Origin of the sequence: Arsenicicoccus sp. UBA7492, assembly GCF_002479615.1 — a bacterium.
Lineage (GTDB): Bacteria > Actinomycetota > Actinomycetes > Actinomycetales > Dermatophilaceae > Arsenicicoccus > Arsenicicoccus bolidensis.
The window spans coordinates 14,159-69,175 of sequence record NZ_DLOE01000043.1 but is presented as its reverse complement, the minus strand read 5'-3'; the positions used below and the strand labels follow the sequence as shown (position 1 = coordinate 69,175).

The 55,017-nt window shown below is 71.6% G+C and carries 56 protein-coding genes, 2 pseudogenes and 1 riboswitch (1 of these 59 running past the window's edge); of the genes and pseudogenes, 31 read left to right on the top strand and 27 right to left on the bottom strand.

Features of this window, described 5'->3' with window-relative positions; all coding sequences use genetic code 11:
* On the bottom strand, positions 1-413 hold the 5' portion of the coding sequence (locus tag B4E97_RS12730) for a TrmH family RNA methyltransferase (protein WP_286960122.1). 295 nt of this gene lie to the left of the window's left edge; 413 of the gene's 708 nt are visible here — the first part of the coding sequence; the start codon lies at positions 411-413; its stop codon lies off the left edge, out of view.
* Between the two features lie 130 nt (positions 414-543).
* Here B4E97_RS12730 and B4E97_RS12725 point away from each other — a divergent pair, with 130 nt between their 5' ends.
* Positions 544-1,224 carry a DedA family protein gene (locus B4E97_RS12725; RefSeq protein ID WP_019284980.1) on the top strand — a complete coding sequence of 227 codons (681 nt, stop codon included), beginning with the start codon at positions 544-546 and terminating at the stop codon, positions 1,222-1,224.
* Positions 1,225-1,310: 86 nt separating this feature from the next.
* Here B4E97_RS12725 and B4E97_RS12720 read toward each other — a convergent pair whose 3' ends face one another.
* The 3 genes from B4E97_RS12720 to B4E97_RS12710 form a co-directional block, all read right to left on the bottom strand.
* Positions 1,311-2,168, bottom strand: coding sequence for a LemA family protein (locus B4E97_RS12720; protein ID WP_286960121.1), 858 nt, complete (start codon positions 2,166-2,168; stop codon positions 1,311-1,313).
* Between the two features lie 154 nt (positions 2,169-2,322).
* Positions 2,323-2,892 (bottom strand): orotate phosphoribosyltransferase, encoded by a 570-nt coding sequence (pyrE, locus tag B4E97_RS12715; protein ID WP_286960120.1) that lies wholly within the window; start codon positions 2,890-2,892, stop codon positions 2,323-2,325.
* Positions 2,893-2,929: 37 nt separating this feature from the next.
* Positions 2,930-3,706, bottom strand: coding sequence for an SDR family NAD(P)-dependent oxidoreductase (locus B4E97_RS12710; protein ID WP_286960119.1), 777 nt, complete (start codon positions 3,704-3,706; stop codon positions 2,930-2,932).
* 48 nt (positions 3,707-3,754) lie between these two features.
* Here B4E97_RS12710 and B4E97_RS12705 point away from each other — a divergent pair, with 48 nt between their 5' ends.
* Complete coding sequence (locus B4E97_RS12705; protein WP_286960118.1) at positions 3,755-4,549, top strand: exodeoxyribonuclease III; 795 nt, start codon at positions 3,755-3,757, stop codon at positions 4,547-4,549.
* Positions 4,550-4,571: 22 nt separating this feature from the next.
* Here B4E97_RS12705 and B4E97_RS12700 read toward each other — a convergent pair whose 3' ends face one another.
* On the bottom strand, positions 4,572-4,835 hold the full coding sequence (locus tag B4E97_RS12700; protein ID WP_286960117.1) for a hypothetical protein: 264 nt from the start codon (positions 4,833-4,835) through the stop codon (positions 4,572-4,574).
* Positions 4,836-5,165: 330 nt separating this feature from the next.
* Positions 5,166-5,264, top strand: a riboswitch (TPP riboswitch).
* On the opposite strand from B4E97_RS12700, the gene thiM reads away from it, so the two are divergent.
* The 4 genes from thiM to tenA all read left to right on the top strand — a co-directional run bounded on the left by thiM (position 5,254) and on the right by tenA (position 8,263).
* Positions 5,254-6,078, top strand: a complete 825-nt coding sequence (gene thiM / locus B4E97_RS12695; protein ID WP_239261263.1) for a hydroxyethylthiazole kinase — start codon at positions 5,254-5,256, stop codon at positions 6,076-6,078. It overlaps the preceding riboswitch by 11 nt.
* On the top strand, positions 6,075-6,794 hold the full coding sequence (thiE, locus tag B4E97_RS12690) for a thiamine phosphate synthase (RefSeq protein ID WP_286960116.1): 720 nt from the start codon (positions 6,075-6,077) through the stop codon (positions 6,792-6,794). Before thiM ends, thiE begins: the two co-directional genes overlap by 4 nt.
* On the top strand, positions 6,791-7,612 hold the full coding sequence (gene thiD / locus B4E97_RS12685; RefSeq protein WP_286960115.1) for a bifunctional hydroxymethylpyrimidine kinase/phosphomethylpyrimidine kinase: 822 nt from the start codon (positions 6,791-6,793) through the stop codon (positions 7,610-7,612). The genes thiE and thiD overlap by 4 nt, the downstream gene beginning before the upstream one ends.
* Before the next feature lie 3 nt (positions 7,613-7,615).
* Entirely contained in the window at positions 7,616-8,263 is a 648-nt protein-coding gene (tenA, locus tag B4E97_RS12680; RefSeq protein ID WP_286960114.1) for a thiaminase II, read from the top strand.
* Positions 8,264-8,281: 18 nt separating this feature from the next.
* Here tenA and B4E97_RS12675 read toward each other — a convergent pair whose 3' ends face one another.
* Positions 8,282-9,733 carry an amino acid permease gene (locus tag B4E97_RS12675; RefSeq protein ID WP_286960112.1) on the bottom strand — a complete coding sequence of 484 codons (1,452 nt, stop codon included), beginning with the start codon at positions 9,731-9,733 and terminating at the stop codon, positions 8,282-8,284.
* Between the two features lie 157 nt (positions 9,734-9,890).
* Here B4E97_RS12675 and B4E97_RS12670 point away from each other — a divergent pair, with 157 nt between their 5' ends.
* On the top strand, positions 9,891-11,222 hold the full coding sequence (locus B4E97_RS12670; protein WP_286960109.1) for an adenosylmethionine--8-amino-7-oxononanoate transaminase: 1,332 nt from the start codon (positions 9,891-9,893) through the stop codon (positions 11,220-11,222).
* 13 nt (positions 11,223-11,235) lie between these two features.
* Complete coding sequence (gene bioD, locus B4E97_RS12665; protein ID WP_286960108.1) at positions 11,236-11,943, top strand: dethiobiotin synthase; 708 nt, start codon at positions 11,236-11,238, stop codon at positions 11,941-11,943.
* Between the two features lie 38 nt (positions 11,944-11,981).
* On the opposite strand, the gene clpB is transcribed toward bioD, so the two are convergent.
* Positions 11,982-14,546 (bottom strand): ATP-dependent chaperone ClpB, encoded by a 2,565-nt coding sequence (gene clpB / locus B4E97_RS12660; protein ID WP_239261253.1) that lies wholly within the window; start codon positions 14,544-14,546, stop codon positions 11,982-11,984.
* Between the two features lie 233 nt (positions 14,547-14,779).
* Here clpB and B4E97_RS12655 point away from each other — a divergent pair, with 233 nt between their 5' ends.
* The 5 genes from B4E97_RS12655 (at position 14,780) to cls (ending at position 18,669) form a co-directional block, all read left to right on the top strand.
* Positions 14,780-16,015 (top strand): inorganic phosphate transporter, encoded by a 1,236-nt coding sequence (locus tag B4E97_RS12655; RefSeq protein WP_019284995.1) that lies wholly within the window; start codon positions 14,780-14,782, stop codon positions 16,013-16,015.
* A gap of 12 nt (positions 16,016-16,027) precedes the next feature.
* The gene (locus B4E97_RS12650; protein WP_019284996.1) at positions 16,028-16,333 is read left to right on the top strand and encodes a hypothetical protein; all 306 of its coding nucleotides are present in this window, start codon (positions 16,028-16,030) and stop codon (positions 16,331-16,333) included.
* A gap of 11 nt (positions 16,334-16,344) precedes the next feature.
* Entirely contained in the window at positions 16,345-16,737 is a 393-nt protein-coding gene (locus B4E97_RS12645; RefSeq protein ID WP_029210811.1) for a DUF3349 domain-containing protein, read from the top strand.
* 39 nt (positions 16,738-16,776) lie between these two features.
* Positions 16,777-17,088, top strand: coding sequence for a DUF3349 domain-containing protein (locus tag B4E97_RS12640; protein ID WP_019284998.1), 312 nt, complete (start codon positions 16,777-16,779; stop codon positions 17,086-17,088).
* Positions 17,089-17,172: 84 nt separating this feature from the next.
* Positions 17,173-18,669 carry a cardiolipin synthase gene (gene cls, locus B4E97_RS12635; RefSeq protein WP_239261250.1) on the top strand — a complete coding sequence of 499 codons (1,497 nt, stop codon included), beginning with the start codon at positions 17,173-17,175 and terminating at the stop codon, positions 18,667-18,669.
* Positions 18,670-18,696: 27 nt separating this feature from the next.
* Here cls and B4E97_RS12630 read toward each other — a convergent pair whose 3' ends face one another.
* Both B4E97_RS12630 and B4E97_RS12625 read right to left on the bottom strand, forming a co-directional pair.
* Positions 18,697-19,254, bottom strand: a complete 558-nt coding sequence (locus B4E97_RS12630; RefSeq protein ID WP_286960106.1) for a hypothetical protein — start codon at positions 19,252-19,254, stop codon at positions 18,697-18,699.
* Positions 19,255-19,318: 64 nt separating this feature from the next.
* Positions 19,319-20,428, bottom strand: coding sequence for a PHP domain-containing protein (locus B4E97_RS12625; protein WP_286960105.1), 1,110 nt, complete (start codon positions 20,426-20,428; stop codon positions 19,319-19,321).
* A gap of 149 nt (positions 20,429-20,577) precedes the next feature.
* Between B4E97_RS12625 and B4E97_RS12620 the strand changes: the two genes are divergently transcribed.
* From B4E97_RS12620 to B4E97_RS12610, 3 genes are all read left to right on the top strand, one after another.
* Positions 20,578-21,105 (top strand): O-acetyl-ADP-ribose deacetylase, encoded by a 528-nt coding sequence (locus B4E97_RS12620; protein ID WP_029210813.1) that lies wholly within the window; start codon positions 20,578-20,580, stop codon positions 21,103-21,105.
* Positions 21,102-21,872: a carbon-nitrogen hydrolase family protein gene (locus B4E97_RS12615; protein ID WP_029210814.1), complete on the top strand. Its 771-nt coding sequence runs from the start codon at positions 21,102-21,104 to the stop codon at positions 21,870-21,872. The genes B4E97_RS12620 and B4E97_RS12615 overlap by 4 nt, the downstream gene beginning before the upstream one ends.
* 150 nt (positions 21,873-22,022) lie before the next feature.
* A complete protein-coding gene (locus tag B4E97_RS12610) occupies positions 22,023-23,711 on the top strand; it encodes a substrate-binding domain-containing protein (RefSeq protein WP_029210815.1) in 1,689 nt (562 codons plus the stop codon).
* A gap of 3 nt (positions 23,712-23,714) precedes the next feature.
* Here B4E97_RS12610 and B4E97_RS12605 read toward each other — a convergent pair whose 3' ends face one another.
* From B4E97_RS12605 to B4E97_RS12585, 5 genes are all read right to left on the bottom strand, one after another.
* Positions 23,715-24,179: a heat shock protein transcriptional repressor HspR gene (locus B4E97_RS12605; protein ID WP_286960104.1), complete on the bottom strand. Its 465-nt coding sequence runs from the start codon at positions 24,177-24,179 to the stop codon at positions 23,715-23,717.
* Between the two features lie 4 nt (positions 24,180-24,183).
* Positions 24,184-25,206: a DnaJ C-terminal domain-containing protein gene (locus tag B4E97_RS12600; RefSeq protein WP_286960103.1), complete on the bottom strand. Its 1,023-nt coding sequence runs from the start codon at positions 25,204-25,206 to the stop codon at positions 24,184-24,186.
* A gap of 92 nt (positions 25,207-25,298) precedes the next feature.
* Positions 25,299-26,048: a nucleotide exchange factor GrpE gene (locus tag B4E97_RS12595; protein WP_286960102.1), complete on the bottom strand. Its 750-nt coding sequence runs from the start codon at positions 26,046-26,048 to the stop codon at positions 25,299-25,301.
* Positions 26,045-27,937, bottom strand: a complete 1,893-nt coding sequence (dnaK, locus tag B4E97_RS12590) for a molecular chaperone DnaK (protein WP_239261234.1) — start codon at positions 27,935-27,937, stop codon at positions 26,045-26,047. The genes B4E97_RS12595 and dnaK overlap by 4 nt, the downstream gene beginning before the upstream one ends.
* 156 nt (positions 27,938-28,093) lie before the next feature.
* The gene (locus B4E97_RS12585; RefSeq protein ID WP_286960101.1) at positions 28,094-29,323 is read right to left on the bottom strand and encodes a TIGR00725 family protein; all 1,230 of its coding nucleotides are present in this window, start codon (positions 29,321-29,323) and stop codon (positions 28,094-28,096) included.
* Positions 29,324-29,390: 67 nt separating this feature from the next.
* Here B4E97_RS12585 and B4E97_RS12580 point away from each other — a divergent pair, with 67 nt between their 5' ends.
* The 4 genes from B4E97_RS12580 to B4E97_RS12560 all read left to right on the top strand — a co-directional run bounded on the left by B4E97_RS12580 (position 29,391) and on the right by B4E97_RS12560 (position 34,071).
* Positions 29,391-30,524 (top strand): FUSC family protein, encoded by a 1,134-nt coding sequence (locus B4E97_RS12580; protein WP_029210821.1) that lies wholly within the window; start codon positions 29,391-29,393, stop codon positions 30,522-30,524.
* A gap of 37 nt (positions 30,525-30,561) precedes the next feature.
* Positions 30,562-31,299, top strand: coding sequence for a DUF3253 domain-containing protein (locus tag B4E97_RS19015; protein WP_313535013.1), 738 nt, complete (start codon positions 30,562-30,564; stop codon positions 31,297-31,299).
* Between the two features lie 200 nt (positions 31,300-31,499).
* Positions 31,500-32,972, top strand: coding sequence for a SulP family inorganic anion transporter (locus B4E97_RS12565; RefSeq protein WP_286960184.1), 1,473 nt, complete (start codon positions 31,500-31,502; stop codon positions 32,970-32,972).
* A gap of 112 nt (positions 32,973-33,084) precedes the next feature.
* Positions 33,085-34,071, top strand: coding sequence for an aldo/keto reductase (locus B4E97_RS12560; RefSeq protein ID WP_286960100.1), 987 nt, complete (start codon positions 33,085-33,087; stop codon positions 34,069-34,071).
* Positions 34,072-34,102: 31 nt separating this feature from the next.
* Here B4E97_RS12560 and B4E97_RS12555 read toward each other — a convergent pair whose 3' ends face one another.
* From B4E97_RS12555 to B4E97_RS12540, 4 genes and pseudogenes are all read right to left on the bottom strand, one after another.
* Positions 34,103-35,053 carry a helix-turn-helix transcriptional regulator gene (locus tag B4E97_RS12555; RefSeq protein WP_286960099.1) on the bottom strand — a complete coding sequence of 317 codons (951 nt, stop codon included), beginning with the start codon at positions 35,051-35,053 and terminating at the stop codon, positions 34,103-34,105.
* A 24-nt stretch (positions 35,054-35,077) separates the two neighbouring features.
* Entirely contained in the window at positions 35,078-35,641 is a 564-nt protein-coding gene (locus B4E97_RS12550; RefSeq protein WP_286960098.1) for a CGNR zinc finger domain-containing protein, read from the bottom strand.
* Positions 35,642-35,684: 43 nt separating this feature from the next.
* Positions 35,685-36,260, bottom strand: a pseudogene (locus tag B4E97_RS12545) (MFS transporter); the annotation flags it as partial.
* A gap of 64 nt (positions 36,261-36,324) precedes the next feature.
* A complete protein-coding gene (locus B4E97_RS12540; RefSeq protein ID WP_286960097.1) occupies positions 36,325-36,666 on the bottom strand; it encodes a VOC family protein in 342 nt (113 codons plus the stop codon).
* 155 nt (positions 36,667-36,821) lie between these two features.
* Between B4E97_RS12540 and B4E97_RS12535 the strand changes: the two genes are divergently transcribed.
* Positions 36,822-37,526 carry a DUF2470 domain-containing protein gene (locus tag B4E97_RS12535; RefSeq protein WP_286960096.1) on the top strand — a complete coding sequence of 235 codons (705 nt, stop codon included), beginning with the start codon at positions 36,822-36,824 and terminating at the stop codon, positions 37,524-37,526.
* 103 nt (positions 37,527-37,629) lie between these two features.
* On the top strand, positions 37,630-38,373 hold the full coding sequence (locus tag B4E97_RS12530; protein ID WP_239265938.1) for a sulfite exporter TauE/SafE family protein: 744 nt from the start codon (positions 37,630-37,632) through the stop codon (positions 38,371-38,373).
* Between the two features lie 117 nt (positions 38,374-38,490).
* Here B4E97_RS12530 and B4E97_RS12525 read toward each other — a convergent pair whose 3' ends face one another.
* From B4E97_RS12525 to arsB, 8 genes are read right to left on the bottom strand one after another with little or no spacing between them, the layout of a single operon-like run.
* The gene (locus B4E97_RS12525; RefSeq protein ID WP_286960095.1) at positions 38,491-39,228 is read right to left on the bottom strand and encodes a DUF72 domain-containing protein; all 738 of its coding nucleotides are present in this window, start codon (positions 39,226-39,228) and stop codon (positions 38,491-38,493) included.
* A gap of 22 nt (positions 39,229-39,250) precedes the next feature.
* Entirely contained in the window at positions 39,251-40,240 is a 990-nt protein-coding gene (locus B4E97_RS12520) for a cation transporter (RefSeq protein WP_286955548.1), read from the bottom strand.
* On the bottom strand, positions 40,237-40,752 hold the full coding sequence (locus B4E97_RS12515) for a transporter substrate-binding domain-containing protein (RefSeq protein ID WP_286960094.1): 516 nt from the start codon (positions 40,750-40,752) through the stop codon (positions 40,237-40,239). The genes B4E97_RS12520 and B4E97_RS12515 overlap by 4 nt, the downstream gene beginning before the upstream one ends.
* Before the next feature lie 42 nt (positions 40,753-40,794).
* On the bottom strand, positions 40,795-41,220 hold the full coding sequence (locus B4E97_RS12510) for an arsenate reductase ArsC (RefSeq protein ID WP_286955549.1): 426 nt from the start codon (positions 41,218-41,220) through the stop codon (positions 40,795-40,797).
* Positions 41,221-41,273: 53 nt separating this feature from the next.
* Positions 41,274-42,302 carry a low molecular weight phosphatase family protein gene (locus B4E97_RS12505; protein ID WP_286955550.1) on the bottom strand — a complete coding sequence of 343 codons (1,029 nt, stop codon included), beginning with the start codon at positions 42,300-42,302 and terminating at the stop codon, positions 41,274-41,276.
* 40 nt (positions 42,303-42,342) lie between these two features.
* Positions 42,343-44,112 carry an arsenical pump-driving ATPase gene (gene arsA / locus B4E97_RS12500; RefSeq protein WP_286960092.1) on the bottom strand — a complete coding sequence of 590 codons (1,770 nt, stop codon included), beginning with the start codon at positions 44,110-44,112 and terminating at the stop codon, positions 42,343-42,345.
* Entirely contained in the window at positions 44,112-44,513 is a 402-nt protein-coding gene (gene arsD, locus B4E97_RS12495) for an arsenite efflux transporter metallochaperone ArsD (protein ID WP_286960091.1), read from the bottom strand. The genes arsA and arsD overlap by 1 nt, the downstream gene beginning before the upstream one ends.
* A 27-nt stretch (positions 44,514-44,540) precedes the next feature.
* The gene (gene arsB, locus B4E97_RS12490) at positions 44,541-45,623 is read right to left on the bottom strand and encodes an ACR3 family arsenite efflux transporter (RefSeq protein ID WP_286960089.1); all 1,083 of its coding nucleotides are present in this window, start codon (positions 45,621-45,623) and stop codon (positions 44,541-44,543) included.
* Positions 45,624-45,704: 81 nt separating this feature from the next.
* On the opposite strand from arsB, the gene B4E97_RS12485 reads away from it, so the two are divergent.
* Entirely contained in the window at positions 45,705-46,064 is a 360-nt protein-coding gene (locus B4E97_RS12485; RefSeq protein ID WP_376783705.1) for an ArsR/SmtB family transcription factor, read from the top strand.
* 42 nt (positions 46,065-46,106) lie between these two features.
* Here the strand turns inward: B4E97_RS12485 and B4E97_RS12480 are convergent, their stop codons facing one another.
* Positions 46,107-47,012 carry a cation diffusion facilitator family transporter gene (locus B4E97_RS12480; protein ID WP_286955554.1) on the bottom strand — a complete coding sequence of 302 codons (906 nt, stop codon included), beginning with the start codon at positions 47,010-47,012 and terminating at the stop codon, positions 46,107-46,109.
* 311 nt (positions 47,013-47,323) lie between these two features.
* Here B4E97_RS12480 and B4E97_RS12475 point away from each other — a divergent pair, with 311 nt between their 5' ends.
* The 8 genes and pseudogenes from B4E97_RS12475 to B4E97_RS12445 all read left to right on the top strand — a co-directional run bounded on the left by B4E97_RS12475 (position 47,324) and on the right by B4E97_RS12445 (position 54,968).
* Positions 47,324-48,364: an ATP-binding cassette domain-containing protein gene (locus tag B4E97_RS12475; RefSeq protein ID WP_286960088.1), complete on the top strand. Its 1,041-nt coding sequence runs from the start codon at positions 47,324-47,326 to the stop codon at positions 48,362-48,364.
* Positions 48,361-49,194: an ABC transporter permease gene (locus B4E97_RS12470; RefSeq protein WP_286960087.1), complete on the top strand. Its 834-nt coding sequence runs from the start codon at positions 48,361-48,363 to the stop codon at positions 49,192-49,194. The genes B4E97_RS12475 and B4E97_RS12470 overlap by 4 nt, the downstream gene beginning before the upstream one ends.
* Positions 49,195-49,474: 280 nt before the next feature.
* Entirely contained in the window at positions 49,475-49,870 is a 396-nt protein-coding gene (locus tag B4E97_RS19165) for a DUF6065 family protein (RefSeq protein ID WP_414632798.1), read from the top strand.
* A 200-nt stretch (positions 49,871-50,070) separates the two neighbouring features.
* Entirely contained in the window at positions 50,071-51,339 is a 1,269-nt protein-coding gene (locus tag B4E97_RS12465) for an MFS transporter (RefSeq protein ID WP_286960086.1), read from the top strand.
* A gap of 819 nt (positions 51,340-52,158) precedes the next feature.
* Positions 52,159-53,631 (top strand): MFS transporter, encoded by a 1,473-nt coding sequence (locus B4E97_RS12460; RefSeq protein ID WP_286960084.1) that lies wholly within the window; start codon positions 52,159-52,161, stop codon positions 53,629-53,631.
* Positions 53,632-53,641: 10 nt separating this feature from the next.
* Positions 53,642-54,187, top strand: coding sequence for a universal stress protein (locus B4E97_RS12455; RefSeq protein ID WP_019285033.1), 546 nt, complete (start codon positions 53,642-53,644; stop codon positions 54,185-54,187).
* A gap of 163 nt (positions 54,188-54,350) precedes the next feature.
* Positions 54,351-54,650, top strand: a pseudogene (locus tag B4E97_RS12450) (hypothetical protein); the annotation flags it as partial.
* Positions 54,642-54,968 carry a M13-type metalloendopeptidase gene (locus tag B4E97_RS12445; protein ID WP_286960181.1) on the top strand — a complete coding sequence of 109 codons (327 nt, stop codon included), beginning with the start codon at positions 54,642-54,644 and terminating at the stop codon, positions 54,966-54,968. The pseudogene B4E97_RS12450 and the gene B4E97_RS12445, both read left to right, overlap by 9 nt.
* The last annotated feature ends 49 nt before the right edge of the window (positions 54,969-55,017 follow it).

Below are 55,017 nucleotides of genomic sequence, written 5' to 3'. Positions count from 1 at the left end.
ACGAGATCGGCGACGTCCGGGTGGTGGATCTCGTGCTGGTAGCGGTCTGTGACCATCGCGCCGCGACGGTTCCAGCGGCGACGGCCCACGACGTGGAAGGCAGCGACGTTGAACGCGTTGGCGGTGCGGATCACCGACCCGATGTTGAGGTCGTGCTCCCAGTTCTCGACGGCGACGTGCAGCTCGTGCCGCGTCTCGTCCAGCGCCGCCACGATCGCCGCCATCGTCAGGTAGCGGAAGCGGTCCTCCACGTTGCGGCGGTCGCCGTCCCGCAGCAGCTCCGGGTCGTAGCGGGGGTCCGGTGACCCGTCCGGCCGCGTGGGCCAGGGTCCCGGCCAGGGCCCGACACCGATCGCCGCCGCCCGCCCGCCGCCCGTCGTCGCGACTCCCCCGCCGGATGCCTGATCGCTCACGGGCGGCAGGCTATCGGCATACGGCCTCGGTCCCCGCCCGGCGAGGGAGCGGCCGGGTCGAGGAACCCTCCCGCCGCCACAGCGGTGCGACAGCGGGGGGACAGGAATCCCCCGTACCCTGGTCGGCGTGATGATCCCCGAGCTGATGTCCTCCCTGAGCTGGATGGACCCGCAGTACCTCCTCGACAACTACGGCAACGCCTTCTTCTGGCTCTCCATGGCGATCGTGTTCGTCGAGTGCGGCCTGCTGTTCCCGATCCTGCCGGGCGACTCGCTGCTCTTTGCGATCGGCATGTTCATCAAGCGCGGAGACGTCGACGTCCACCTGGGCCTCGCCCTGGCGCTGCTGTCGATCGCCGCGTTCGCCGGCAACGTGGTGGGCTACGAGATCGGGCGGGCCATCGGGACCCCGCTCTACAACCGCGACGGGCGCTTCCTCAAGAAGAAGTACTTCGACCAGACCATCGCCTTCTTCGACCAGTACGGCAACAAGGCCCTGGTCATCGGTCGGTTCGTGCCGATCGTGCGGACCTTCATCACGGTCGTCGCGGGCGTCGGCCAGATGGACCGCAAGCGGTTCTTCACCTGGTCGGCGGTCGGCGCGGTGCTGTGGGCCTGCGGCGTGACCCTGCTCGGCTACTTCCTGGGCGCCATCCCCGCGGTGCAGAACAACCTCGAGACCGCGATCCTGCTGATCGTCGCCATCTCGGTGCTCCCCATGGTTTTCGAGTGGTGGATGCACAAGCGCCGCAAGGGCCGCGCCACCATCGACCCGACGCCGGGCGCGGGCAGCACCCGCCACGAGGCCTGACCGGGCGAGAGCCGGCCGACCACCCGACGCGACGACGAAGGACGCCGACCCCCTGGATCGGGGGTGGGCGTCCTTCGTGCTGGTGACTACTGCTGGGGCTTGTCCGGCTGGGTGGACGGCCAGCTGAGGGCGCCGCCCTCCTGGTGCGGGTTGGTGTCTGGGACGCCGCCCTGACGACCGGCGCCCTGAGCGTTGTCAGCGGCACCGGCGGGCAGACCGCCGGCCGGGGCGTGAGCGCCCTCCGCCGTGCCCGGCTGACCGAGACCGGGCGCCTGGGCGGGCGCGGCCGGCTGGGCCGGAGCGGCCGGGGTGGCGCCCTGCGAGGGACCACCGTGCTGGGGCTCGGGGGCGGACTCGTAGGTGCGCGGCGAGTTGGTGTCGAAGTTGACCTGAGGGGTGCTGCGCGCCTGCGCCTCGGCCTCGAAGTACTGCTCCTGGTGGATCCCGAACTGCTTGGCGATCATGTTGCTCGGGAAGGACTCGACCTTGGTGTTGAGCTCGCGCACCGTGGCGTTGTAGTAGCGGCGCCCGGAGGCGATGCGGTCCTCGGTGGAGGCGAGCTCCTGCTGCAGGGCCAGGAAGTTCGAGTTGGCCTGGAGCTGCGGGTAGGCCTCGGCGACGGCCATCAGGCGGCCCACGGCGCCGGTGAGCTGCTGCTCCGCGGCGGCGGTCTCGGCGGGGCTGCCCCCGGCGCTGACGGCGGCGGACCGCGCGCGCATCACGTCGTCGAGCGTGCCGCGCTCGTGGGTCGCGAAGCCCTTGACGGTCTCGACGAGGTTGGGGATCAGGTCGTGCCGCCGCTTGAGCTCGACGTCGATCTGGCGCCAGGACTCCTGCGTGCGGTTGCGCAGCCCGATGAGGCTGTTGTGCATGCCGACGAGCCACATGACGATCAGGGCGATGATGACGAGCAGGACGATCAGCGTGATGTGGACGGGTGTCACGTCGGCTCCCTCCAGAGCGGGACTGAGGTCGTGATCAGCCTAGTCGGCCGATCACGGCGGTTGACCGTATGACGAGCCGCCGCCCTCCGGCGTTCCCTGCGGCACCCGGCGGCCGGGACCGCCCCGCCGGTGAGCCGGTGAGCCGGTCAGCCGGTCAGGCGAGGCCGAGCTCCTCCAGGGAGTAGACGTGCAGGTAGGGCACCCCGGCCTCGTCCTGGATGCGCTCGCCGGCGCCGGTCGCGCGGTCGGCGATGGTGGCCACGGCCACCACCTCGGCCCCGTCCTCGCGGGCGGCGGCGACGGCGTCGAGCGGCGAGCCGCCCGTGGTCGTGGTGTCCTCGACGACCAGCACGCGACGACCGCGGATCGACGGACCCTCGATGCGCTGCTGCAGGCCGTGCGCCTTGCCGGCCTTGCGGACGACGAACGCGTCGAGCCGCTCGCCTGCGGCGGCGGACGCGTGCAGCATCGACGTGGCGACGGGGTCGGCGCCGAGCGTGAGGCCGCCCACGGCGTCATACGCCAGGTCCCTGGTGAGGTCGCGCATCACGATGCCGACCAGGGGCGCCGCCTCGCCGTCGAGGGTGATGCGCCGCAGGTCGACGTAGTAGTCGGCCTCCTTGCCGGAGGACAGGGTGACGCGACCGTGGACGATCGCCTTGTCCTTGATGATCTCAAGCAGGCGGGCGCGGGCGTCGGCGGGGTTCGTGGGCGCGGTGTTCATGAGGCCCCAGCCTAGTTGCGGCCCGGCGGGGGCGGGCTCAGCGGGCGGTGCGGCGACCCGAGGCCAGGCGCCCACTGACCCGGCGGACGATCCCCCGCGGCGCCACCTGGACGATTCCCACGACAGCCTTGTAGACCCCGCCGGGCACGCTCAGCGCACGACCGCGGGCGACGTCGTCCAGGCAGTCCTGCACGAGCCGGTCGGCGTCGAGCCACGCGGCGTCGGGCAGGTGGGACATGTTCATCGAGGCCCGCTGGTGGAACTCCGTGTGCGTGAAGCCCGGGCACAGCGCCGTGGCGGTGACCCCGGTGCCCTGCAGCTCGTTGGCCAGGCCCTCGGTGAAGGTCGTGCACCACGCCTTGGCGGCGGAGTAGGTCCCCATCTGCACGAACGACGCCACCGACGAGACGTTGACGACGGCCCCTCGCCCCCGCTCGCGCATCGCCAGCGCCGCGGCCTGCGACACCACGAGCACCGCGCGGGTGTGGATCATCAGGTGGTGCTCCTCCCGCTCGATCGGGGTGCGCAGGAAGTCCGTCTTGAGGCCGTAGCCGGCGTTGTTGACGACGAGGTCCACCGGGCGTGCCTGGTCGGCGACCCGGTCCGCCACGCGCTGCAGCTGGTCGCGCTCGGCGACGTCCGCGACGAGGATCTCGCAGCTCGTGCCGTGCAGGTCCCGCAGGTCGTCGGCGACCTCCTGCAGCCGGTCGCGGTTGCGGGCGACCAGGACGAGGTCGTGGCCGCGGCAGGCCAGCTCACGGACGAAGGCCAGGCCGATGCCGGCGGACGCGCCGGTGACGAGTGCAGTTGCCATGAGCGACAGCGTAGAGGCTTGGCCAGGCGCCTCCGGTAGGTTGGCGAGGTGCGCATCGCAACCTGGAACGTCAACAGCATCCGGACCCGCGTCGACCGCGTCGTCGCCTTCCTCGAGCGCCATGACGTGGACGTGCTGGCCATGCAGGAGACCAAGTGCAAGGACGCGCAGTTCCCGATGCTGCCGTTCGAGCAGGCGGGCTACGAGGTCGCCCACCACGGCCTCAACCAGTGGAACGGCGTCGCCATCGCCTCTCGCGTCGGGCTCACGGACGTGCAGGTCGGCTTCGAGCACATGCCGACGTACGGCGAGCCGGAGCCGGTCGCCGAGGCTCGGGCGCTCGGAGCGACGTGCGACGGGGTGTGCGTCTGGTCGCTCTACGTCCCCAACGGGCGCGAGCTCGGGCACCCCCACTACGCCTACAAGCTCGACTGGCTCGCCCGGCTCAGGGCGGACGGCGAGCGCTGGCTCGCCGAGGACCCCGGGGCCCAGGTCGCGCTCATGGGTGACTGGAACGTCGCCCCGCAGGACGAGGACGTCTGGGACATGGCCTTCTTCGAGGGCAAGACGCACGTCTCGGTCCCGGAGCGCGAGGCCTTCGCGGCCGTGGTGGCCGCGGGCTTCGCCGACGTGGTCCGGCCCTACACGTCCGAGCCCCGCACCTACACCTACTGGGACTACACCCAGCTGCGCTTCCCCAAGAAGCAGGGCATGCGCATCGACTTCTGCCTGGCGAGCCCCGCGCTCGCGAGCCGGGTGACGGGCGCGTCCATCGACCGCGAGGAGCGCAAGGGCAAGGGCGCGAGCGACCACGCCCCGGTGATCGTCGACCTCGACGCCTAGGGGTATCGCCCCGGGCAGCGCCTCAGGCGACGAGCTCCAGCCTGGGGAGCAGGTCCACGCCGTGGGTGCCGACGACGAAGCACCCGAGGTCGATCACCCCCTTCTCCTGCCAGCACCTCTGCGCGACCTCCTGCCACGCGCGATCGGCGGCGATCGCGTGCGCCGGCCCGGGCCGCACGAGCAGGGTGGCGACCGTCGCATGCTCACCCAGCACCTCGGCGACCACCTCGAGGAGCACTCGCACGTGGGCGGGATCGCAGGGGGACGGCAGGTCCCGGAAGGACATGGGGGCGACGAGGTGCCCGTTGAGGTCGCCGACCAGGACGGCGACGTCGGTCGCGCGGCCCGGGCGGCGGCATCGTGGCCTGGATGGCTCGCCGCAGGTGGACGACGTCGCGCATCGAACGTCCCTCGAGCATCTCGTCGAGGGTGAGCGGGATGTCGGCGGTGGTGGGTGTGGTGTCCATGCAGCGATCGTCACCAGCCCCGGGCTGGGCCACCACCCCCGGCCCGGGGCCTGTGGACGACGGCGCGGATCCACGCGTCGGCGGCCGGGCCTGTGGACAACCTCCCGTGGGGCCCCGTGGTCCCCTCGCCGACCGCGTCCGTTAGGGTGCGAGGAGACGCGGGGTGCCTGGCCGTCGGCCGGGCTGAGATCACACCCGTCGCACCTGATCTAGGTCGTGCTAGCGAAGGGACGTCGTATGACGGACGCATCCGTGGACCCGGTGGCCGCAGTCACCCCCGACGAGGTGGCCGAGGCGCTCGCCCGGCTCAGGGCCACCACGCCTCTGGTCCAGAGCCTCACCAACATCGTCGTGGCCCAGTGGACGGCCAACGTCCTGCTGGCCGCCGGCGCCGCCCCCGCCATGGTGGACAACCCGCACGAGGCGGAGGCCTTCGCCCGGGTCGCGGGCGGCGTGCTGGTCAACACCGGGACGCCGTACGACGACACGACGGCCGCCATGCGGGCCGCCGTCACGGGCGCGCAGGCCGCCGGCACGCCGTGGGTGCTCGACCCGGTCGCCGCCGGCGGCCTGGCCTGGCGCACCGGGGTCGCGGTCTCGCTCATGGACCTGCACGCGCCGACGATCGTGCGCGGCAACGCCTCCGAGATCGCGGGGCTGCTGGGCGGTCTCGGAGGTCGCGGGGTCGACAGCGCCGACTCGCCCGAGGAGGTCCTGGACCGCGCCCGCGAGCTCGCCACCTCCCGCCGCACGGTCGTCGCGGTCAGCGGCGCCGTCGACCACCTCACGGACGGCGAGCGCCTGGTCCGGGTGCACAACGGCGACCCCGTGATGACCAAGGTCACCGGGGTGGGCTGCGCCCTCGGCGCCCTGATGGCGGGCTTCGCGGCCGTGTGCGACGACGCGCTGCTCGCCGCCACGAGCGCGACGGGGCTGCTGACGGTGGCCGCCGAGCGCGCCGCCCGCGCGGCTCGGGGGCCCGGCAGCTTCGCCGTGGCGCTGCTCGACGAGCTGAGCCTGGTCACCCCCGACGAGCTCGCCTCCGGGCTGGTGCTCTCATGACCGGTCAGCGGTCCGTCCTCGAGGGACGCGATCTCGACCTCACGCTCTACCTCGTCACCGACACGGCCATGTGCGGCGGCGACGACCAGGTCGCGCGGGTCGCCCGCGCCGCCGTGGACGGGGGCGCGACCCTCGTGCAGGTGCGTGACCCCCGGGCCGACGACGAGCGGATCCTGCGCCTCACGCGGTCGGTGATCCGGGCGCTCGAGGGCACCGGCGTCCCCGTCGTCGTCAACGACCGGGTCGACCTCGTCGAGGCAACCGGGGCCGCGGGCGCCCACATCGGCCAGAGCGACCTGTCCCCCGAGCGGGCGCGCGAGCTCCTCGGGCCCGACCGCCTCCTCGGGCTCTCCTGCCAGACCCCCGCTCACGTCGAGGCGGCCCGGGCCCTGCCCGAGGGCACCGTCGACTACCTCGGCCTGGGACCGGTGTGGGAGCAGGCCACCAAGCCCGACGCCGCGACCCCCGCCGGCCCCGAGGGCATCGCGGCGCTCGTCGCCGCCAGCCCCTGGCCGACGGTCGCCATCGGCGGCATCCACGCGTCGCGCATCGGCCTGCTCCCGGCCACCGGCGTCGACGGGGCCGCCGTCGTCAGCGCCGTCTGCGCCGCGCCCGACCCCCGCGAGGCGGCGGCCACGCTGCTGGCGCGGTGGCGCGAGGCGGCGGAGCGGCATACGGCCCAGGCGCCCGACCGACCACGGGGAGAGGCGCGATGACCGCCCCGACCACGGTCCTCTCCATCGCCGGCAGCGATCCCTCGGGCGGCGCCGGCATCCAGGCCGACCTCAAGACCTTCTCCGCGCTGGGCGCCTACGGCATGTGCGTCATCACCGCGCTCACCGCGCAGTCCACGCAGGGCGTGACCGGGGTGCACGTCGTGCCCGCCGACTTCGTCACCGCCCAGCTGGAGACGCTGCTGGCCGACATCACCCCCGACGCCGTCAAGATCGGCATGCTCGCCGACGCCGAGGTCACCGCGGCCGTCGGACGGGTGCTGCAGCGGCTGCGCGCCGAGGAGGCGGGCGAGACGCCGATCGTGCTCGACCCCGTCATGGTGGCGACCAGCGGCGACAGGCTGCTCGACGAGTCCGCCGTCGCGGCCGTGCGCGAGCTCGTCCCGCTCGCGAGCATCATCACGCCCAACCTGCCCGAGGCCGCGGTGCTGCTCGACGCCGAGCCGGCCGGAAGCGTCGACGAGATGGTCGACCAGGCGCGGGCGCTCGTCGCGGCCGGAGCACGCCGCGCCTACGTCAAGGGCGGACACCACACCGGCAGCGAGCAGGCGACCGACGTCCTCGCCGACGCCCGTGGCCAGGTGCTGATCACGGCCGAGTGGGTGGCCACCCGGCATACGCACGGCACCGGGTGCACCCTGTCCTCCGCCCTCGCAGCCCTGCGTCCACGGCGTCCCGACTGGGAGACGACCTGCCGCGACGCCAAGGCCTGGCTCACCGAGGCGCTGCGGCACGCCGACGAGCTGCACGTCGGGCACGGGCACGGCCCGGTCCACCACTTCCACGACGTCTGGAGCTGACCGATGACCTTCACCACCGACGCCTGGGCGCGCACCGCCGACGTCCGGTCCGCGATCGACGAGCTGCCGTTCGTGCAGGGCCTGGCCGACGGCACGCTCGACCGCGAGCGCTTCACCTACTACATGGCGCAGGACGCGCTCTACCTCGCGGACTACGGCCGGGTGCTCGCGACCCTCGCCGGGCAGGCCACCGACCCCGACGAGATGCTGTTCTGGGCGGAGTCGGCCCGCACCACGGTCGTGGTCGAGCGGGAGCTGCACGGCGCGCACGTCGCCGACCTCGCGGCTGCGCGCCGCTCCCCCAGCTGCCTCGCCTACACGTCCTACCTGTCGTCGCTGACCACCCAGGGCTCGTATGCCGTGGCCGCAGCCGGCGTGCTGCCCTGCTTCTGGATCTACCAGGACGTGGGCGACCACCTGCTGAGCCAGGCCGGCTCGCTCGACGGCCATGCCTACGGCGACTGGATCGGGATGTACTCCGACGAGGAGTTCGCCGCCTCGGTGGGCCGCGCCAAGGCGATCGTCGACCGGTGCGCCGAGGGCGCCGACGACGCCACCATGGAACGGATGCACGAGGCCTACTCCACGGCGGCGCGCTACGAGTGGATGTTCTGGGACGCCGCCTGGCGCCGGGAGACCTGGCCGGTCTGAGTCCCCCGGCGGGTCGGGTCAGTCCACGAGCTCGGTGGTCGAGCTGTCGTGGTGCACACGGTTGCGCACCGCGAACCACGCGCCGACGAGGATGACGAACCAGACGGGTGTGACCAGCAGCGCCTGGAGGGTGTCCTTCTCCTGGGTCAGGAGCACCAGCACCACGGCGAAGAACGCCAGGACGACATACGGCATGAAGTGCGCCCCCGGCATCTTGTAGACCGACCGCGCGTGAGCCTCCGGGTGACGGCGCAGGTAGACGATGTAGCTGAGCAGGATCAGGCCCCAGACGAAGATGAACAGCACGGCCGAGATCGTGGTGACGACCGTGAAGGCGCCCATGACGGAGTCGTCGAGCATGAGCAGGATCGACGTGGCGACCAGCAGCACCGAGACGAACAGGCCGTTCTGCGGGACCTTGTGGCGCGACAGGCGGCCGAACGCGCGGGGCGCCATGCCCTTGTGCGAGAGGCCGTACAGCATGCGTGACGTGGAGAACAGCCCGGAGTTGCAGCTCGACGACGCCGAGGTCAGCACCACGAAGTTCATGACCGTGGCGGCGGCGGCGAGCCCGGCGAGGCTGAACAGGTTGACGAACGGCGACTGCCCGGCGTCGATCTTGTCCCAGGGCGTGACGGTCATGATGACCAGCAGCGCCAGGACGTAGAACACGATGATGCGGACCGGGATCGAGTTGATGGCCCGCGGCAGGGTCGTGGTGGGGTCCTTGGTCTCGGCGGCGGTGGTGCCGACGAGCTCGATGCCGACGAACGCGAACACGGCGATCTGGAAGCCGGCGCCGAACCCGTCGAGGCCCTTGGGGAAGAAGCCGCCACGGTCCCAGAGGTAGGTGATCGAGGCCTTGGTGCCGTCCGGGGAGGTGAAGACCGTGACGAGCATCCAGATGCCCATGATGATCAGGGCGACGATCGCGATGACCTTGATGATCGCGAACCAGAACTCCATCTCGCCGAACAGCCTGACGGTGAGCAGGTTGAGGAACAGCAGGAACCCGAGCATGACCACGGCGAGGACCAGCGAGAGGGGCTTCATCTCGGTGGGGTGGTCGGGGTTGACCCAGAAGTTCCAGTAGCCGGTGACGGCGATGATCTCGGCCATGCCGGTGACGACCCAGCACAGCCAGTAGGTCCAGCCGGACATGAATCCGGCCCAGGGGCCGAGCATCTCGGCGCAGAAGTCCTGGAAGGACTTGTAGTCGAGGTTGTGCAGGAGCAGCTCCCCCATGGCGCGCATGACGAAGAAGAGCATGACGCCGACGGTGAGGTAGACGAGCAGGATCGAGGGGCCCGCGGCGTGGATCGTCTTGCCGGAGCCCATGAACAGGCCGGTGCCGATCGCTCCGCCGATGGCGATGAGCTGGACGTGGCGGTTGGACAGGTTTCGCTGGAGCTGGTCACCGGACTCGGGCGCGGGGTGTGTCCCGGGAGAGTGAGCATCAAGGGTTGCCATGCTGACCTCGCTGTGGTGGGTGCGGGTCCACGACGGTGTGGGACCCCTTTTGGAGTGTATGCGTGGGTCCGCATAGCTCCTCGGGCGGGGTGCAGCCTTGCACACCCCAGGTGAGCGCGGCCGCGAGCTCCGCTGCGCGAGAAGCGATACTGGCGTCATGAACACTGTTCAGGAGACGCTGCTGCGCGACTGGGACCGGGATCACCTCTGGCACCCCTACTCGACCTTTCCCGCCACCACGGCGCCTCACCTCGTGCGCTCCGCCGAGGGGGTGCGGCTGCGGCTGGACGTCGACGGCGAGACCCACGAGGTCGTGGACGCCATGTCCTCCTGGTGGTGTGCCATCCACGGGTATGCCGTCCCGGAGCTCGACGCGGCCGCGCACGACCAGCTGAGCCGGATGAGCCACGTGATGTTCGGCGGACTGACGCACGAGCCCGCGATCCGCCTCGGCCGGCGGCTGGTCGAGCTCGCCCCACGTGGTGACGGCGACGAGTCCCCGCTCCAGCACGTCTTCCTCGCCGACTCGGGGTCCGTGGCCGTCGAGGTCGCCCTCAAGATGGCCTGGCAGCACCACGTCGCCCTCGGGCGGCCCCGGCGACGCATGTTCACGATCCGCGGCGGCTACCACGGCGACACCTTCGCCCCGATGAGCGTGTGCGACCCCGAGGGCGGCATGCACTCGTTGTTCACCGGCGTCCTGCCCGAGCAGGTCTTCGCGCCGCGACCACCCGGCGGCCTCGACCGGGACGGCAGCGATCCCGAGATGGCGGCCTGGGAGCGGGAGACGCGCCGGCTGTATGCCGAGCACGCCGCCGACGCCGCGGCGGTCGTGGTCGAGCCGATCCTGCAGGGCGCGGGCGGGATGCACGTCTACAGCCCGTACGCCGTGCGGGTGCTCGCGTCGCTGGCCCGCGAGTCGGGCGCGCTGCTCGTGGTGGACGAGATCGCGACGGGCTTCGGCCGCACGGGGACGCTGTGGGCCTCGGACCGGTGCGGGATCGTGCCGGACATCATGACGGTCGGCAAGGCCCTGACCGGCGGCTATCTCACGCTGGCGGCGACGCTGTGCACCAGCGAGGTGGCCCGCACGGTCAGTGGCGGCGCGGCCGGGGCGCTGATGCACGGGCCGACGTTCATGGGCAACCCCCTGGCGTGCGCCGTCGCCCTCGCCTCGCTGGACCTGCTCGAGGCCCGCGGCTGGGCGTCCGAGGTCGCCCGCATCGAGCGGGGGCTGCGCACCGGGCTCGCACCTGCTCGATCCCTCCGCCACGTGCGGGACGTGCGCGTGCTGGGCGCCGTGGGCGTCATACAGCTGGACGAGCCCGTCCGGGTCACCGAGGTGACCGAGGCGGCCCTGGACCGGGGTGTCTGGGTGCGGCCGTTCCGGGACCTCGTCTACACGATGCCGCCGTACGCGTGCGCGGACACCGACGTCGCCACCATCACCCGGGCGCTGGTCGAGGCCGTCGCGCTGGCGCACGGCTGAGAGGCTGGTGGCCATGAGCACCGAGAGCACCGCCCCCGTCATCGTCGTCACAGGCACCGGCACCGACGTGGGCAAGACCGTCGCGACCGCAGCCCTCGCCGTCGGGTTCCGCGAGCAGGGCCTGCGCGTGGCCGTGGTCAAGCCCTGCCAGACGGGGGTCGGGCCGGACGAGGACGCTGACCTGGCCGAGGTGCGCCGCCTCGCCGGTGACGTGCAGACGCACGAGCTGGTGCGCCTGCCCGACCCGCTCGCGCCGGACAGGGCCGCCCGGCACGCCGGCATCGACGTCCCGCCGGTGCCGGTCCTGGCGTCCCAGGTCGCCCAGGTGTCGCGGCGCGGGGACGTCGACCTGGTCCTCGTCGAGGGTGCCGGTGGGCTGCTGGTCCGGCTCGACCTGGCCGGTGGCACCCTGGCCGACCTGGCCCTGTGCGTCCAGGAGCTCGGCCTGCGGGTCGGCGTCGTCGTGGTGGCCACCGCCGGGCTCGGCACCCTCAACCACTCGGCGCTGACGGCCGAGGCGCTGCAGCTGCGCGGCCTGGACTGCCTGGGGTTCGTGATCGGCTCGTGGCCCGAGGACCCCGACCTGGCCATGCGGCTCAACCTGGAGGACCTGCCGGAGGTGACCGGCGCACCCCTGCTCGGTCGGATCCCGGCCGGGGCCGGGTCGTGGGACGCCCAGACCTTCCAGGACCGCGCCGGCGCCTGGTTGCCGATCTTCTAGAGCCGCAGCGACCTGGCCAGGGGCGCGTCAGCGCAGAGTCAGCGCAGGGTCAGCGCGTCGGTGTCACCGTCGCGGTCGACGACCACCGTCTGGCCGTCGCGGACGTCGCCGCCGAGCAGCGCCTTGGCGAGGCGGTCGCCGATCTCGCGCTGCACCAGCCGGCGCAGCGGACGGGCGCCGTAGGCCGGGTCGTAGCCGGTGAGGGCCAGCCACTCCCGCGCGGCCTCGGTGACCTCCAGGGTGATCCGGCGATCGGCCAGGCGACGGCCCATCTCGGCGACCTGCAGCTCGACGATGTGGCCGAGCTCCGCCATCGACAGCGGGTCGAAGATCACGACCTCGTCGAGGCGGTTGAGGAACTCCGGCTTGAACGCCGTCCGCACGGTCGCCATGACGGCGTCGCGCTTGGCGGTCTCGTCCAGCGTCGGGTCAACGAGGAACTGCGACCCGAGGTTGGAGGTCATCACGAGGATGACGTTGCGGAAGTCGACCGTCCGCCCCTGGCCGTCGGTGAGACGACCGTCGTCGAGGACCTGCAGCAGGATGTCGAAGGTCTCCGGGTGCGCCTTCTCCACCTCGTCGAGCAGCACCACGCTGTAGGGACGACGCCGCACGGCCTCGGTCAGCTGCCCGCCCTCCTCGTAGCCGACGTAGCCGGGAGGTGCACCCACGAGGCGGGCCACCGAGTGCCGCTCGGAGTACTCCGACATGTCGATGCGGACCATGGCGCGCTCGTCGTCGAAGAGGAAGTCGGCGAGCGACTTGGCCAGCTCGGTCTTGCCGACACCGGTGGGGCCGAGGAAGAGGAAGGACCCGGTCGGACGGTCGGGATCCGCGACCCCGGCCCGCGAGCGCCGGACCGCGTCGGACACGGCCTGCACCGCGGCGGCCTGGCCGATCAGCCGCTCGCCGATGACCTCCTCCATGTGCAGCAGCTTCTCGGTCTCACCCTCGAGCAGACGGCCGGCGGGGATGCCGGTCCACGCGGAGATGACCTCGGCGATGGCGTCGGCGTCGACCTGCTCCTGCACCATCGGCCCACCCGTGGCGACCGCCGAGACGGCCGCCTCGGACTCGGCGGCCTGAGCCGCTTCGACCTCACGCTCGAGGCGGGGGATCTCGCCATACATGATCGGAGCCGCATCGTTGAGCCGGCCCTCGCGGACCATCATGTCCGCGCGCGAGCGTGCCTCGTCGAGCTGAGCCTTGAGCTCACCGACCCGGTTGAGGCCGGCCTTCTCGGCCTCCCAGCGGGCGTTGAGACCCGCGAGCTCCTCGCTGCGGTCGGCGATCTCCTTGCGGAGCCGCGCCAGCCGCTCGCGAGAGGCGTCGTCGGTCTCCTGCTCCAGGTGCAGCTCCTCCATCTTGAGGCGGTCGACCTGGCGGCGGAGCTCGTCGATCTCGACGGGCGAGGAGTCGATCTCCATGCGCAGCCGCGACGCCGCCTCGTCGACGAGGTCGATGGCCTTGTCGGGGAGCTTGCGGCCGGTGATGTAGCGGTCGGACAGCGCGGCCGCGGCCACGAGGGCCGAGTCGGAGATCGCGACCTTGTGGTGCGCCTCGTAGCGCTCCTTGAGCCCACGCAGGATCGCGACGGTGTCCTCGACGGACGGCTCGCCCACGAAGACCTGCTGGAAGCGCCGCTCCAGGGCCGAGTCCTTCTCGATGTTCTCGCGGTACTCGTCCAGGGTGGTCGCGCCGATGAGCCGCAGCTCGCCGCGGGCCAGGAGGGGCTTGAGCATGTTGCCCGCGTCCATGGACGAGTCGCCGGAGGCGCCGGCGCCCACGATCGTGTGGATCTCGTCGATGAAGGTGACGATCTCGCCGTCGGACTGGCGGATCTCGTCGAGGACGGCCTTGAGCCGCTCCTCGAACTCGCCGCGGTACTTGGCCCCGGCGACCATCGCACCGAGGTCGAGGGAGATGAGCCGCTTGTTGCGCAGGCTCTCCGGGACGTCCCCGGCGACGATGCGCTGGGCGAGGCCCTCGACGACGGCCGTCTTGCCGACGCCGGGGTCCCCGATGAGGACGGGGTTGTTCTTGGTGCGCCGGGACAGGACCTGCACGACGCGGCGGATCTCGGAGTCACGGCCGATGACCGGGTCGAGCTTGCCGTCGCGGGCCACCTGGGTCAGGTCCGTGCCGTACTTCTCGAGGGCCTCGAAGGTGCCCTCGGGCGTCGCGGACGTGACCTTGCGGCCGCCACGGACCTGGGGGATCTGCGCCTCGATCGCGTCGGGGTCGAGGCCGAAGCGTCCGGCGCGGGCGACCGCCGCCAGCAGCTGGTCGGTCGAGATGTAGGTGTCGCCCATCGCCGCGGCCGCGTTGCCGGCCTGCTGCAGGACGGACGCGGTGGCCTGGGAGGCCCCGGGGGTGCTGGTGGACCCGGACACGGTCGGGAGGCCGGCGAGCACCTGGGCGGCGGCGCGGCCCACGGCCTGCGGGTCGGCGCCGGACGCGGTGATCAGCGGTCCGGTGGTGGTGTCCTGCTGGCCGAGCAGGGCGAGCAGGAGGTGGGCGGGCTCCACCTGCGCGTGGTGCGCTGCGGTGGCGTCGTGCACGGCCGCGTTGACGGCCTCGGCCGACTTGGTGGTCAGCTCCATGTGGGGCGGCTCCTCTGGTGGGACGGACAAGGGGTGTATGCCGGAAGGCCCGGCCTCACCTGGTGCAACCTCGACAGAGTTGAGCCTATTCCGCTCAACCCTGAATGCGTCGGCCACCGAGCCGTTCCGACGGCCGAACATCGTGCGACATCAGGGTGAACAGCTGGTGACTGCACGCCGCGGCGTCAGGCCCCCGGTTCGCGGTCGTGGTTTCGCGCCGCACAATAGGTCCCGTGGACGTTTCCCTCATCCTCCTCGTGCTGGTGGTCATCACGGCTCTGGCCTTCGACTTCACCAACGGCTTCCACGACACCGGCAACGCGATGGCGACGTCCATCGCGACCGGTGCCCTCAAGCCCAAGACCGCGGTCGCCCTCTCCGGCATCCTCAACCTCATCGGCGCCTTCCTCAGCGTGGAGGTCGCCCTCACGGTCACCAACGCCGTCATCAAGATCCAGAACAAGGACGGGTCCCCGATCACGACCCTCATGGCCGACCACGGCCAGGCGCTCCTGCTCATCGTGCTGGCGGGCCTCATCGGCGGCATCGTCTGGAACCTCCTGACCTGGCTCCTCGGCCTGCCGTCCAGCTCGTCGCACGCGCTCTTCGGCGGCCTGATCGGCTCGACCATCGCCGCCATCGGCTGGGCCGGCGTCAAGTGGAACGGCGACGGCAGCAAGCTCGACGGCGTCGTCGGCAAGGTGATCATGCCGGCGCTCCTGTCCCCCGTGATCGCCGCCGTCATCGCGGCGTCCGGCACCTGGCTGATCTACAAGATCACCGAGGGCGTCAACGAGCGGTGGAAGGAGTCCGGCTTCCGCTGGGGCCAGATCGGCTCGGCCTCGCTCGTCTCCCTGGCCCACGGCACCAACGACGCGCAGAAGACCATGGGCGTCATCACCCTGGCCCTCATCGGCTACGGGTCCCACACCGACACCCACTCCGTGCCCTTCTGGGTCAAGTTCTCCTGCGCCGTCGCCATCGCGCTCGGCACCTACCTCGGCGGCTGGCGCATCATCCGCACGCTCGGCAAGGGTCTCGTCGAGATCGCCTCGCCGCAGGGCATGGCGGCCGAGTCTGCGTCGGCCGCCGTCATCCTCACCTCGAGCCACCTGGGCTTCGCGCTCTCGACGACGCACGTCGCCACCGGCTCGATCCTCGGCACCGGCATCGGCAAGAAGGGCGCCGAGGTCCGCTGGGGCGTCGCGGCCCGCATGGTCGCCGCCTGGCTCATCACCCTCCCCGCGGCGGCCGCCGTGGGGGCGATCATGTGGTTCATCGGCCACGCCCTCGGCGGGCTCCTCGGGGTCATCACGATCTTCGCCATCCTGTGCGGCCTCGCCGGCTACATGTACCACCGGTCCCGCCAGGCGCCGGTCGACCACAACAACGTCAACGACGAGTGGGACGCCTCCGGCGTGCCGGCCGAGACGGCCGACGCGCTCGCGTCCTCGCGCTCGGCTCGCTGAGAGGAGTTCGTCATGCTGCACAACCTCGGGCTGCTCTTCGACGCGGCGTGGAAGGTCCTGGCCGTCGGGCTGCTCCTCGGCGCCGGACTGCCTGCCCTGTTCGCCCTCGGGATCCGGTCCATGGCCTACGGCGTGGGAGGCGCGGCCGAGATCGACACCACGGCGTCGCCGCACCCGGTCGGCCGAGCCCTGGGCATCCTCTGCTTCGCCCTCGTGGCGGCAGCCGTCCTGCTCGGCATCACCATCATCGTGGCGTCCGGCTTCGGCAAGTCCGTCAGCTTCGAGCACATCTTCCCCGTGCTCGTCGACAAGCACTGATCGCCTCCCCGATGACCACCAATCCCTTCACCCGACTCCTCGGCTGGTTGCGCGGCGGCTACCCCCAGGGCGTCCCGCAGTCGGACTACGTGGCACTCTTCGGCATCCTGCACCGCGACCTCACCGAGACCGAGGTGGCCGAGATCGCCGTCGCCCTCCGCAAGGACCGCGGCGTCCCCGACTCCGAGATCAGCCGCGAGGAGATCGCGGCCGGCATCCGCCGCGTCGCGATGGAGAAGCCCTCCGAGGAGGACATCGCCCGGGTGGCCGGCCGGCTCGCCGCTGGCGGGTGGCCGCTCGCGACGGGGGCGGCCGCGGCCGAGCCGGTCGCCCAGCACGACCCGCACGCCCAGCACGACCCGCACGACGACGCCGTCGGCAACCCGTCGCCCGGCAGCGGCTGAGGCCATGATGGAGAGCCCCCGATCTCTGAGGAACCGGCCATGACCTCGTTCATCGAGCGCGCGCTCAACTGGCTGCGCGCCGGCTACCCCGGCGGTGTCCCCGACACCGACTACCAACCCCTGCTCGCGCTGCTGCGCAGACGGCTGACCGACGACGAGGTCGACGAGCTCGGTCAGGAGCTGGTCCGTCGTGGCATGGTGCCGGCGGGCAAGATCGACGTGGGCGTCGGCATCACGAGGGTCATCGACGAGCTCCCCACCGAGGAGGAGATGCACCGCGTCGGCGAGCGCCTGCGCGAGGGCGGCTGGCCCGTCGACCTCGACGAGGCACGGCGACGCCGCGAGGAGTGACCCGCTGACGCAGACCCCACCCCCCCACCACCTCGCGTGCCAGACTCGGCACGGGAGGTGGTCCTGCGTCCGGAGGAGGCGAGCATGGACTGGTGGCTCGGCTGGTTCGCATGGTTCGACTGGCCACCCACGCCGGGCAACCTCGGCGTCGAGCTGCTGGTGCTGCTCGACCTGGCGTTCCGCGTGGTGGCGGCCTCGGTCGTGTCCAACAACCGCCGGCCCTCGAGCGCCGTGGCCTGGTTGCTCGCGATCTTCTTCATCCCGTTCCTCGGGCTCTTCGCGTTCATCCTCATCGGGTCGCCCAAGCTGCCCCGCCGCCGCCGCAACAAGCAGCGCCGCGTGTCGGAGGTGATCCTGCAGCGCACGGCCGACATGGACACCCAGGGGCCGGACTCGGCGCCGCCGTGGCTGGAGCCCCTCGCCCGGATGAACCGGCGACTCGGCGCCATGCCGATGGTCGCGGGGTCGGACGCCACCGTCGAGACGGACTACGTCCGGTCGCTGGAGATGATGGCCGAGGAGATCGACCTCGCCCGCGAGTACGTCCACGCCGAGTTCTACATCCTCAGCCTCGACGAGACGACGACACCGGTCTTCGCGGCCCTCGAGCGGGCCGTGGCCCGTGGGGTCGAGGTGCGGGTCCTGTTCGACCACCTGGCCTCCCTGCGGATCCCGGGCTACCGCCGGACGATCAAGCGCCTCGACGCCATAGGTGCCCAGTGGGCCCGGATGCTCCCGTTCACGCCGTTCAAGCGCGAGATCCTCCGCCCCGACCTGCGCAACCACCGCAAGCTGCTCATCATCGACGGCGCCGTGGGCTACATCGGCTCGCAGAACCTCATCGACGCGCGCTACGGCAAGCGGCGCAACCGCCGGCTCGGGCGCGAGTGGATCGACATCATGGCGCGCTTCACCGGACCGGTGGTGCTCGAGCTGGACGCGGTCTTTCGCACCGACTGGTACTCCGAGACCGACGAGCTCCTCGACGTCGGCTCCACGCAGGGGCTCCCGGAGGTGCGGGCGACCGGCGACCTCTACGCCCAGTGCGTGCCCAGCGGCCCGGGCTTCGAGGCCGAGAACAACCTCAAGCTGTTCAACGCCCTGATCTACAACGCCCTGCACTCGGTGCGCATGATCAGTCCCTACTTCGTGCCGGACGAGTCGCTGCTGATGGCGGTCACGACCGCGGCCCAGCAGGGGCTCAAGGTCGAGCTGTTCGTGTCGGAGCAGGGCGACCAGTTCCTGGTGCACCACGCCCAGCGGTCCTACTACGAGATCCTGCTGGACGCCGGCGTGGAGATCTGGATGTATCCCCAGCCCTACGTCCTGCACGCCAAGACCCTCACGGTCGACGGCCAGACCTCGGTCATCGGGTCGTCCAACCTGGACATGCGCTCGTTCACCCTCAACCTCGAGGTGTCGGCCCTCGTCGAGGGGCGCGAGTTCGCCCAGGACCTGGAGGCGTTCGAGGATCAGCTGCGGTCCCGCTCGCGCAGGCTGGACCTCGCGGAGTGGCGACGTCGGCCGTGGCACGAGCAGGTCGCGGACGGCTTCTGCCGCCTCACCTCCGCGCTCATGTGACCTGCCGTATGCCGGGGTGGAGAGGGCTCAGACCACGTCGACGAACACGGGGTTGGTGTAGAACCACGTGTCGGCCCAGGGGTTCCCGGCGTCCGGGGTCCCGTCGTGCGGGACCGGACCGTGGGGATCGACGGCGGCCCCGAGCGGGCCGACGCCGTGGCGGTTGCCGTCGCTGCCGCGCAGGCGCAGGTAGCCCGAGTGCTCCGCGACGAGCTCGAGGCGCAGCGTGACGGGTCCGCGGCGGCCGCCGGTGTCCCAGGTGCGCACCACGCGGGTGCCGGGCGCCCGCCAGGTGTCGCGGTCGGTCGCGGGCCCGGTGACCCTCCCCTGGATCACGTCCACGTGCGCGAGCTGCGGCAGGATCCCCCAGGCGTTGCGATAGGTCGTGGGGTGGATGGTGACCGTCAGGGTGATGCTGGAGCCGCGGCGGACGCGGATGCGGCCGCCGAGCGTGGCGCTGACCTGCCGGCCACCCGCATGGCCGCGACCGCGACCAGCTGGTCCGCCACCGGTGGCCTCGACCTCGACGCGGTTGACCAGGTGCCCGTGGTCGACCCAGCTGCGGCCCTCGGGCAGGGCCTGCATGACGGCGCGGTAGCTGCGACGCTCGACGCCCGTGTGGTTGCGGCTGAACTTACCGGGCCAGTAGTCACCGCCCCCCTGGGGATCGGCGGTGGGGACGGGGTCGGGGCGACGGCCCAGGGTGTCGAAGGTCTCGCCGGGCGGGTACGCGCCGACCGTGGTGCGGTCGCGCGACTCGTTGTGGTGGTCGGAGTTGGTGGTGATCCAGTAGGGCCTGGCCCTCGGCCAGCAGGGAGTCCCAGAGGCCACCGACGACCGAGCTGGCCCAGTCGAAACCGCCCCTCGTGCGATAGGCCTCGAGCGGGTAGCCCGGCCAGGAGTAGGCCGAGGGCGCGTTCTCGTACTCCCCGCGCTGGTAGCCGGGCGCCCGGTTGGTCCCGAAGGCACCCGCCTGTGCCCCCGGGGCCCCCTCCATGCCGATCATGATCTCGGGGGCGGCGTCACGCCAGGCGCGCAGCTCGTGCGGCGAGTCGATGCCCAGCCGCAGCGGGTGGTTGGCGAGGACCAGCACGTCGTCGACGACGCCACGGCGCCGTTCGGCCGCGAGCCATCGCAGCGCCTCGACCGCCTTGGCCTCCCACTCGGCGACCTGCGGGGTCCCGGGGGTGGGCTTCTCCCACCGGTTGAGCTTGCCGTCCCACAGCCTCTCGAACTGGCGCAGCAGATCGGCGTCGTTGTCGCCGGGCGCGACCATGACGGTGCAGTACTCGGCCGCCGGGATGTACCACTCCAGGCCCTGGTAGATGAGCAGGTCGGGGTACTGGCGCCGCATCCGCTGCAGGTGGCGCTCCAGGTGCGCGCCCTTGTCGTGGTGCCCGACGTTGGAGTGCTCGGTGAACACCATCCAGTCGACGCCGAACTCGTGGGCCCGCGCGACCTGCGTCTCGACGAGGTACTTCGCGTCGTGCGAGAACACCGTGTGGACGTGGTGGTCGCCGACGAGCCAGTCGTAACGGTCGTGGCGCGGCCGCCGCCCGGCGGGTGCGGCACCGGCGTCCGGCGCCGCGAGGACCCCGGGCAGCAGACCGGCTCCGAGAGCCGCGGCCCCCGCGGCCCCCGCGGCCGTCAGGACGCTGCGACGGCTCGCACCCGTGGCGGTCGGGAGGGGCGTGACCGGCTCGTCCCAGACGTGGGGAAGCGGCTGATGGTCCTGCTGGGGGGAGCCGTCGCGGCACATGTCACGGGCCTCTCTGCTGGCAGCGGGTTCTCCAGGACGCTAGGTGGCCCAGGCGTCCAGGCCGGCCCTGGACGGTGAACGCCGCGCGACCGCTGCGGGACGGGGTGGTTCCGGGGCCGCCCGGTGACCGCCGTCGTAGGCTGGGAGCCATGGCTGGCATCGAGATCGTGCAGGGCGACATCACCACCCAGGCGGTGGACGCGATCGTCAACGCCGCGAACTCCTCCCTCATGGGTGGCGGTGGCGTGGACGGGGCGATCCATCGCGCCGCGGGGCCCACGCTGCGCGAGGAGTGCCGTCACCTGCGGGCCACGGACTACCCCGAGGGCCTGCACGTCGGTGACGCCGTCGCCACGGGCGCGGGCGACCTGCCCTGCCGCTATGTCATCCACACCGTCGGCCCCAACCGGCACGAGGGACAGATCGACCCCCGGCTGCTGGCGTCGTGCTACACCCGCTCGCTGGACGTCGCGCAGCAGCTGGGCGTCCGGACGATCGCCTTCCCGGCGGTGAGCGCGGGCGCCTATGGCTGGAAGGTCGCCGACGTCGCGCGCATCGCCCTGACGACGGTCGCGGCTCACTCCCGGGACGGGATCGACCTGGTGCGGTTCGTGCCGTTCGACCCCACGTCCTACACCGCGTTCGAGGCCGCCTGCGTCGGGCTGGGGCGGTCGTGAGGCGCTGGCGCGTCGCGGCCGGGCAGCTCGCCAGCACCGACGACAAGCAGCACAACCTCGAGCAGGCCTGCCGCCTGGTGGCCGAGGCTGCGGAGGCCGGCGCCCGGCTGGTCGTCCTCCCCGAGGCGACGATGATGACCTTCGCCGTGCCGCTGGGCCCGCACGCGGAGCCCCTCGACGGCCCCTTCGCCGAGGCCCTGCGCGAGGCCGCGCGCACGCACGAGATCACCGTGGTGGCAGGGATGTTCGAGCCCGCCGACGACGGGCGGGTGCACAACACCCTCCTGCTCACGGGGCCGCACGCGGAGGCCACCTACCGCAAGGTGCACCTGTTCGACGCCTACACCACGACGGAGTCCGAGACGGTCGCTCCGGGGTCGGGCTACGTCAGCGTGGAGGTCGACGGCGTTCGCGTGGGGCTGGCGACCTGCTTCGACGTGCGGTTCCCCGACCAGTTCACCGAGCTGGGCCGGGCCGGCGTGGAGCTCGTGGCGCTGCCGGCGTCCTGGGGCGACGGTCCGGGCAAGGCACAGCAGTGGGACCTGCTGACGGCCGCGCGGGCGCACGACTCCCAGTCCTGGCTGGTGGCCGCCGGGCAGGCCTGGCGTGCCGACTCCGTCCGCAAGCCCCTCGGCATCGGGCGCAGCGCCGTCGTGGACCCCACGGGGGCCGTGCGGGCGCGACTCGGCGGGTCGCCGGACCTGCTGGTGGCCGACATCGACCTCGACCTGGTCGAGCGCACCCGGGCCCAGGTGCCGATCCTGTAGGGCCGAGCGGGTCGGACCGGCACACCCACGGTGACGGATTCGCCCTTCGCCATCACCCAGCGTATTTGGTTACGGCGCTTGGGCTTTCACCTGGGCACCTGAGGACGGGAACGCGGGCGCCGGCTCCTCCCCCTCGGCTACATTGCGGCCATGGGACGCCACTCTGCCCCTCGGACCATCCCCAAGGTCGCGGTCCTCGCCCTGCCCATCGCTGCCGTCATCGGCATCGCGGGGGCCGCCGCGTTGGTCAACGACGACTCACCTGGGGACGCCGCCGCAGGCTCGACGTCCCCGCGCACCGGCCTGTCGGCCTGCTCCTCGGTCACGCCGATGCGGGTCACCACCACCGAGGAGCTCGCGCCCGTGCTGGGCCAGGTGGCCCAGCGGCAGGAGACGCGCGGCGACGACTGCATCGACTACACCGTCGACGTGCAGAGCTCGTCCGTGACCGCGTCCGGTCTCATGAGCGGGGCGGACGACCGCACGCAGGTGTGGATCCCCGACTCCAGCCTGTGGGCCGAACGCGTCACGTCCGCGGCGCCCAGCACCAAGCTCGACATGGGGCCCGTCGTCGCGACGTCGCCGGTCGTCTTCGCCATACCGCGCGGCGCCGCCGGCACGGCGCGCCCCGGACCGCTCACGTGGTCCCAGCTGATCGCGCAGCGCGCCGTCCCCCTCAAGGTCGCGAGCCCGGAGCGGAGCACCCCGTCCCTGCTCGCCCTGCTCGGCGCCAAGCAGGCCGTCGCCTCCTCGCCGCAGGACGCCCGAGCGCTGCAGGGTCTCCTGCTGACCCTGTCCCGCAGCACGGTCGACGAGGCCGACCTGAGGCGACAGGCCCTGACGCCGGCCGCGTCCGCGCCTGCCTTCCCCACCTCCGAGCAGCAGCTCGCCCACCTCAACCAGGCCAACCCCAAGACGCCGCTGCGGGCGATGACCCCCAGCGACGCCACGCCCCAGCTCGACTACCGCATGGTGACCGTGGCCGGCAAGAACGCCCCGTCTGCGGCCGCCGTCGCCAAGCTGCAGGACGCCCTGGCCGACGCCCAGTCGGTCGACGCGCTCCGCAAGGCGGGGTTCCGGATCGGCGAGTCCGACGGCCCCGACCTCGCCGGTGTGCCCGCCAGCCTCCCCAAGGTCATATCGACACCGCGCGCCAGCGACGCCGACACCGCCCTGCGCACGTGGGTCACCATGTCCCGACAGACCCGCATGCTGGCGGTCATCGACACCTCCGAGTCGATGAAGAAGCCAGCGATCCCCGGCATGAACCGCCTCCAGCTCGCGTCCGGGGCCGCGCTCAAGGCCCTCGAGAAGTTCCCGCCGAGCAGCCAGATCGGCCTGTGGACCTTCGACCTCGCGCACGCCTCGCAGCCCAAGGACTGGGTCGAGCGGGTCCCGATCAGACGCATCGACGCGACGGCGGGACCCCTGACCCAGCGTGAGGCCCTCGCGCGCTCGGCGATGGGCCTGCAGTGGCAGCGCGCCAACGGCACCGCGGTCCACGACACGATCTGGGCGGGCTACCAGCAGCTGCAGCGCACCTACCAGCCGGACTACGCCAACGCTCTCGTGCTGCTGACGGACGGCAAGAACGAGGACCCCAGCTCCATCAGCGAGGCGCAGCTGATCGCCAACCTGAGGCAGGCCGGCAAGGACAGCGCCCGGCCGGTGCGGCTCGTGCTGATCGCGATCAGCCAGGACGCGGATCTCGGTGCGCTGCAGCGCATCGCGGCCGCGGTCCCCGACGGTCAGGCCTACGACGCCCGCCGGCCCGAGAACATCTACGCCATCATGCAGACCGCCCTGACGACGCGGGAGATCGCCGCGCCGGCCCAGTAGGCCTCAGCGCGGCGCGTCGGGGCGCCAGACGACCAGGGCCTGGCTGGTCGAGCGGGCGACCCGCGGACGCTGACCGGGTGGCATGGCCACGACGTCGCCGCGGCGACCCGCGGCGAACACACGGTGGCCGTACAACGCCTGAGGGCGCAGCTGCTCGACCTCGGACAGAGCGTCCGCGAGCCTCGCCTCGAGGGCGCTGACGTGGCTCTCGAGGTCGAGGATCCGCCGTATGCCGGCCAGGCTCACGCCCTCCTCCTGGGAGAGCCACTGCACCTCGCGCAGCTGGGCGACGTCACGCGCGCTGTAGCGCCGCCCGCCGCCCCCGGACCGCTTGGGCACGACGAGGCCGAGCCGGTCGTACTGCCGCAACGTCTGCGCGTGCATGCCCGCCAGCTGCGCCGCCACCGAGATCACGAAGATGGGTGCGTCGTCGTCGGGGACGAACTCGCGTCGCTCGCGGCCGGGCACGAGATCACGCCCTCGCGGCGCGGGCCCGCAGGTCGGCGCGGACGTCGGTCTCGGCGTCCTCCGCGGCCAGGACCTCGACGGCGGCCCGGGCCTCGTCGGTGAGCCGCTGCGGGACCACGACGTGCACGGTGACGATCAGGTCGCCGGTCGCTGACCTGGTGGCGATGCCGCGGCCCTTGACCCGCAGCCGCTGGCCGCTCTGGGTGCCGGCACCGAGCCTGACGCCGACGAGGTCTCCGCCCAGGGTGGGCACCTTGATGGTGGCGCCCAGCGCCGCCTCCGCGAAGGTCACGGGGACCTCGACGGTCAGGTTGTCGCCGTCCCGGCCGAACACCTCGTGCGGCGTGACGGTGACGTTGAGGAAGAGGTCGCCGCGGGGTGCCTGCGGGTCGCCGAGGCCGCCCTTGCCGCGGAGCCGGATGCGCTGGCCGTCCTTGACCCCTGCGGGGATCCGGGTGGTGATGCGCTCGCCGTCGGCGGCGGTCAGCGTGACGGTGTCGCCGCGCACCGCCTCGGGGAAGCCGATGGTGACGGTGGCCTCGACGTCGGCGCCGGGCCGCGGGCCGGTGGGGGCGCCATACGCGCCGTATCCCTGGCCGAAGGGGCTCTGGCCCCCTCCCCCGCCGAACATGCGCAGGAGGTCCTCCATGTCCGGCTGGCCGCCGCCGGGTCCGCCGTTCGTGGTGAACCGCATGCCGGGGCCGCCCGCGCCACCGCCGGTGAACAGGTTGCTGAAGACGTCCTCGAAGCCGCCGTTGCCGCCGGCCCCGGGGGCGAATCGCGCTCCGCCGTGGGCCATCTGGCGGATGGCGTCGTACTGCTTGCGCTGCTCGGCGTCGGAGAGGACCGCGTAGGCCTCGCCGATCTCCTTGAACCGCTGCTCGGCCGCCTCGTCACCGGGGTTCTGGTCCGGGTGCAGCTTGCGGGCGAGCTTGCGGTACTCGCGCTTGACGGTCGCCGCGTCGGCGTCCTCGGCCACGCCGAGCGTGGCGTAGAAGTCCTTCTCGAACCAGTCCTGACTGGCCATCGGCGACTCCTTCCATGGGTCGAAGGTGCTACGCAAAGGGGGTGGTGCCCGGCCGGCCCGCCAGTCGTGCTGGCGGGCCGGCGTGGGCGGTGCTACTGCGGGTCGGCGACCGAGACGCGGGCTGCGCGCAGCACGCGGTCGCCCTGCCGGTAGCCGGGCTGCAGGACCTGGACGACCGTCGTGGTGGTGGCTCCCTCGGGGAGCTCCGCCTGGACGTGCATCAGGGCCTCGTGCAGGGCCGGGTCGAACTCGTCGCCCGGCGCGCCGTAGGCCTCGAGGCCGAAGCGGCCGAGGGCCTGCTGCAGCTTGTCGGCGATCGACGCGAAGGGCGTGCCCTCGCCGAGGTCGCCGTGCTGGCGGGCCAGCGCGATCTCGTCCAGGACCGGCATGAGCGCCTCGATCACCGAGGCGGCGCCCAGGTCCTTGAGCAGGACCTTGTCGCGGTCGACGCGCCGCTTGTAGTTGACGTACTCGGCCTGCAGGCGCTGCAGGTCGGCGAGCCGCTCGGCGGCCAGCACCGTGTCGGGGTGCTCGCCGTCGGCCTTGGCCCGCTCGGCCGCGGCGTCCGCCTCGGCCGCGCCGACCTCGGCCTCGTGCAGGGCCGACTCCTCGGCCGAGAACGGGTCCTGCGGCATGCCGCTCTGCTGGTCACCGGGCTCGTGCTGGTCTGACGGGTCGGACATCGGGGTCTCCCTGTCGTCGCTCGAGGTGGGTGTGGGGGTGTCGGGGGCCGGCTGGCGCACCTCGCCCGTGGCGGGGTCGATGCGTCGCTTGTCCCGGATCACCGGGCCGGTGGGCTCCCCCTCGGGAGAGCCCACGCGGCCGGTGGTGTCGTCCGTCACTTCTTGTCCGTGTCGTCGTCCACGACCTCGGCGTCGATGACGTCGTCATCGGCCTTGGCCTGGCCGGCGCCGGCCGCGCCACCCGCCGCGCCGGCTCCGGCAGCACCCGCACCCGCGGCGCCCTCGTCGGACTGCTGCGCGTAGAGCGCGGCGCCGAGCTTCTGGGACTCCTCGGAGAGCGTGGTGGCCTTGGTGGAGATGTCCTCGGACGAGGTGCCCTCGGCGGCCAGCGCGTCCTTGAGGTCCTTGAGGGACTCGTCGACGGGCTTGCGGCCGTCCTCGGGGAGCTTGTCGGCGTTGTCGGCGAGGAACTTCTCGGTGGAGTAGACGAGCTGCTCGGCGTTGTTGCGAGCCTCGGCCTCCTCGCGCCGCTTCTTGTCCTCGTCGGCGTGCGCCTCGGCGTCCTTGACCATGCGGTCGATCTCGTCCTTGGACAGCGCGCTGCCGCCCGAGATCGTCATCGACTGCTCCTTGCCCGTGCCCTGGTCCTTGGCGGACACGTGCACGATGCCGTTGGCGTCGATGTCGAAGGTCACCTCGATCTTGGGCATGCCGCGGGGGGCCGGGGCGATGCCGGTGAGCTCGAAGGTGCCGAGACCCTTGTTCTGCTGGGCCAGCTCGCGCTCGCCCTGGAAGACCTGGATCAGCACGGACGGCTGGTTGTCGTCGGCGGTGGTGAAGACCTCGGAGCGCTTGGTCGGGATGGCCGTGTTGCGCTCGATGAGCTTGGTGAACAGCCCACCCTTGGTCTCGATGCCCAGGGACAGCGGCGTGACGTCGATCAGCAGGACGTCCTTGCGCTCGCCCTTGAGGACACCGGCCTGCAGGGACGCGCCCATGGCCACGACCTCGTCGGGGTTGACACCCTTGTTGGGCTCCTTGCCCGTGAGCTCCTTGACCAGGTTGGACACGGCCGGCATACGGGTCGAGCCACCCACGAGGACGACGTGCGCGATGTCCCCGACGGAGATGCCCGCGTCCTTGATGACGCTGTGGAAGGGCGCCTTGGTGCGCTCCAGCAGGTCCGCGGTCATCTGCTCGAACTGGGTGCGCGTGAGCGTCTCGTCCAGGTGGATCGGGCCGTTCTCACCCATCGAGAGGTACTGCAGGTTGATGTTGGTGCTGGTCGCGGTGGACAGCTCCTTCTTGGCCTGCTCGGCGGCGTCCTTGAGGCGCTGCATGGCGATCTTGTCCTTGGACAGGTCGACGCCGGTGTTGTTCTTGACCTGGGTCAGGAGGTGCTTGACGATCCGGTCGTCCCAGTCGTCGCCGCCGAGGCGGTTGTCGCCGTTGGTGGCGCGGACCTGGATGGTCGCGAAGCCGTCCTCGGCGTCCTTGCCCACCTCGAGGAGGGACACGTCGAAGGTGCCACCGCCGAGGTCGAAGACGAGGATGAGCTCGTCCTCCTTGCCCTTGTCCAGGCCGTAGGCCAGCGCGGCCGCGGTCGGCTCGTTGACGATGCGCAGGACGTTGAGACCCGCGATCTCGCCGGCCTCCTTGGTGGCCTGGCGCTCGGCGTCGTCGAAGTACGCCGGGACGGTGATGACCGCGTCCGTGACGGGCTCGCCGAGGTAGGACTCGGCGTCGCGCTTGAGCTTCATCAGCGTGCGGGCGCTGATCTCCTGCGCGGTGTAGTCCTTGCCGTCGATCTCCTGCTTCCAGTCCGTGCCCATGTGGCGCTTGACCGAGCGGATGGTGCGGTCGACGTTGGTGACGGCCTGGCGCTTGGCGATCTCGCCGACGAGCACCTCGCCGTTCTTGCTGAACGCCACGACCGACGGGGTCGTGCGACCGCCCTCGGCGTTGGCGATGATCTCCGGCTCGCCGCCCTCGAGGACGGAGACGGCGGAGTTGGTGGTGCCGAGGTCGATACCGACTGCACGTGCCATGTGTGGCTCTCCTTGTTGACTAGCGGATGTTGAGTCGTCAGCACTCAAGGTATGACCGCCTGCGATCCATGTGCAAGCTCGTGTCAGTGAACTTGAGTCTATCCGGCTCAACTCCGTCGGTCACGCCTTTGTTCCCCGGCGTCGGAGGGCGACGGGTCAGACCCAGATCGCGGCGTCGATGCCGTCGCTGAAGCGCTCGGGCTGCGCGGGGTGGCGGACGGCCTCCCCGCGGACGACGCGCGCCGCGCTCCAGGCCGCGGCGGCGGAGTCGAGGACGTCGTCGGCACCACGCCGACCGAGGTCGAGGTCCCGCGGCAGGCGGATCCCCTGGGCCAGGAGCAGACCCTCGCGCTCGCGCAGCCCCTCGGGAGTCTTCTTGCTCGAGGCCAGCGGCGCGCCCGCCATGATCGCGAAGCACAGCTCGGGGTGCACCTCGACCACCGGCAGGGTCGGCCCCTCCCCGCGCACGTAGGCGTCGACGTCCAGGATGGCCCTGCGCATGGCATAGCTCTGCGCGGCCAGGCTGGTCCCGCCCGTGCGGGCGACGCTGATCCGGCGGGCCTCGGCATACGACTCGGCCGCCAGCGCGTCACGCACGGGGGTCGCAAAGACCGAGCCGGCGCGCGGGCCCAGCCGCCCGCGCACCTCGACGTCCGCCCTGCGGCGCCCGGTGTCCGGCAGGCCGATCGGCGCGTCGACCGCGACGAGCTCGACGTGCACAGCGCCGTGATCGACCCGGTCGATCACGGTCCGCAGGTCGGCCCCGGCCACGATCCGCACCGTCCCCGCGCCGGACACGGGCAGGAGCGCGCCGGTCCACCCGCCCCGGGCCCCGTCGACGCCAAGCACCCAGCCGTCGTATGCCGGCTCGCCACCCTCACGAGCAGGCGAGGTCTCGAGCCCCAGATCCCCGAGCACGCTCGACACGGCATCCTCGGGCGACACCGCGTGCCGGGGCGCGCGGCCGTCGTCGCCGTCGACCGGCACCTCGTCGAACAACCGCAGCCCGTCCAGCAGCACCACCGGCACGCCGGTGCGCGCCGCGAGCGCGATCTCGCTGACCGTCCCCCAGCTGTGGCCCACCGCGACCACCGCGTCGCAGGCACGGACGAGCAGGGCGTTGCGCATCTCGCCGAGGCCGGTCGGGATGGTGACCGACAGGTGCGGGTTGGCGGCGGAGCGGTCGTCGCCGGGCAGGAGCCCGAGGCTCGTCCCACCGGCCTGGGCGCACCCTCGCGCTGCTCCGGCCATCACCCCGCCGAGACCGCCGGTGACCACGACCAGTCCCTGCTCGGCGAGCAGCCGGCCGACCGTGACTGCCTGCTGCACCTGCTCCGACGTGGCCGCACCCGGGCCGACGACACCGACATACCCTCGTGGTCGCACGCCCCCAGGATGGCATCCCGTCGACTTCCCGGGCGGCGCGCCCGACGCCGAACTACTCTCGACGGCGATGAGCTCGACCCGTCCTCCGCTCGACGACCCCGACCAGCCCAGCCGCCCCACCCGCAGGGAGCGCGTGCGCACCGTCGTCCGGCCCGCCCTGCAGGTCGACCGCGGTGCTGCTCAGCCCGCGGTCGCGGTGCCCTATGCCCTGGGCTTCGGCGCCGTCCTGCTCGCCGGGGTGCTGATGTCCGAGCCGTTGTTGGGCGTGGTCGCCGCGAGCGGCGCGATCAACGCCGGTGGTCTCGGCGTCGATCCGCAGATCGCGCGGCCTCGGCTCACCATGCTGGTGACCACAGCCGTCCTGTCGTCGTCGCTGTTCGTTGCCTGCCTCGTGTCCGACCACCCCCTGCTCGCGGTCCTGACCCTCGCCGCCATCGGCGCGGTCGTGGGGTTGCTCAGCCCGCGCGAGGGCCCGGGTCAGGTCGGGGTGCAGGCGGTGGTCGGCTTCCTCGCCATGGGCCAGCAGGCGACGCCCCTGCGGACGGCCCTGACCTATGCCGGCCTGGTCGCCGTGGGCGGGCTGGTGCAGGTCATGATCGGCACGCTCGTCGGGCCTCGGTCGCGACGCCGACGGAGCCGGGTCGCGGTCGTCCTGCGACGGGAGCTCCCCGGCCCGGAGAGGGCGGAGCCGGCGCCGCTGCCCGAGGTGCGCCGGGCGGTGTTCGACGACCTGCGACACCCCGGACCGGAGTCACGCTGGCATGCCCTGCGCCTGGGCCTCGGCCTGGGTGTCGCCGAGGCCCTCTCCCAGCTCCTGCTCCCCCTGCGCGGCTACTGGGTGCCCCTGACGGTGGTCAACGTGCTGCAACCTCGGCTGACCGACACGATCGCGCGGGGGCTGGACCGCCTGCTCGGCACCGCGGTCGGGGTGGCGGCGGGCGGCGGCGCCGTGGTCCTGGCGCGCCCCGAGGGAATGACCCTGCTGGCTCTCGGCACCCTGCTCGCCTGGGCGATGTTCGCCCTGCAGTCCGTCAACTACTTCTTCTACACGACGGCCCTGACCGCCTGGGTCGTGGTCTTCCTCGAGGTCATGGGGATCGGCGCGCAGGGCTCGGTCCCTCAGAGGCTCCTCGCCACGGCCGCCGGCGGGATCCTGTCGCTGGTCCTCGTGGTCCTGGTGCGTGGTCGCGGTCCGAGGTGAGCCCCCGCACCGCTCGGGAAGGACCTAGAGTGCCGGGGTGGCCGCGCCCGCACCAGCACCCACCGACGCCGAGCTGCGCGTCGACATCGTCGACCTGCTCGGCCGCCGGTCCGCGGACGTCACCATCTGCCCGTCCGAGGTCGCGCGCGGGCTCGGCGGCGAGGACTGGCGGGAGCTGATGCAGCCGACCCGGGATGCCGCCGCCCACCTCGCCGACGAGGGCGTGATCGAGGTGGTCCAGGGTGGCCGGCCGGTCGACGTGCGGACGGCCCGAGGCCCGGTGCGCCTGCGCCGTGGCCCGTCCTGGCCGGACGCCTCGCAGCCGCACGTGCAGGCGCAGTCCGAGGCACCAAGGACCCACTGGCTGCTGCCGATCGACCCGGCGGCGCACGCCGAGCACCAGCCGCCGGACTGGCGGACCCGTCCCGATGCCGGCCCGGTCTGGGAGGCGATCGGTCGCTCTCAGCAGATCGACCGCTGGTGCCTGCGCTCGGGATTCCGGACGATGCAAGCGGGCGACACGATCTGGGCCTACCTGTCGCGCCGCCAGGAGCTGTGCGCCGTCGGAACGGTCCGGGAGGTCGCGCAGGACGGCGGCGCCTGGCAGGTCCTTGTCCGCTGGGACGACGCCCGCACCGCCGCACTGGGACGAGACCCCTTGCCGCGCAGCACTTTCGGTCAGGTCCCGATGTCGACCTGCCGCGCCCGCGAGAGCGCAGCCAGGGTCCTGACGGAGCGCTACGACGCGCTCCCCGGCCCCCGACATACGGCCTGAGCGGGGCAACCCTCACGTGGCGTCAAGGTAGGATCGCGAAGCCTCACCCCGCCGCAGCTGGCTTCACGCTGCGGCCCTTTTCATGGACGGAGCCATCCTTGGCCAGCACCACCCCCAGCGCCGCCGAGACCCGGGGCGGCGAACGGGGCTTCCCCCTCGTCCCCGACGCCGGCGACCGAGACACCTCGACGCTCGCCGCGCTGCGCGACCCCCGGCGGCTCAAGACCGAGGTGCTGGCCGGGCTCGTCGTCGCCCTGGCGCTCATCCCCGAGGCCATCTCGTTCTCGATCATCGCGGGCGTCGACCCCCGCATGGGGCTGTTCGCGTCGTTCACGATGGCCTGCACCATCGCGATCGTCGGTGGCCGTCCGGCGATGATCTCCGCCGCGACGGGCGCCGTCGCCCTGGTGATCGCCCCGGTCGCCAGGGATCACGGGATCGACTACTTCCTGGCCACGGTGCTGCTCGCCGGGGTGCTGCAGATCGTCCTCAGCCTGCTCGGCGTCGCCAGGCTCATGCGCTTCATCCCCCGCATGGTGATGGTCGGCTTCGTCAACGCCCTGGCGATCCTGATCTTCCTGGCCCAGCTCCCCCACCTGGTCGGCCCCTCCATCCCCCCGATCGTCTACCCCCTCGTCGCCCTCGGCATCGCGGTGCTGGTGCTCCTGCCTCGCGTCACGACCGCGGTCCCGGCGCCCCTGGTCGCCATCGTGCTGATCACCGCCCTCGTGCAGGTGACCGGGTGGCGCATGCCCACCGTCGGCGACCAGGGCGAGCTGCCGGACTCGCTGCCGACCCTGCTCCTGCCGAACGTCCCGCTCACCCTGGAAACCCTGCAGGTCATCGGGCCGTTCGCGCTCGCCATGGCTCTCGTCGGGCTCCTCGAGTCGCTGATGACGGCCAAGCTCGTCGACGGCATCACCGACACCCACTCGAGCAAGACCCGCGAGAGCTGGGGGCAGGGCGTCGCCAACATCGTCACCGCGCTCTTCGGCGGGATGGGCGGCTGCGCCATGATCGGCCAGACCATGATCAACGTGAAGGCCTCCGGCGCCCGCACCCGGATCTCGACCTTCCTCGCCGGGCTCTTCCTGCTCGGCCTGGTCGTGGGGGCCGGCCCCGCCGTCGCCCGGATCCCGATGGCGGTGCTCGTCGCGGTGATGATCATGGTCTCGGTCGCGACCTTCGACTGGCACAGCGTCGCCCCGTCCACGCTGCGCCGCATGCCGTGGAGCGAGACGATCGTCATGCTCGTCACCGTCGTCGTCACGGTCGCCACCCACAACCTGGCCTACGGCGTGATCGCCGGCGTCAACACGGCGTTCGTCGTGTTCGCGCGCCGCGTCGCGCACTTCTGCACGGTCGAGCGGGTGGCAGAGCCCGACGAGGACGCAGACGGCACGATCGACACCCGGGTCTACCGGGTCCACGGCGAGCTGTTCTTCGCCTCGAGCAACGACCTCGTCTACCAGTTCGACTATGCCGGCGACCCGGAGCACGTCGTCGTCGACCTGTCCGGGTCCCACGTCTGGGACGCCTCCACCGTCGCCGCCCTGGACGCCATCGAGGCGAAGTACGCCGCCAAGGGCAAGCGCGTGGAGATCGTCGGTCTCGACGCCGCCTCGGCGACCCGTCATGCCCAGCTGTCCGGCCACCTCGGCGCGGGCCACTGACGCGACCCCAGGCAGGCCTGGGAGTACCCCCTCCCACCAGGGACTCCCCCTGCCCCTCTCGATCGGTGTGTGATGGACACATCCGAACCCGTCGACGAGCAGGAGGATCGCCATGCACACCAGGACCTTGGGGCAGGCACTCGAGGTGTCGGCCATCGGCCTCGGCGCCATGGGCATGTCCATGAGCTACGGCCCCAACCCGGGTGACCGCGACGAGATGATCGCCGTGCTGCGCTACGCCGTCGAGCACGGCGTCACCTTCATCGACACGGCCGAGGTCTACGGCCCCTACGTCAACGAGGAGCTGGTCGGCGACGCCATCGCGCCGATCCGCGACCAGGTCGTCGTGGCCACGAAGTTCGGCTGGCGCATCGAGGACGGCCAGATGAAGGGCACCGACTCCAGCCCCGCGCAGATCCGCCGCGTGGCGGAGGGTTCCCTGCGGCGCCTCGGCGTCGAGGCGATCGACCTCTTCTACCAGCACCGCGTCGACCCGGACGTCCCCATCGAGGAGGTCGCGGGCACCGTCGCCGAGCTCGTCCAGGAGGGCAAGGTCAAGCACTTCGGCCTGTCCGAGGCCGGCGCCGACACCATCCGCCGCGCGCACGCCGTGCACCCCGTCACCGCCGTCCAGAGCGAGTACTCCCTCTGGACGCGCGATCCCGAGCCCGCCGTCCTGCCCGCGTGCGCCGAGCTGGGCATCGGGTTCGTGCCGTTCAGCCCCCTCGGCAAGGGCTTCCTGACGGGCACGGTCTCGGCCGACTCGACCTTCGGCGAGGGTGAGATCCGCGCTCGCGTGCCGCGGTTCGCGGCCGAGAACCTCGCGGCCAATCAGGCCCTCGTCGACCACGTCAAGGCCCTTGCGGAGCAGCGCGGTGCCACGCCGGGTCAGGTGGCGCTCGCCTGGCTGCTCGCGCAGCACCCCTTCATCGTGCCGATCCCCGGGACTCGTCGCCGCGAGCGCATCGACGAGAACGCCGGCTCCACCGCCGTCGCCCTGTCCGCAGACGACGTCGCCAACCTCGACGGGCTCGCGGAGCGCGTCGGCGTCGCCGGGGAGCGCTACGACGAGGCCGGGATGTCGATGGTCGGCCTCTGACCCCACCAGCGCGTATGCCGTCCCGCCCGCCTCAGTCCGCAGCCGCGGCGAGGCGGGCGGCCACGTCGCGGGCGGCCTGCCGCAGCTCGGGGCCACCGAGGATGCGCCACGGGTGCGGGACCTGGGCGAGGCGCTCGACGACATACATCTCGGCGTTGCTGGTCGAGCCGCGCAGCTCGCAGCCGCCCTCGACCGCGGTCAGCGTGCCGGAGACGGCGCCGACCCAGCGGGCGATCTCCTCGACGGGGGCCTCGAAGCGCACGTGGGTCGTCAGCTCCCAGCCCGCCCCGAGCGCCTCCTCGAGCGCGGCCACGGGATCGAGATCGGCTGGGGCGGAGCAGGACTCGGACGTCACGGTCACCCGCGCCACCCGGTCGGCGCGCAGCGTGCGCGTCGCCTGGGCGTGGTGGGAGTGGCCGAGGAGGTACCACCGGCCGTGGCGCACCACGAGCGCCCACGGGTCGACGAGCCAGGTGTGGGTACGGCCCGACTCGCTGCGGTAGTCGAGCTCCACCCGGCGCCCCTCGGCGATGGCGGCGACCAGCGCGCTGGTGACGGTCGGCTCCGGCAGCGGGTCCGGACGTCCCGCCCCGCTGGCGGTGTCGCGCACGACGGCTGCCTGCTGCCGGGTCCTGGCCGGGAGCGCACGGATGACCTTGTCCAGCGCCTCGCGCCGGATGTCGGTCCCCTGCCGCTGCCCCGCCGTGGCCGACAGGACCGCCGTGACCAGGGCGATCGCCTCGTCCTCGGTGAACACGACGGGAGGGAGCCGGGCGCCGCGCCCCAACCGGTAGCCGCCATACGGCCCCCTGGAGGACTCGACCGGCACACCCGCCTCGCGCAGCGTCAGGACATAGCGCCGCACCGCCCGCTCGGTGACGCCGAGCCGGTCGGCCAGCTGGGCAGCGGTCACCCCCGGCCGGTCCTGGATCGCCTCGAGCGCCAGGAGCGTCCGCACCAGCGGGGTCGCGCCGTCGTCCACGCCGCCAGCCTAGGACGCGCGAGATCACTGGTTGCGGTGGTAGAACGCGCGTCCCTTGGCACGGTTGCCGCACAGCCCCATCGAGCACCACGACCGCGAGCGGTTGCGCGAGTGGTCGTAGAACGCCCAGCGGCAGCTCGGCTCGCGGCAGGCCTTCAGTCGCGTCCACGTGCCGTCCGCGACGGCTGCCGGCACGGCGGCGACCAGGGTGGCCAGGGCCGCGTCGACGGCCGACAGACCGGCCCGGGGGGCGAGCCGTGGTGCGGGCCCACCGATGTCCAGCACGAGTGGCAGCTCCGCGACGAACCCCGCGAGGTCGCTCCGCGCGTGGGGGTCCAGCCCGTCGGGGTGAGGACTGTCCACGGGCGGGGCGTTGTTCTCAGCGATCAGTGCCCGCAGGCCCTCACGGACGGAGGTCGCCCGGGCGAGCTCCGCCTCGTCGACCGTGGCCCCGGCGGGGGCGAGTTCGCGTCCGGCCAGCCACGCCTGGAGCTGCTGGCGGGTGCTGAGCTCGTCCGCGTCCGGCCCTCGCGTGTTGATGAACTCCTCGATCAGGCTCAGCGGGTGGGGGGTGGCGGGCGATTCCATCCGTGAATTCTAACCGCCTATCGAGGTTGGTCGGCGCGGGACGACGGCTCCTCGACGCCTGTCCGGGTCTGGTGCCCGGCGTGATGACCGTGAGGGCCAGGGCCACCGCGACGAGCCCGGCCGACGTCAAGGCCGTCGCCGGCCACCCGATCGCGTCGACCGCGGCGGCGCCGTAGGCCGTCCCGACGCTGCCCCCGACGAAGTACACGAGCATGTAGGCGCTGTTGAAGCGGGCCGGCGCCACCGGATCGATGCCGAGCACGGCGCTCTGGTTGGCCACCTGAGCGGCGAACAGGCCTGCGTCGAACACCGCCAGGCAGACCAGCAGCACGGGGGTGCTGCCCAGGCTGACGCTCGCCGTGGCCGCAGCCACGCCGGCCAGCGTCAGACCCAGCGCCACGACGCGGCCGGCGCCGATCCGGTCGGTCAAGGCGCCGGCGACCGGAGTGACCAGGATTCCCGACAGCCCGGCCAGGGCGTACAACCCGATGCGTCCGGCCGAGTACCCGTACGGTGCCGCCGACAACGCGACCGACAACCCCGCCCACACCGCGCAGAAGGCGAAGAACCACAGTGCGCCCCGGAGCGACGCGACCCGGAGCGTGGCGTCGCGGACCACGAGCCCAGGGAGGGATCGCAGGGTCGACCACGCGGTCGACCTCAGGCGGGGTGGCGCACCGCGACTACGAGGCGACCACGCAGAACTGGTTGCCGTCGGGGTCGGCCAGGACGACCCACCCGTCGTCGTCGAACCTTCGGACCTCGGCGGCCCCGAGGTCGCGGATCCGGTCGACCTCGCCGGCCAGGTCCCCGGTGAACAGGTCGAGGTGCAGCCGGTTCTTGCCTGCTCGCGGCTCGGGCACGAGCTGCAGGGACAGACCCACGCCGCCCTTGCCCGGGTCCTCGAGATAGGTGGTGCTCTCGTCCGAGGACGCGACCTGGTAGCCGGTCACCGCCCGCCAGAAGGCGGTGCTGCCCGGCAGGTCGTTCGTGTCCACGCACACGTTTCCGATGCTGATGCTCATGGCTCCTCTTCCCTCTCCCTTAACCAGTGATGTCATGACGCTAGTTCGGTAACCAGCAAACGTCAATGGGTAGTTAGGGTTCTCACCGCCTCTGATTAAGTTAGGGTTGCCTAAGTTGAATCCCGCTGACGGACGAACGGATGGAGGAGGCCCCCGTGATCGACGCCGACCGCCGCGCCAAGACCGTGATGGCCACCTCGACGCACGTCGAGCTCGGCGTGCTCGACCACCGGGTGCTGCTGCGCCGCCACGCCCTCGAACGCTCCGGCGCCGTGCTCTTCTCGCTCGGCGAGGTCCCACCCCGCTGCGCGCTGCGCGTCGCCCCCGGGGCCGACCTGCCCGTCCTGGACCTGGTCGCGGTCGACGTCTCCTGCGCGCACCGGGCCGATCGGGTGCGGGGCATCGTCCGCATGACGGGGACGGTCGACGTGCATCCCGGACCGATCCGGGACGACCTGGCCGAGCACCTCGGGGTGACCGACGGGACGCCGGTGGGACGCCTGACGCCCACCCGCGTGAGCCTCGAGTGGCGGATCGAGACCACGGACGGCCGACCGACCTATCAGGTCGTCGAGCCGGAGGACTACGTCGCGGCGCGCATCGACCCGCTCGGCGGGTGGGAGGACCGGTGGATGGCCCACCTCGACGAGGGCCACCGCGAGCTCGTGCGGGCGCTCGTCTCGCGCCACCTCCCCCTCGGCCCCGACGCCAGGGTGCGCCCCGTCCTCGCCGACACCCGCGGCGTCGTCATGCGTGTCGAGCAGGAGGGCGGCGTGCACGACGTGCGCGTGCCCTTCCCCCACGTCGTCGGCTGCGGGTGCGAGGCGGTCCAGGCGCTGAGCACGCTCCTGCGCACCTGAGCGCCGGACCGCCCATCCCGACCACGGCCAGCCGCGGGGCTACCCTGCAGCACATGACGGATCCCGGCCACGCGCCCGCCCTCGTGGGACCGGCGGCGACGCGGTGGAGCTGACGACCTTCGCCCTGCTCGTGCTGGCCGGGGTGGCAACGGGATTCGTGGGCTACCTGACCGGCATGGCCTCGCTCGTGTCCTATCCCGCCATGCTCGCGGCGGGGCTGTCGCCCGTCGCCGCCAACGTCAGCCAGACCCTCGGCCTGATCGGGATCGGCGCCGGTGCGGCCACCCGCGCGATGCCCACGCTGCTCGCCGGCGGACGACGGGACCTGCTGCTGCAGCTCGGCCTCGCGGCCCTCGGCGGCGGGATCGGCGCCGCGGTGCTGCTGGTCGGCGGCGAAGGCTCCTTCCAGCTCGTCGTGCCGTGGCTCATCCTGCTGGCGTCGCTCATGGTCCTGGTCTCCCCGCGCCTGCGACGCCTGCAGGGAGACCGGTCCGCACCCCGCTGGGTCTACCTCGCCGGGGTCCTCGTGGTGAGCACGTATGGCGGGTACTTCGGCGCCGGTGCCGGCACGATCTACCTCGCTCTCGCGCTGCTCGCCTCCAGCGACGCGTTCGGGCGGTCGATGATCCTCAAGTCCGTGCTGCTCGCCGCCACCAACATCGTGGCCGCGGTGCTGTTCATCGCCTTCGGGCCGGTGAGCTGGTGGGCAGCCCTGGCGCTCGGCCTCGGCTGCCTGGTGGGTGGCAACCTCGGCCCCGCCGCGCAGCAGCTGATCCCCGAGCGGGTCATGCGCTGGCTCGTCGCGGTGGCCGGCGTGGGACTGGCCGCCTGGCTGGCCCGCGCCTGACTCCGGACCCACCACGACGGCACCAAGGATCGGGGCTACTTCTGGTGGTCATAGCCAACAGAAGTAGCCCCGATCTCCACGTGCTCGATCATCTCGCCGGACGAGGTGGCGGCGTAGCTAGGCCTGCTCGCCGGCGACCAGCTCCTTGAGGCGGAGGCCGTTGAACGCGGCATACCCGTAGTTGTCGTTGTTGAAGTAGCAGTAGGCAGGTCGGCCGCCCGCCGTGAGACCCCGCAGGTGCCCCACCCACCGCGTGAGGGCCTCGTCGTCGAAGGACCCGCCGTAGCGCCATTCCGGATCGCTGTTGTGGAACCGCACGTAGGCCAGCCGCCCGGTCGCGCGCAGCACCGGGTCGCGCCCCGCGATCACCGACACCACGAAGCCCGCGCCGTGCCGGTCGAGCAGGTCGAACACCCCGTCGTCGAGCCAGGACTCGTGCTGCGGCTCGACGGCGACGCGCACCCGCTCGGGCAGCATCCCGAGGAAGGTCGAGAGCCGGTCGTCGTCGCGGTGCAGGTCGGCGGGGAGCTGCACGACGAGCGGGCCGGCCTTGTCACCGAGCAGGTCGTGGGTGTGTGTGATGCGCTCGACCCAGTCCTCGGGGTCCTTGAGCTTGCGGTAGTGCGACAGGTAGCGCGACGCCTTGACCGTCATCTCGAAGCCCGCCGGCAGCCGGTCGCGCCAGCCCTCGACGGTGGTGTCGGCGGGCCAGCGGTAGTGCGAGCCGTTGAGCTCGACGGTGTCGAACCGCTCGGCGTAGTAGTCGAGCTGGTCGGCGATCCGCAGCCCGTCGGGGTAGAAGGTCCCGCGCCAGAGCTTGTAGGTCCACCCCGAGGTGCCGATCCGCACGTCCATGCTCATCCTCCGACTCGTCCCGTCACGCGCGGTCCGCGAGCGGGTCCGGCAGGTCACCGATCCGGCTCACCGGCATGATCACCACGTCGTCCAGCTTCCAGTCCAGGGCTCGTATGGCGGCCGCCGCCGCCTCGACGTCCGCCGTCAGCGCCGCGGATCCGCGTGGCACCACGAAGGACTCGACGTGCAGCACGTGGCCCATGTCGCGGACCCGGCTGCGCGCGTCCGAGACCCACCCGCATCCCCGCAGGACCGCGTCGACCTCCGCGACCAGGGGGTGGGTGTGGGCGGAGTCGTAGGTCCTGGCCCGCCCGTCCATGAGGTTGCGTCCGGCATACCTGAGGTTGGACCACCCGTCCTTGACGATGGACAGGGCGATGGCGCTGGCCACCGCCGCGTCCGCCCACCACCAGCCCAGGCCGATGCCGACGATTCCGGCGATCGACCCGGCCGCGGTCATCCAGTCGGCCTTCTGCATGTCGGCGTCGGCGTAGAGGATCCGGTCGTGGAGCGCCTCGGCCAGCGGCATCTTGCGTCGCGCGATGATGATCGGCCCGACGAGGGTGTAGGCCATGACCGCGATCATCACCCAGCCCGCCCAGACGGTGTGCCCGAGCAGCTGGAGGGTGCCGATCGGTGGGTGCTCCGCCTTGACCAGCCCGGTGACGGAGTCCCACAGCAGCATCGCGCCGACGAGCAGCAGCGCCACCGAGGCGGCGAGGTGGCCGCTGGCGACGGCGCGGTGGCGGCCGTAGGGGTACTCGGGCGAGGGGCTCTTGCCGACCTGCTTCCGAGCGATCAGGAAGGCGATGGGCGGCACGAACGCGAGCAGGTCCTCGATCCAGGCGGCCTTCATCGCCTGGGACGAACCCATGACGAGGTAGACGGCGGCCACGCAGGTCACCATGTAGGCGATGGTGATCCACTCGAGGCGGGTCGCGCGGTGCAGGGCGTCGCGCTGCTCCTCCGGCAGCGTCGTCCCGCCGAACCTCGTCGTCGACGAGCGGCTCACGACGCCCCTCCCGCCGAGCTGTCGAGCCAGCGCTCGAGGTCGGACAGGAGGGCGTTCTCCCCTGCCGGGACGGCCAGGACGTGCTGCCGGGTCTGGCCGCCGGGGTCCGTGGACTCGGCATAGGGCCGGGTCAGTCCGACCTCGGCGGCCCAGGGGCTGGTGGCGTCGAGCCCGGCCACCACGAGGTCGACCTCTCCGTCGGACAGGTCCTCGACGAGGGCGGCCTCGCTGTCGGTGGTCCACTCGACGCGGGCGTCGAGGTGCTCGGCATACCGCTGGGCCAGCTCGGCCTCGGGCCCGCTCGGGGTCCCGTCGGGGTCGGTGACGACGACGCGCGGCGGCGCGTGGGTCGCCCCGACGCGCAGCACCCGCTCGGACCGGACCCGGTCCAGGGTGCGTCCGGGATCGGTGGGGACCTGCACCCCGCAGGCCGAGACCGCCGCGGTCATCAGTGCCGCGAGCGCCGACCGTGCGAGCAACCCTGCCCCTACAGGGAGTCGACCAGAGTTCATGCACCGAACCCTAGGCGACCTCGGCCGGCACGAGGGGCGTTGTCAGTGCCCGAGCGGCTGCACCTCAACCCCCAGCTCGCCGAGGAGCTCGGTCACCCGGCGCCGTATGTCGTTCCGGATGGGTCGCACGGCCTCGACGCCCTGACCGGCGGGGTCGGCGAGCTCCCAGTCCTCGTAGCGCGTCCCGGGGTAGTAGGGGCAGGCGTCCCCGCAGCCCATCGTGATCACGACGTCAGAGGCCTGCACCGCCTCGGGAGAGAGGATCTTGGGCCTCTCGGCGGAGATGTCGATGCCCTCCTCGAGCATCGCCTCGCGCACGGCGGGGTTGACGGCGTCGGCGGGGGCCGAGCCCGCCGAACGCACCTCGACGGCCCCGCCGGACAGGTGGTGGGTGTAGGCCGCGCCCATCTGGGAGCGGCCGGCGTTGTGGACGCACACGAACATGACGGACGGTCGGCGGTCGTTCATCGGGGCTCCTGGGTCGAGGGGTCGAGGGGTCGAGGGGCGTCGTGCGGTGCAGGTCAGTCGTCGTTGAGCAGCTCACCCAGGAGCTGGGTGACGCGGATCTGGATGTCGTCGGTGATGGCGCGGACGGTCGGCAGGTCGGCGCCCTCGGGGTCGGCGACGGGCCAGTCCTCGTAGCGGCGGCCGGGGTGGTAGGGACACTCGTCGCCGCAGCCCATGGTGACGATCACGTCGGCGGCGAGCAGCACGTCGTTGGTGAGTGGCTTTGGATAGACGTCGGGCACGGGGACACCGCGCTCGGCGAGAACCTGCAGCGCCACCTGGTTGATCTCGCCGACCGGCTGGGACCCCGCCGACCGGACGTTGACCCGGCCGCCCGACAGGTGCTTGGCGAGCGCGGCCGCGATCTGCGAGCGGCCGGCGTTGTGCACGCAGACGAAGAGCAGCTCGGGGTGCGGCTTGGCATGGGCGCCGGTGGCCTGCGCGTGCGCGACGAGCTGCTCCTTGGCGAAGCGCTCGACGAGGACCGGGAGGTAGTTCGGGACGGTGCTTCGGGCGGCGAGCGAGGCGTGGGCCGCCCGCACCGCCGCGAGCACCTCGTCAGGGGTGAAGACGCCGTCGAACCGGTGCGTCAGGTCGGAGACGACCTTGCGGTAGCGGTCGCCGTGCGCCGCCGGCTGGCCCGTCAGCTGCATGACCAGGTCGACGACGCGTCCGGTGATGTCGGCGCGGATCAGCGCCATGCGCTCACCACCCTCGATCCCCCGCGCGGACGGCTCGTCGGTCTCCCACACCTCGATCGGGGCGCGGCCCGGCCGCTCGATGACGGCCTCCCGGCCGATCACGACCACCCGGTCGACGCTGTCGAGCAGGGCCGGGTCGATGGGCTTGGGGTGCTCCCCCTCCATCGAGGCGCCCACCTCCTCGACGCTGGCACGCGAAGCCGCGTTGAGGTCGGAGCCGGGCCTGGTCCCGGCGGAGTGGACGGTGACGGCGTCGCCGGCCAGCTGCCGGGCGAGGGCGGCGGCCATCTGGGACTTGCCGCCGTTCTTGACGCAGACGAACAGGACGGAGGGTGTGCTCATGGCTGCTCCTGTGGGTGGGTGATGGGGCAGGCGGGCTGGTTCAGTGGACTGGCGCGGCGACGGTCGTGAGTGCGGACAGGGCGTCGGCGCCGACGGGCTCGTCGGGGAGGAGAGGTATGACGGCCACCCGGCCCGCGCGCTCGGCCACGGCGGCAAGGGGCTCCGTCTCGGCGGCGGCGCGGGCGGCGAGCAGCCGGTCGGTCGGGGCGGCGGCTGACAAGCTGCCGTTGACCACCCAGGCCCAGGGTTCGATTCCCGCACGCCGCAGGTCGCCCTGCAGTCCAGTGGCCTCCAGGACGGGGGTGGTCTCGGGGAGGGTGACGAGGAGGACCTGGGTCTGCTCGGCGTCCTGCAGGCGCATCAGCGGGGTGGTGTAGTGCGTGGTCTCTCCCATCTGGCGCGCCATCTGGCGGTGGTAGGACCCGGTGGCGTCGAGCAGCAGGAGGGTGTGCCCGGTCGGGGCGGTGTCCATCACGACGAACTGCCGCCGTGATGCCGCCACCGCCTTGGAGAACTTCTGGAAGACGGCGATCTCCTCGGTGCACGGCGAACGCAGGTCCTCCTCGAGCAGCGCGATGCCGGCCGCGTCGAGCCCCTTGCCCTGGGTTGCGAGCACCCGCGCCCGGTAGTCGGCGACCGCCTCGTGCGGGTCGATGCGCGAGACGGTGAGGTGTTCGACGTCGCCGGCGAGGGTCTCGGCGAGGTGGGCGGCGGGGTCGGTGGTGGTCAGGTGCACGTCGTGCCCGCGCCGCGCGAGGGCCACCGCGACGGCGGCGGCGACGGTGGTCTTGCCGACGCCACCCTTGCCCATGCACATGATCAGGCCGTGGTCCCGGTCGGCGGCGAGCTGGTCGACCATCTCGCCGAGGGAGCCGTATGCCGGCCGGCTGCCCCGCTCCGGGGTCGGCGACTCGACCCGGTCCCCGCCGAGCAGCAGACGCAGCGCCTGCACGCCAACCGCGTTGACCGGCGCGAGCGGCACGGTGGTGCGGGGCAGGTCGCGGAGGAAGCCGGGGATCGCGGCGACGGCGGCCTGCTCGCGACCGCGGATCGCGGCGGCCAGCGGGTCGTCGCTTCCGGTGTCGGGCAGGACGGCGTTGACGACGAGGTGCGGGCGGGTCAGGCCGACGTCGGCGAGCTCTTCCCGGGTGCGGCCGACCTCGGCGAGGCTGGACGCCTGGGGTCGGGCGACGAGCACCAGCCGGGTGAGGTCCTGGTCGCGCAGGACGTCGACGGCGGCGCGGTAGGCGCTGCGCTGCTTGTCCAGCCCGGCGAGCGGGCCCAGGCAGGAGGCGTCGCCCTTGCCGCGGTCGAGGAACTCGGTCCATTCCCCCGGCAGCTGCAGGAGGCGGATGGTGTGCCCGGTGGGGGCGGTGTCGAACAGGACGTGGTCGTAGGACGCGGTCGCGGCCTCGTCGGCGAGCAGCGCCGTGAACTCGTCGAAGGACGCGACCTCGGTCGTGCAGGACCCGGACAGCTGCTCGGTCATCGAGGCGATCTCGCGCTCGGGCAGCAGCCCGCGGACGGGGGCGACGATCCGTTCGCGATAGGCCTCGGCCGCCTGCTCTGGGTCGATCTCGAGGGCGGCCAGGCCGGGCACCTCCGGGACCGGCGTGATCCGGTTGCCGATGGTGAGGCCAAAGACCTGGCCGACGTTGGACGCGGGGTCGGTGCTGGTCAGCAGGACGCGGCGGCCCTGCTCGGCGAGGTGGACCGCGGTGGCGCAGGCCAACGAGGTCTTGCCGACACCGCCCTTGCCCGTGAAGAAGACGAACCGCGGCAGGTCCTGCAGGAAGGTCGGCTCGGACATCAGCAGCACCCGGTGTCGCCGCTGCAGCAGCCCGGGCCGCGCCCCTCGCCGGTGGTGGCGGCGGTGAGCCCGAGGTCGGGACGCGGCGACGCGGCGGCCGCCTGCCTGGCATACCGCAGGAGCTCCTCCCGCGTGGGATAGCGCCCGGTGAGGACGGTGACCCCGTCGACGGTCGTGAGCGGCAGGCCCTCGGACCCGGCGACCTGCAGGAAGGACCGGACGGTCTCGTCCTGCGCGAAGGCCTGGGGGTCGTTGGCGAGGTTGTGCCGCTGGGCCGCGCTACCAGCCTGGACGACGTGGTCGAGGTCGGCGGTGAAGGTCACCGGGGCGTGGTCGAGGTCGGGGCCGCAGACGCCCGTGTTGCAGCAGAGGGCGGGCTCGTAGACGTAGATCTCGGGCATCGGTGGCTCCTGGGTCAGCGATGGGTGTCAGCGAGGGGTGTCAGCAGCGTGCGGGAAGCGGCGGCGCAGCCAGAGGCTCACGTAGACCAGGCCGACGAGCACGGGCACCTCGATCAACGGCCCGACGACGCCGGCGAGGGCCTGCCCCGAGGTCACGCCGAAGGTCGCGATGGCGACGGCGATGGCCAGCTCGAAGTTGTTGCCCGCGGCCGTGAACGCCAGGGTCGTCGTGCCCTCGTAGCCCATGCCGAGCACCCGCCCGAGGACGTAGGACACGCCCCACATCAGGGCGAAGTAGACGAGCAGGGGCAGCGCGATGCGCGCGACGTCCATCGGCCGGTTGGTGATCTGCTCCCCCTGCAGGGCGAAGAGGATGACGATCGTGAAGAGCAGCCCGTAGAGCGCCCAGGGCCCGATCCGCGGGAGGAAGGAGCGCTCGTAGGCCGCACGGCCCCAGCGCTTCTCGCCGAGGCGGCGGGACAGGTAGCCCGCCAGCAGCGGGATGCCGAGGAAGATCAGCACGCTCGTGGCGATCTCCCACGGGGACACGTCCAGGGCGGACTGCTCGAGCCCGAGCCAGCCGGGCAGCACCGACAGGTAGAACCAGCCGAGGGCCGCGAACGCGATGACCTGGAAGATCGAGTTGAGGGCGACCAGGACGGCCGCGGCCTCGCGGTCGCCGCAGGCCAGGTCGTTCCAGATGATCACCATGGCGATGCAGCGGGCGAGCCCGACGATGATCAGGCCGGTGCGGTACTCCGGCAGGTCGGGCAGGAAGGTCCACGCGAGGGCGAACATCAGCGCGGGCCCGACGATCCAGTTGAGGACGAGGCTGGAGCCGAGCATGCGTCCGTCGCGCGTCACGGTGTCGAGGCGGTCGTAGCGGACCTTGGCCAGCACCGGGTACATCATCACGAGCAGGCCGATCGCGATCGGCAGCGAGACCCCGTCGACCTCGACTGACGCGAGAGCGTCGCCGAGACCCGGCACCAGGCGCCCGAGCAGGAGGCCGGCGACCATGGCGACGCCGATCCACACCGGCAGGTATCGGTCGAGGGTGGACAGCCGCGCCGTGACCGAGGTCTCGGGCGCGCGGTCGGTGGTGGTCATGGCTTCCTCTCATCGACGTTCGTCGATCTGGAGCCTGGCACTCGCATTGATAGTTGTCAATATGGCGGATACCATCGCCGTATGACGACCTTGGCCACCGCCTCGACGGACTGCTGCGCCGCGGGCAGCACCACCCTGATGCCCGCGGATCGCGCCGCCTGCCTGGCCGATCTGTTCAGGGCGCTGGCCGACCCGACCCGCGTGCGGCTGGTGGGCTACATCGCCGCGGCCCAGGGCGGCACGGTGTGCGCCTGCCACCTGCCGGACGAGCTGGGGATCAGCCAGCCCACCCTGAGCCACCACCTCAAGAGGCTCGTCAGCGCGGGGATCATCACGCGCGAGCAGCGCGGTCGCTGGGCGCACTACGCCGTCGTGCCCGAGGTCCTGGACGTGGCACGCGCTTTCCTGGGCACCACCACCGGCGACGCCCGCTGCTGCTGATCCCGACCCACTGCCGCCACTCGCGGCACCGGGCGCGACGGATCAGGCGTGGACGTGCGCCTCGTGGTCGCGATGGGACACCGCCTCGAGCTGGAAGGTCGAGTGCTCCACGCTGACCGCGAAGTGCCCGGCCACGCACTCCTGCAGGTGGTCCAGGATCCGCAGGGCGTGCCCGTCCGAGAAGCACTCGTCGGCGAGCACCACGTGGGCGGACAGGACGGGCAGGCCGGTGGCGACGACCGAGGCGTGCAGGTCGTGCACGTCGACGACGTGGTCCACCCCGAGGATGTGCCGGCGCACCTCCTCCAGGTCCAGCCCGGACGGCACGCTCTCGAGCAGGATCGATCCGGACTCGCGCAGCAGGACGACGGCGCGGGGGACGATCAGGGCCGCGACGGCCAGGCCCGCCACGGCGTCGGCCCTGGCCCACCCGGTCGTGGCGATCACGATCGCGGCGACGATGACGGCGACCGAGCCCAGGGCGTCGTTGACCACCTCGAGGAAGGCGGCCCGCATGTTGAGGTTGCTGCCCCGGCTCCCGCTCAGCACGAGCATCGCCACGAGGTTGCCGATCAGGCCGACGACGCCCACCACGACGAGCGCCTGCGGCCGGATCTCGGGCGGCGCGAGCAGCCGCTGGACGCCCTCGACGATCGCGTAGGCCCCGACCCCGAGCAGGATCGTCGCCTGCCCGCCGGCCGCGAGGACCTCCGCCCGCTGCCAGCCCCACGTCCGACGGGCCGAGGGCGGACGGGCCATCAGTGCGGCGGCCACCAGCGCGACGGCCAGCCCCATGGTGTCGGTGAGCATGTGCGCTGCGTCCACGAGCAGCGCCAGGCTCCCGGTGACGGCGGCGCCGACCAGCTCCCCCACCAGGATCGTCGCCGTGATGGCCAGGGCGATCGCCAGGCGCGCGCGGTTGGAGGTGTCGTGCGCGTGGTCGTGCATACATCGAGGCTACCCGTCCGTCGTGGTCGGCCCCCCGGCTCGGCCCGAGCACCGTGTCGTGCTCCCTGCGTCGCCGGCCCGCGGGCTCGACCACCGTGGCCGTGAGACCGAGGGGCGCGACCTCCTTGCGCAGGGCAAGGGCCAGCGCCTCGACGGCCGCCTTGGCACCCGATCCACCGGCCACCACACCGCACTCGCCGCCTGGCAGCTCGACGACGAGCGAACGACCGAACAGCAGCAAGAGCAACCAGCGGACAGCTCCTGACCGCAGAGGCCTGGGATGGCACCCACACCTCTGCCATGCTCGCCTCATGTCATCCACCCCAGCGGTGATCGCTGACCACCTCGTCAAGCACTACCGGAGCGGCAGGGGGCGCACCGGATCGATCGTCAGGGCGGCCGACGGCATCTCGCTCACAGTGCCCGAGGGCAGCGTCCTCGGCGTGCTCGGCCCCAACGGCGCCGGCAAGACCACCACGGTCCGCATGCTCACCACCCTCGTCCGCCCGGACTCCGGGAGGGCCACCGTCGCGGGCGCCGACGTCGTCCACGACCCCCAGGCGGTGCGCAGGCTCATCGGCGTCTCCGGGCAGTACGCCGCCGTCGACGAGTACCTCACGGGCTACGAGAACCTCGAGATGGTGGGCCGCCTCTACCACCTCTCTGCCAAGGACTCCCGGCAGCGGGCGCGCCAGCTGCTGCGGGACTTCCGCCTCGAGGAGGCGGCCGACCGCCCGGCCAAGACCTACTCCGGCGGGATGCGTCGCCGCCTCGACCTCGCCGGGGCCCTCGTCGCGCGGCCGCCCGTGATCTTCCTCGACGAGCCCACCACCGGCCTGGACCCGCGCAGCCGCGGCGACATGTGGGACGTCATCGGTGACCTGGTCCGCGAGGGCACGACCGTGCTCCTCACGACGCAGTACCTCGAGGAGGCCGACCGCCTCGCCGACAACATCCTGGTCGTCGACCACGGTCGGGTCATCGCCGAGGGAACCGCCGACCAGCTCAAAGACCAGGTCGGCGGCGGCCGCCTGCACGTGACAGTGGCCGACGCCTCCGACATACGGCTGGCTCGCGAGGTCCTCGAAGGACTGGGTGAGGGGCAGGTCAAGGTGGAGGAGCACACCCGCGAGCTCACGCTGCCCGCCGCAGGCGGGACCCGCACCCTCGTCGACGCCGTCCAGCGGCTCGGCGACCGGGGAATCACGGTGCAGGACATCGGCGTCCGGCGCCCCACGCTCGACGACGCCTTCCTGTCGCTGACCGGCCGCCCGGCCGAGGACGCAGACCCCACCGCCACCGACCCGATCGCCACCGAGCCGGCCACGTCCGGGCAGGGAGACCTCCGATGAGCACGCTGCTCGCCGACGCCAGCACCATCGCCCGACGAAACCTGATCAAGATCAAGCGCGTTCCCGACCTGATCGTCTTCACGACGCTGCAGCCGATCATGTTCATCCTGCTGTTCGGCTATGTCTTCGGTTCGCTCGCAGGATCCGGCAACGGCCAGGGCTACCGCGAGTTCCTGATGGCCGGCATCTTTGCGCAGACCATCATCTTCGGCGCCACCATCACCGGCTCCGGCATGGCCGAGGACATGCAGAAGGGCGTCATCGACCGCTTCCGCACGCTGCCCATGCACCCCGGCGCGGTGCTCACCGGACGCACCTTCAGCGACCTGCTCAACAACGTCATCGTGCTGATCATCATGACGCTGACCGGTCTCGCGATCGGGTGGCGGATCCGCGACGGGCTGCTGCGCGCGCTGCTGGCCTACGCGCTGATGCTGGCGTTCGCCTACGCGATCAGCTGGGTCATGGCCTACATCGGGCTCAAGGTCCGCGCCCCGGAGATCTTCAACAACGCGACCTTCATGATCATCTTCCCGCTGACCTTCGTCGCCAACACCTTCGTGCCGAGCGAGAACATGCCGGCCGTCCTGCGCACCATCGCCGGGTGGAACCCCGTCTCCACCATCACGCACGCCGCGCGCGACAACTTCGGCAACCTCTTCGCCCTGGCCCCCGGCGGTGGCGCGGGCGCGCAGCAGCTGCGCGAGCAGATCGAGTACACCTGGGCGCTGCAGCACGCGGAGGTCTACACCCTCGCCTGGATCGTGGGTCTGCTGCTGGTGTTCGTGCCGCTGTCGATCCGCGCCTACCAGCGGTCGGTCGCCCGCTGAGCCGTCGCCTCTCCCTCCCGGCCGTGTGCCGGTACCCGGGCCACAGCTCTCGCAGCGCGTGACGCTGCGCTACGCTCTGAGAGGTGCGGCTGCCCAAACTCACCCGCGAGGCGGTTCTGACGTCCATCGAGGAGTGTCAGGCCTCATCTGAGGCCACGTTCCTAGATGTTTACGGATTCGGTAAGTACAACATCCAGCATCGCATTGAGCACCAAGGAGCTACCTACCCAGCGAAGGCCGTCATGGGCCGCGCCTTTTGGCACGTAGACGAAACGGTGGCATGCGCCGCCGATCTTCACGGCAAGGGCGGCCAGCACGCAATGAAGCGACTTGCAGAGGTGGGTTTCTACCCGCCACCCGCTGCAAGCCCGGCGGCGTGGTCTTCGAGCGGGATGAGCCGATTTGCTTCATTAGTCCTGTGCGGCGAGGGGACCTAGAGCAGATCACGGCCACGGTGGCGCCTCTTGTACAGATGCCTGATCTCGCAGCCTATGAGGCTTGGAGCGCGGAACGGCGGCGCTATCGCACTAGTCCTCGTGAGGGGCGGTTTCAATGGCAGCACGACTATTTCAATGGGCAAGAGCTCGCAGGCCAGTGTCCGGTAGATCACTCTCGCAAGCTCCGCCTGAGCGAGTTCAATCCGGCCAGGGAACTGAAGGGCGCCGACGTCAAATGAGAAGATATCAACGCCAACTGAACATGTCGGGACGCCGAATAGATGCGAAAGTAGGATCTTCCGAGGCCGTTGAAGGTTGCGCCCGGACGGGGCCTTGGGGATCGGCATGACAGCGAGTCCATGGGCGGGGAGTCCCGCCTTGTGGATCGTTTACGACGGTTCATCAGCCGTCGCCAGCCAACCGTGAAGAGGTTTTAAGGATGGGCACAGAGCAGGTGGAAAACGACGAAAAGGTGCGCTTGCCGGAGGAGTCTGGGGGAAGTGGAGTCGGTTCTGGCGATTTCCGCCGGTTGTGGTTTGCGCTCTCGATCAGCCAACTCGGGACTGCCGCAGCATCTGCGGCCCTGCCTCTCGTTGCGGTCAAGGTCCTTGGTCTGGGGATCCTGGGTGTCTCGGTGGTGAGCCTGGCCACTGCTGCGACAGTGCTCTGTGTGGCGCTTCCCATTGGAAGTTGGGTCGAGTTTCGTCGTAAGCGGCTGTCGATGATGCAGGCGGATATCTTCCGGTCCCTCTTCGCTCTGGGGCTGGCGGTGTTCTTGTGGTTCGGCCGCGCCAACGTGGCCACCCTGGTCGTGGTGGCAGCAGCGACAGCAGTCGGTGGCATCGCATACAACTCGGCATCCCAGGCTTACCTCCCCTTTCTTGTGGGCAAGGCCGGACTCGTTGAGGCGAACGGTCGACTGCAATCTTCTGTGTGGATGTCCATGGCTGTGGGCCCCTTTCTTGGGGCAGGTCTTGTCGCCCTCGTCAGCCCCGCTTGGGTCTTCGTGCTGGACGGGCTGACGTTTCTTGGCTCAGCCGCCCTCATCTGGAGGATCCGCAAAGCGGACTCGGCTATCGGGACCCGAACGGAGGGGTCCCCGTGGCAGGCCGCGTTCGAAGGGTTTCGATGGATCCGATCGTCGCCGTTCATGTGGCGGCAACTCGTGTCATGGTTCTTGTTTGCGGGAGCCTCTGCGGCTCTGACACCCCTCCTCAGCGTTTGGTACCTGCGAGACCTCAGCTTCTCGGGCAGGAACTACGCGCTGGTGCTCGCCGTCGGATCTATCGGTGGAGTGATCGGCTCACTGCTAGTGGGCCGGCTCGCCCGCAGGCTTGGGCGCCTCCGGCTCCTGGGTTTGACCAATCTGCTGCGCGCACCATGGGTGTTTGGGTACGCCCTCGTTCCCTACCTCCCACTGGGTGTTGCATGGTCATGCTTCTTCTTCTTTGCGCTCCTCCTCGTGGCATCGATGTTCAACGCATCCCTGACTGCCACGCGTCAGGAACTGGCGCCTCCCGACGTCATCTCGCGAGTGGCCTCTTCATGGTTCCTAGCCGCGTCATTGGCCCAACCCCTGATGATCTGTGTCGTCGCCCTCCTCGCGCAGGTCTGGGGCACTCAGATCGGCCTCCTAGCTTCAGGAGCAGTGGTCACTGCTGCTGTTGTAGTTGCCCGTCCGATAGCGACGACGAGCCTTCGAGGGTGACGCCCCCGGCGCGGAGAAGCTCTTGCTGAGGAATCGTCAAGACTTGTGGATGGGTGAGTTCTACGGGTTGCTCGCGGTGACAGGGCTGAGGAAAAGTCGTCGGTCAGGGCTGTGACCTGGGCCGAGGCGGTGTCGTGGTCGGCGTGTCCATGGCGGTCACGTGGGGCGCCGTCGGGCCTCGTAGCTGGTGGGCGTCTTCGGCGAAGGTGACATCACGGCGGCGAGCGCGAGCACGGGCACGGCACTGGGTCCTGTCGTCACGGTTGTGCCGTGCGAGAAGAACACGGCGGCAGCGTTCGCGACTGGCCCTCAGCCAGCCGGAACAGGTTGCCGCAGTTGGAGCCTCGAGGGCTTGGATGCTGCTCGTCTGGGGCCTCGTCCTTCTAGCGGTGCTTCGGGGCCTGATTGACCGTGATGGGGGCGTGGTAGCACATGTACTGGTCGGCCTCTTCCTGGCCCTCATCGATGGGCTCGCGCCCCTGCTGTGGACCGTAGGTGAGCAGTCGTCGCCGACGCTCTCGGCACCGCCGACAGACAGCGGCCCGCATGCGGCGGAGCCGAGGTCCATGTCAACCGGCGCACGGCCACTCCCGTTGCACCCAGCGGCGGCCCGTCATACGGCTCGGGCCCGACCGAGACCCACGTCGAGCCCATGACTGTCATCCACCAGACGGGGCGGCGATGACGAGAATTCTGGTGAGGCCCGCCCTCTTTTCGTCGCTACATCCTGCGTAGTTGCCGTCGGAGGCGTAGGTTGCCGGACGGGCCGATACACGTCGACCTGAACTCCCCCTGTGAGCTGAACGGAAGGAGGCACCCATGACGGCTGCTGCATCCACCGAGGACAAGCCGGTCCGCAGCATGATCCCGGCGCGCATGGACAAGATGCCCTGGTCGCGCTTCCACTGGATGGTCATCTTCGGGCTCGGCACGGCCTGGATCCTCGACGGCCTCGAGGTCCAGATCGTCGCTGCCGGAGGCTTCGAGAAGTCGCTCGGGATGACCCCGGCCCAGATCGGCCTCGCCGGCACGATCTACCTGCTCGGCGAGGTCGTCGGCGCCCTGACCTTCGGGCGGCTCACCGACACCCTCGGGCGCAAGAAGCTGTTCGTCCTGACGCTGTTCGTCTACCTGGCCGGCTCCGCGCTGGCGGCCATCTCCCCCAACATGTGGATCTTCCTGGTCTGCCGGTTCATCTCCGGGGCGGGCATCGGTGGCGAGTACTCCGCGGTCAACTCGGCCGTCGACGAGCTCATCCCGGGCAGGTACCGCGGGCGCGTCGACCTGGCGATCAACGGCACCTACTGGCTCGGCGCCGGCCTCGGTGCCGCCGCGAGCGCCTACTTCCTGGCCGAGGGCCGCTTCGACGACAACCTCGGCTGGCGCATCGCCTTCATGCTCGGCCCGATCCTCGGCCTCGGCATCATCTACCTGCGCCGCCACATCCCCGAGAGCCCCCGCTGGATGCTCACGCACGGGCGTGGTGACGAGGCCGAGAAGATCGTCTCCGGCATCGAGCACGACGTCGAGGCGCAGGGCAAGGAGCTGCCGCGCCTGTCCGAGGACCAGGGCATGTGGATCAAGCCTCGTGAGGGACTCACGGTCAAGCAGCTGCGCTACGTCTTCTTCACGATGTACCCGACGCGCACCTTCCTCGGCGCGACGCTGATGATCACGCAGTCCTTCCTCTACAACGCGATCTTCTTCACGTACTCCCTGGTGCTGCAGAACTTCTACGGCCTGTCGGCGGCCAGCGCGGCGATCTACTTCTTCCCCTTCGCCGTCGGCAACCTGCTCGGCCCGCTGCTCCTGGGTCCGCTCTTCGACACCGTCGGACGCCGCAAGATGATCGCGGGCTGCTACTCCTTCGCCGCGATCGTCCTGCTGATCTCGGCCTGGCTGTTCCAGGGCGACATGATCAACGCCTGGGTGCACACCGGCTTCTGGTGCCTGGCGTTCTTCTTCGCGTCCGCGGGCGCCTCGGCCGGCTACCTCACCGTCTCCGAGATCTTCCCCCTCGAGGTGCGCGGTCAGGCGATCTCCTACTTCTTCGCGATCGCCCAGGTGTTCGGCGCCATCGGGCCGGTGTTCTACGGCTGGCTCATCGGCGAGGGCAAGGACCGTACCCCGATGTTCTGGGGCTACGTGATCGCGTCGGTGATCATGCTCTTCGGCGCCTTCGTGGCGGCGAGGTGGGGCGTCGACGCCGAGGGCAAGTCCCTCGAGGAGATCGCGCCTCCGCTCACGAGCTATGACGAGCAGGGCAACGAGACCACGAAGCTCCCGGTGTGAGGAGGCTGCCATGACCGAACGTCCGTACACCGTCGCCGTCGGCGTCAGCGCCACCTCCGGGTCCGCGGCCGCGCTGGCCTGGGCCCGGGACCAGGCGGAGACCCACGGGGGCGAGCTGGTCGCCATACGCGCCTGGAAGGTCCCCTCGCCGCAGGCCACACCCTCCGGCATCTCGTCTGGCCGCATGTCGGTCGCCGAGGACGTCGAGGACGAGGCGATGCGATCCCTCGAGGCGGACGTCGAGGCTGCGCTCGGTCCTGACCACGGCGCCCGGCTGATCCTCGTGCGGGGCGGCAAGCGCAAGGCGCTGCTCGACGCGGCCGAGGACGCGGACCTGCTCGTGGTCGACGCCCCGCGCGGGCTGCCAGCGACGGGCACCGCGTTCGCGCAGCGGCTGGTCTATGCGGCGGCCTGCCCGGTCGTCGTGATGCCGCCGCGCGTCTCCGGAGAGCGTCCGGGCGTGCTGAGCCGGGCGGCGGGAGCCATCGGCCGCGGTGCGCTGAGGGCGGCCGCCACGGCGGGGCGCCCCGGCTACCGGACACCTCCCCCGGGCTGATGCCCCGCGAGTGATCCACGACACCGGTAGCCCCGGCCCACCACGGGCCGGGGCTACTCTCGTCTCGTCCGCCGCGACCATGGGAGCCCCGCGATGACCCTGCCCCTCGACGAGCTGTCCACGACCGTCAGACCGCAGGACGACCTGTGGGGAGCACGTCAACGGGCCATGGGCGGACTCCGACCCGATCCCCGCCGATCGCGCCCGCTGGGGGCTGTCCGACTCCCGGCGGGCCGAGGTGGCCCGGCAGCTGCGGGAGCTCGTCCGCGACGCCGACCCCGCCTCCTCCTCGCCCGAGGAGCGTGCCGTCGCCCGGCTGTATGCCGCCGCGACCGACCTCGAGACCCGGGACCGCCTCGGCTCGGACCCGCTGCAGGACGAGCTCGCCGCCGTGACGGCCACCCGCTCGATCGACGAGCTGCTGCGAGTGCTCGGCGAGCGCCGGCGGGAGGGCGTGCCGGGGTTGTTCGAGGTCGTCGCCGAGCTCGTCGGCTACCAGATCGCCTGGGACACCTATGCGTCCATGACCACGGCCGACGAACGTGCCACACCCGTCGACGGATTCACCGGCGCCCAGCGCTTCTTCCTCGCCAAGACCTACGGCCGGCGGGGGATCGACCGCCCCGAGACGGCACGGGCGCGCCTGCACGGCGACGTCCACCCGCCGTTCGAGGTCTTCGCCAACCTCGCCCGTCACCTCGACGCCTTCCACGAGGCTTTCGCCACGCGACCGGGCGACGGCATGTGGCTGGACCCCGAGGATCGCGTCCGCGTCTACTGACGGGCGGTTCCGGCATACCCCCCGAAATATCCACAAGGACAGTTGCACA

Coding starts and splice junctions, on each gene's coding strand:
- thiE (WP_286960116.1), top strand. CDS start 6,075: ATGACCGGTCAGCGGTCCGTCCTCGAGGGACGCGATCTCGACCTCACG.
- B4E97_RS12675 (WP_286960112.1), bottom strand. CDS start 9,733: ATGGCAACCCTTGATGCTCACTCTCCCGGGACACACCCCGCGCCCGAG.
- bioD (WP_286960108.1), top strand. CDS start 11,236: ATGAGCACCGAGAGCACCGCCCCCGTCATCGTCGTCACAGGCACCGGC.
- B4E97_RS12505 (WP_286955550.1), bottom strand. CDS start 42,302: ATGAGCACACCCTCCGTCCTGTTCGTCTGCGTCAAGAACGGCGGCAAG.
- B4E97_RS12650 (WP_019284996.1), top strand. CDS start 16,028: ATGCTGCACAACCTCGGGCTGCTCTTCGACGCGGCGTGGAAGGTCCTG.
- B4E97_RS12475 (WP_286960088.1), top strand. CDS start 47,324: ATGTCATCCACCCCAGCGGTGATCGCTGACCACCTCGTCAAGCACTAC.
- thiM (WP_239261263.1), top strand. CDS start 5,254: ATGACGGACGCATCCGTGGACCCGGTGGCCGCAGTCACCCCCGACGAG.
- B4E97_RS12640 (WP_019284998.1), top strand. CDS start 16,777: ATGACCTCGTTCATCGAGCGCGCGCTCAACTGGCTGCGCGCCGGCTAC.
- arsB (WP_286960089.1), bottom strand. CDS start 45,623: ATGACCACCACCGACCGCGCGCCCGAGACCTCGGTCACGGCGCGGCTG.
- thiD (WP_286960115.1), top strand. CDS start 6,791: ATGACCGCCCCGACCACGGTCCTCTCCATCGCCGGCAGCGATCCCTCG.
- dnaK (WP_239261234.1), bottom strand. CDS start 27,937: ATGGCACGTGCAGTCGGTATCGACCTCGGCACCACCAACTCCGCCGTC.
- B4E97_RS12470 (WP_286960087.1), top strand. CDS start 48,361: ATGAGCACGCTGCTCGCCGACGCCAGCACCATCGCCCGACGAAACCTG.
- B4E97_RS12560 (WP_286960100.1), top strand. CDS start 33,085: ATGCACACCAGGACCTTGGGGCAGGCACTCGAGGTGTCGGCCATCGGC.
- B4E97_RS12510 (WP_286955549.1), bottom strand. CDS start 41,220: ATGAACGACCGCCGACCGTCCGTCATGTTCGTGTGCGTCCACAACGCC.
- B4E97_RS12610 (WP_029210815.1), top strand. CDS start 22,023: ATGGGACGCCACTCTGCCCCTCGGACCATCCCCAAGGTCGCGGTCCTC.
- arsD (WP_286960091.1), bottom strand. CDS start 44,513: ATGCCCGAGATCTACGTCTACGAGCCCGCCCTCTGCTGCAACACGGGC.
- tenA (WP_286960114.1), top strand. CDS start 7,616: ATGACCTTCACCACCGACGCCTGGGCGCGCACCGCCGACGTCCGGTCC.
- B4E97_RS12645 (WP_029210811.1), top strand. CDS start 16,345: ATGACCACCAATCCCTTCACCCGACTCCTCGGCTGGTTGCGCGGCGGC.
- B4E97_RS12525 (WP_286960095.1), bottom strand. CDS start 39,228: ATGGACGTGCGGATCGGCACCTCGGGGTGGACCTACAAGCTCTGGCGC.
- B4E97_RS12460 (WP_286960084.1), top strand. CDS start 52,159: ATGACGGCTGCTGCATCCACCGAGGACAAGCCGGTCCGCAGCATGATC.
- B4E97_RS12465 (WP_286960086.1), top strand. CDS start 50,071: ATGGGCACAGAGCAGGTGGAAAACGACGAAAAGGTGCGCTTGCCGGAG.
- B4E97_RS12540 (WP_286960097.1), bottom strand. CDS start 36,666: ATGAGCATCAGCATCGGAAACGTGTGCGTGGACACGAACGACCTGCCG.
- arsA (WP_286960092.1), bottom strand. CDS start 44,112: ATGTCCGAGCCGACCTTCCTGCAGGACCTGCCGCGGTTCGTCTTCTTC.
- B4E97_RS12550 (WP_286960098.1), bottom strand. CDS start 35,641: ATGGAATCGCCCGCCACCCCCCACCCGCTGAGCCTGATCGAGGAGTTC.
- B4E97_RS12485 (WP_376783705.1), top strand. CDS start 45,705: ATGACGACCTTGGCCACCGCCTCGACGGACTGCTGCGCCGCGGGCAGC.
- B4E97_RS12700 (WP_286960117.1), bottom strand. CDS start 4,835: ATGTCCTTCCGGGACCTGCCGTCCCCCTGCGATCCCGCCCACGTGCGA.
- B4E97_RS12620 (WP_029210813.1), top strand. CDS start 20,578: ATGGCTGGCATCGAGATCGTGCAGGGCGACATCACCACCCAGGCGGTG.
- B4E97_RS12625 (WP_286960105.1), bottom strand. CDS start 20,428: ATGTGCCGCGACGGCTCCCCCCAGCAGGACCATCAGCCGCTTCCCCAC.
- B4E97_RS19165 (WP_414632798.1), top strand. CDS start 49,475: ATGCGCCGCCGATCTTCACGGCAAGGGCGGCCAGCACGCAATGAAGCG.
- B4E97_RS12600 (WP_286960103.1), bottom strand. CDS start 25,206: ATGGCCAGTCAGGACTGGTTCGAGAAGGACTTCTACGCCACGCTCGGC.
- B4E97_RS12670 (WP_286960109.1), top strand. CDS start 9,891: ATGAACACTGTTCAGGAGACGCTGCTGCGCGACTGGGACCGGGATCAC.
- clpB (WP_239261253.1), bottom strand. CDS start 14,546: ATGGAGCTGACCACCAAGTCGGCCGAGGCCGTCAACGCGGCCGTGCAC.
- B4E97_RS12480 (WP_286955554.1), bottom strand. CDS start 47,012: ATGCACGACCACGCGCACGACACCTCCAACCGCGCGCGCCTGGCGATC.
- pyrE (WP_286960120.1), bottom strand. CDS start 2,892: ATGAACACCGCGCCCACGAACCCCGCCGACGCCCGCGCCCGCCTGCTT.
- B4E97_RS12515 (WP_286960094.1), bottom strand. CDS start 40,752: ATGAACTCTGGTCGACTCCCTGTAGGGGCAGGGTTGCTCGCACGGTCG.
- B4E97_RS12710 (WP_286960119.1), bottom strand. CDS start 3,706: ATGGCAACTGCACTCGTCACCGGCGCGTCCGCCGGCATCGGCCTGGCC.
- B4E97_RS12630 (WP_286960106.1), bottom strand. CDS start 19,254: ATGCAGGCCCTGCCCGAGGGCCGCAGCTGGGTCGACCACGGGCACCTG.
- B4E97_RS12580 (WP_029210821.1), top strand. CDS start 29,391: ATGAGCTCGACCCGTCCTCCGCTCGACGACCCCGACCAGCCCAGCCGC.
- B4E97_RS12725 (WP_019284980.1), top strand. CDS start 544: ATGATCCCCGAGCTGATGTCCTCCCTGAGCTGGATGGACCCGCAGTAC.
- B4E97_RS12455 (WP_019285033.1), top strand. CDS start 53,642: ATGACCGAACGTCCGTACACCGTCGCCGTCGGCGTCAGCGCCACCTCC.
- cls (WP_239261250.1), top strand. CDS start 17,173: ATGGACTGGTGGCTCGGCTGGTTCGCATGGTTCGACTGGCCACCCACG.